We start from the raw sequence: 56,099 nt of genomic DNA, 5'->3' as shown, positions 1-56,099 counted from the left end.
GGCGGAGCTCGGCGCCCGGGTCGACCCCGGCACCGCGGTCGTCCGGGTCAACGGCAAGCGGGTGAACCTGCGCACCGACCTGGTGTACCTGGCGCTGAACAAGCCGCGCGGCATGGTCACCGCCATGTCCGATCCGCACGGGCGTCCCAACGTCGGCGACGTCGTCGCGCACCTGCCGCAGCGGCTGTTCCACGTCGGCCGACTGGACGCCGACACCGAGGGCCTGCTGATCCTCACCAACGACGGCGAGTTCGCGCAGCGGCTGGCCCATCCGTCCTACGAGGTTGTGAAGACCTACATCGCCGAGGTGCCCGGGGTGGTCGACCGCGGACTGGGCGCGCGGCTGCGAGCCGGCATCGAGCTGGACGACGGCCCGGTGCAGGTGGACGACTTCCGGGTGCTGGACTCTTCCGCCGACCGGTCGCTGGTTCAGGTCTCACTGCACGAGGGCCGCAATCACATCGTCCGGCGGATGCTCGACGCGGTCCGGTACCCGGTTGGCAAGCTCGTCCGGGTGGCAGTGGGGCCGGTCCGGCTGCATGACCAGCGGCCCGGCACCCTGCGGGAACTCACCTCCGCCGAACTCGGCGAGCTGTTCCGGCAGCTCCAGCTCTAGAGTCGCCCCTGCTGGGCGGTAAGCCAGTCCGAGTGAGAGTCCGAGTGAGAGAGGGTCGGCGATGACAGTGCGTGCCGTGCGCGGCGCCATCCAGGTCGAGTCCAATGAGCGCGCCGCGGTCCTCGACGGCGCGTCCGAGCTGGTGCAGGAAGTCATGCGCCGCAATGAGATCCAGCCGGACGACCTGATCTCCATCCTGTTCACCGCCACCCCGGACCTGACCGCCGAGTTCCCGGCCTACGCGGCACGCCAGCTCGGGCTGACCGATGTCCCGCTGATGTGCGCGTCCGAGATCGCGGTGCCGGGCGCGCTGCCGCGGACCCTGCGATTGCTCGCCCACGTCGACACCGAGCTGCGCCGCAGCGAGATCCGGCACGTGTACCTGCGCGGTGCCGCGAGCCTGCGCACCGACCTGCCGCGTTGAGGTCGGTGCCGGCGAGGATTGTTCCGACGGACCGGCGCACCCGTATCGTGGGTAGCTGCCCGACGATGTAGCTAGCAGAACTGGACAGCAGGCGTGAGCATGGATCAGAGTGACGCTTTCCGCTTTCGGGGCGTGGTCGCTCTCGACGGACCCTCCGGCACGGGCAAGTCCACCGTCGCGCGCCGGCTCGCTCAGCGGCTGCATGCCCAGTATCTCGACACCGGTGCCATGTACCGCGCCGCAGCCGTCGCCGTGCTCGATGCCGGGGTGGACCCCGGCGACCCGGTCGCCGTGGCCCGCCAGGTGGAGGCCAGCCGCATCGAGGTCAGCACCGATCCGCGGAACCTGCACACCATCCTCGACGGCCGCAATGTCGATCGCCAGATCCGCGACGCCGCCACCACCACCGCGGTGAGCCCGGTGTCCGCGGTTCCCGCCGTCCGGGAGCGACTCGTCGCCCAGCAGCGCTCGATCATCAGCGGCGGTCCCACCGTGGCCGAGGGCCGCGACATCGGATCGGTGGTGTGGCCGCACGCCGAGCTCAAGGTGTACCTGACCGCCCGTGAGGACGTCCGCGCCCGCCGGCGCGCCGGTGAGCTGAAGCTGGCCGACGTCGATCAGGTGGCCGCTTCCCTGCGCCGGCGGGACCAGCTCGACTCGTCCCGCGCTGCCAGCCCGCTGCACCGTCCGGACGGCGCGGCCGAGGTGGACACCTCGGACCTGAGCATCGACGAGGTCGTCGAGCTGCTCGTCGGACTGGCGCTGCGGGCGGCGAGTGCGGCAGACCGTGCCTGACCGGCGACCCGCCGCGCGCTACCGGCACGCCGAGTTCGGACGGGTACGCCGGCTGGGGCCGACCGAGACGATCCGGCAACACCTGGCCGAACTGGTCGACGCGACCGTGCCAGCCACCCTGCCCGGCCCTCACCCGGCCCCGGCGACAACGAAAGCGCAGTGATGACAGACATCGATCAGCCCGCCGACCAGTCACCCGGCGACCTTCCCGACGACAGTGGGCGCGCCGCCATCGAGGACGCTGCGGACGACGCGGCGCCATTGGTGACGCCGGTGGTGGCCGTGGTCGGGCGGCCGAACGTCGGCAAGTCCACGCTGGTCAACCGGATCCTGGGGCGGCGCGAGGCCGTCGTCCAGGATGTGCCGGGCGTGACCCGCGACCGCATCGCCTACGACGCCTACTGGGGCGGCAGGCAGTTCACCCTGGTGGACACCGGTGGCTGGGAGCCCGACGCCACCGGCCTGCAGGCCATGGTCTCCCGGCAGGCCGAGCAGGCTGTCGTCACCGCCGACCTGGTGCTGTTCGTCATCGACTCACGCACCGGGGCCACCGATACTGATCTCACGGTCGCCCGGACGCTGCGGCGCGCCGGACGTCCGGTCGTGCTCGCGGTGACCAAGGTGGACGACGAGCGTGGTGAGTCCGACGCCGCCGAGGCGTGGTCGCTGGGCCTCGGCGAGCCGTACGCGGTCAGCGGCCTGCACGGCCGCGGTTCCGGTGACCTGCTGGACGCGATTCTGGCGAAGCTGCCGGACGCCCCGCCCGAGCGCGAGCCGGCTGGTGGTCCCCGGCGGGTGGCTCTGGTCGGACGTCCGAACGTCGGCAAGTCGAGCCTGCTGAATCGGCTGACCGGCGAGGAGCGCTCGGTGGTCGACTCGGTAGCCGGGACGACCGTGGACCCGGTGGACTCCATGCTGCAGCTCGGTGGCGAGATCTGGCGGTTCGTCGACACCGCCGGTCTGCGCCGGCGGGTGAACAACGCCTCGGGCATGGAGTACTACGCCAGCCTGCGGACGGCCAGCGCGATCGAGGCCGCCGAGGTCGCCGTGGTGCTGCTGGATGCCTCCGAGGTGCTGTCCGAGCAGGACCAGCGGGTGATCTCGATGGTCATCGACTCCGGCCGGGCGCTCGTCATCGCCCTGAACAAGTGGGACCTGGTGGATGAGGACCGGCGGCTGCAGCTGGAGCGGGAGGTCGACTGGGAGCTGCAGCGGGTGCAGTGGGCACCGCGGGTGAACGTCTCGGCCAAGACCGGACGCGCCGTGGACAAGCTCGCCGGTGCGCTGCGGAAGTCGCTGTCCTCATGGGACCGGCGGATTCCGACCGGCCGGTTGAACAGCTGGCTCACCGAGGTGGTCAACGCCACGCCACCGCCCGGCCGCGGTGGCAGGCACCCGCGGGTGCTGTTCGGCACCCAGGCCGACACCCGGCCGCCGCGGTTCGTGCTCTTCACCACGGGCTTCCTCGAGAGCGGCTACCGGCGCTTTCTGGAGCGCAAGTTGCGGGAGGACTTCGACTTCGAGGGCAGTCCCATCGAGATCTCGGTCCGGGTGCGGGAGCGCGAGAAGCGGCCTTGACGGATGCGGCGAACCGCCGGGACGGCCGGGCACTGGCACGGGCGGCGTTGGCCGTGCGCTAAAGTTGCGGCGGTCCACTCGCGAGTGCGCGAGCGGATTTCGGGCTGTAGCGCAGCTTGGTAGCGCACCTGACTGGGGGTCAGGGGGTCGCAGGTTCAAATCCTGTCAGCCCGACCGAATATGCAAGCTTGGACGGGGTCGTCTTCTGGGCGCAAGCTTGAGGAGGAGGACGAGCACGTGAGTCCGCAGCCTTCGGCGGTCGCGCCGGTGGCAGAGCCCAGCGACGCGATCTGGACCCTGCCGAATCTGCTCAGCATTGCCCGGCTGTTCGGGGTGCCGCTGTTCCTGTGGCTGCTGCTCGGCCCGCACGCCGACGGCTGGGCGCTCGTCGTGCTCATGGTCAGCGGCTTCACCGACTGGGCCGATGGCGTCCTCGCCCGCAAGTTGAACCAGATGTCGCGGCTGGGGGCACTGCTCGACCCAGCGGTGGACCGGCTCTACATCCTGGCCACCCTCTTCGGCCTGGTGCTGCGACACGTCATCCCGTGGTGGCTGGTGGCCGTGCTGATCGGGCGTGACCTGGTGCTGGCGACCACGCTGCCCGCCCTGCGCAAGCGCGGAATGACCGGACTGCCAGTCCACTATCTGGGCAAGGCGGCCACCTTCAACCTGCTGTATGCCTTTCCGCTGCTGCTGCTCGGCTCGCATGCCGGCACGTTGAGCGCCATCGCGAAGCCGATCGCCTGGGCGTTCACGCTCTGGGGCACGGGGCTCTATCTCTGGGCCGGCGGCCTGTATCTGATCCAGTTCCGGCGGATCATCGCCGTACCGGCGGGGTCCAGATGACGTCGGGCCAGCCGCCGCTCGCCGAGCGGGACCCGGCGCCGCGCCGGCCGTCGAACCTGTCCAGCCTGATGCTGGACGAATTGCTCAACGACACCCTGGATCCGGGGTACCGGGCGGCGGCCGCACATCGCGAGGCAGGCACCGAGCGGCGCTGGTGGGACGGCCCGGTGGTGTGGCTGGCATGTGTCGCCGTCGGGCTGCTGCTCGTCGTCGCCTATCAGCAGAGCCACCAATCGGCCCCGTCACGGGAGGCCGCCCGGCAGGAGCTGATCAAGCGGATCCAGCGGCTGCAAGACAGCGGTGCCAGCATGGACGCCGAGGCCAAGAAGCTCGCCGCCCAGGTCGCGGCACTACGCGATGCGCAGCTGGCGACCGGGGACCCGGGCGTGCGGCAGCTGGAAGTGAATTCCGGTTCGGTCGCGGTCAGCGGGCCCGGAATGGAGGTTCAGCTCGGCGAGCCGCCGGCGCCGACCGCCGCGGCCAACGGCAGGCCGGGTACGACGCCGCAGACCCAGGTGGCGGTGATCCACGACAAGGACATCCGCGCGGTGGTGAATCAGCTGTGGGCGGCGGGTGCGGAGGCGGTGGCGGTCAACGGCCTGCGGCTGAGTTCGACCTCGTTCATCAGGTTCGCCGGCGAGTCGGTGCTGGTGGACTTCCAGCCGATCAGCCCGCCGTACTCCGTCCAGGCGATCGGGAACCGCAACGGCCTGCAGGTGGCGTTCGCCGACTCGGCGATCGCCCGGCAGCTCACGACCATGGCGGCGGTGGACGGCATCAGCTTTCGCTTCAGTGGCAGGGACAAGCTCCAGCTGCCGTCGGTTACCGTGACTCAACCCCACTACGCGGAGCGCGGAGCCGCCGGCTCCCAGCCCAGCAGCTCCACCTCCCGGCCCAGCCATAGCCCCTCCCCGACGAGTACGGAGTCTCCCCGATGATTGCCGCGATCGCCCTGGTCATCGGAGTGATCCTGGGGATCGTGTTCAGACCGACGGTCCCGCTCTGGATGGAGCCCTACCTGCCGATCGCGGTGGTGGCGGCCCTCGATGCCGTGTTCGGTGGCATCCGGGCTCGTCTCGACGGGATCTTCGACGCCAAGGTGTTCGTCGTGTCGTTCATCTCCAACGTCCTGGTCGCGGCCCTGATCGTGTTCATGGGGGACAAGCTCGGCGTCGGCGGACAGCTCTCCACGGCCGTGGTCGTCGTCCTCGGCATCCGGATCTTCGGCAATGCCGCCGCCATCCGCCGGCACGTGTTCCGGGCCTGACATGCAGGTTCCCAGGGACCCGGCTCCCGAACTGCCGAAGCTCACCGAAGCCGCCGCTCCAGAAGCGGACACCACAGCCGCTCCAGAACCGGAAATCGACACGGCCCCTGACGAGGACGCAGCCCCTGACGAGCCAGCGCCCGTGGAAGCGGCCGCCCTGCCCGGGCCGCGTCAGCCTCGTCGCAAGGGTGCCTCGAGCAAGGCGACGGTCCTGATCGGGGCGCTGCTGGCGATACTGGGCTTCGCCCTCGCCGTGCAGGTCCGGTCCAACTCCCAGACCGACGCGCTCGCCGGTGCCCGGGAGGATGACCTGGTGCGCATCCTGGACGACCAGAACAGCCTGGTGGACCGGCTGCAGGGGCAGATCAGTGATCTGCAGGCGGCGAGGCAGCGGCTGTCCGACAGCGGCAGCAACAACGCCGCCGCGCGCCAGGAGGCCCAGCGCCAGGCCGACGCGCTGGCCGTGCTGACCGGGACCGCGCCCGCCCACGGCCCGGGCGTCGAGGTGGTGATCACCGATCCGGCGCACCAGCTGCGGGCCGAGGACCTGCTCGACGTGGTCGAGGAACTGCGCGGCGCCGGAGCCGAGGTGATCCAGTTCGGACCGGTACGGGTCGGCGTCTCCAGCTCGTTCACCGATTCTCCGACTGGCGTGGCGCTGGACAGGACGCAGCTGCAGGCCCCGTACCAGGTGCTGGCGATCGGTGATCCGAAGACGCTGGACACCGCGCTGAACATCCAGGGCGGTGTGGTTAACACGGTGCACGCCGCCGGCGGCGAGGTCAGCATCACCGAGCGCGACGTCGTGAGCGTGAGCGCGACTCGTACGGTGACGCAACCGAAGTACGCCTCGCCCGATCGGTGATCACCACCCGGTAAGGTCGCGCCCGCGGGTATACGCGCACAAGCCCGTGCTCGTCCCGACCGACTTCATCGATTCAAGAGGTGACCTGAATGGCCGAGATTCCAGCCGACCTCCGCTACACGACCGAGCACGAATGGGCCAAGATCACCGGGGGAAACACCGTGCGGATCGGAATCACCGACTACGCGCAGAACTCCCTCGGCGACATCGTCTTCGTGTCGGTGCACGGCCTGGACACCGAGGTGGCCAGCGGCGACACCCTGGGCGAGGTGGAATCCACCAAGAGCGTCTCGGACCTCTACGCCCCGCTCGCGGGCTCGGTGGTGGCGCGCAACGAGGCGCTGGACGACACCCCGGAGCTGGTCAACTCCGACCCGTACGGCAGTGGCTGGATCGCCGAGATCGAGGTCGAGGACCTGTCCGTGCTGGATTCGCTGCTGGACGCCGAGGCATACCGCACGGCCACGGCGGAGTGAACCTACACCTCGCGTTGACCCTTCACAGCTGATCGAACTAGGCTCGCGGCACTGGCATTCCTCGACCAGCGTCGGCCGATCAGCACCGGCCGCCGCTCGACGTCCGGCATCCATCGGCACATTGAAGAAAGGGCGTTCACGGCGTGTTCTGCACTGCGTGTGGCACCGAGAACTCAGCTGAGAACCGATACTGCGCGCAGTGCGGGGCCCCGCTGGCGACCGGCAACCAGCCTTCGGGCGCTCGGCCCACCGGCCCCGACGTGACGTCGATCATCTCCGCGGGATTCGTCCCGGTGAGCACCGAGACCGAGGGCGACTTCTCACCAGAGGCACACCAGCGGGCCATCGACGCGCTGGCGCCCGGCTCGGCACTGCTGGTCGTCAAGCGCGGGCCGAATGCCGGCAGCCGGTTCCTGCTCGACCAGGACGTCACGACCGCGGGACGCCATCCCGACAGCGACATCTTCCTCGACGACGTCACGGTGTCCCGCCGTCATGTCGAGTTCCGCCGGGACGGTGCGGGCTTCGCCGTGTACGACGTCGGCAGCCTCAACGGCACGTACGTCAACCGCGAGCGGATCGACTCCGCCGCCCTCGCCGGTGGCGACGAGGTGCAGATCGGCAAGTTCCGGCTGGTGTACCTGACGGCGCTGCCCAGGCACGAGGCCGCCTCGTGAGCGCGGCCAGCCTGTCGTCCCGGGGAACGCTGTCGATCGGGGAGGTGCTCGCCCAACTGCGGGCCGACTTTCCCGACATCACCATTTCCAAGATCCGGTTCCTCGAGGATCAGGGCCTGGTGCAGCCGAACCGGACCCCGTCGGGCTACCGCAAGTTCTCCGGCGGGGACGTCGCCCGGTTGAAGTACGTGCTCAGCCAGCAGCGTGACCACTACCTTCCGCTGCGGGTCATCAAGGACCAGCTCGAGGCCATCGACCGGGGGCTGTCCCCGGTGGCGTCGGTACCGCGGCCGGCTCACCCCGTCATCACCGACAACGCCCCCACGCCCGAGCACTTCCGGTCGTCCTCGGCGGCCATGCGGCTGAGCCGCGAGGAGCTGCTGAACACCGCCGGGCTGCGCTCGGACCAGCTCAACGAGGTCGAGCAGTACGGCCTGATCTCGGCACGGTCCGGCGGCTTCTACGACGACGACGCCCTGGCCATCGCCAGGGTGGTGGCCGAGATGGCCCGCTACGGCATCGAGGGCCGCCATCTGCGCGGGTTCAAGTCCGCCGCGGACCGCGAGGTCAGCCTGTTCGGCCAGGTCGCGGGGCCGATGGCCAAGCAGCGCAGCGGCGACGGTCGGGCCCGAGCCGAAGAGACCGTGCGGGAACTGGCCGCGCTGTCGGTGCGGCTGCACGCCGCGCTGGTGCAGATCGGGTTGCGCGACATCGTCGGCTGAGCGTTCAGCGGCTAGTCTCGGTACTAGCACTTCTGGTACGCAAGGCCGTGTGTGCGCACCGGCCTTGCGTACCTCGTCCAGGCATGATCATGCACGCAACAGCAGTCCGCACACGAGAGCAGGGGAAGGGCTGGAGATGACTCTGCATCCGCTGCAGGTCGTCGGCGTCCGGGTCGAACTGCCGGCGAACCAGCCGGTGGTCCTACTCAAGGAATCCGACGGCGCCCGCTACCTGCCCATCTGGATCGGTGCGGTCGAGGCCTCGGCCATCGCGTTCGAGCAGCAGGGCGTGCAGACGCCTCGTCCCATGACCCATGACCTGCTGCGCGACGTCATCGGCGCCCTCGGCGGCGAGCTCAAGCAGGTATCGATCACCGAGCTGCGCGACGACGTCTTCTACGCCGAGTTGCAGTTCGGTGACGGCACCACGGTCAGCGCGCGGCCCTCCGACGCGATCGCCCTTGCCCTGCGGACCGAAACGCCGATCGTCGGTGACGAGACGGTCCTGGCCGCTGCCGGGATCTCTATTCCGGAAGAGGACGAGGACGAGGTCGAGCGGTTCCGCGAGTTCCTGGACACCATCTCGGCCGACGACTTCGCCGGCTCCGAAGGGGACGAGCCGCAGGCGGGCACCAGCTGAATCCGACAGCGGCGCACACCGCCTGATCGTCTCATCGGCCACCGCGGCCAACTCTGTAGTTCAACTTGACGGTTACTTTTTCGGCCGGAGTCGGCGAGGCGGATTGACCGCCCCTACCGGTCGGCCTACCTTCGTGGAATACCCACCGTGCAATTCGCGGCGGGGGCGGCGCTTCGATCGACGGTCGGGCGCGTTCGGGGACTCGCGGCGACGTGCGCGGCAGGTAGGAGATCGACGTGCTTGACCAGACGCCGGAGCAAGGCGCCCTCTTCAGCCAGCCAAGTATCGGTTCGGACGAGTCCGTGGGGTACCGGGGACCGACGGCCTGCTCGGCGGCCGGGATCACCTACCGCCAGCTCGACTACTGGGCGCGCACCGGGCTGGTTGTTCCCTCCGTACGCTCGGCCGCCGGTTCCGGTAGCCAGCGGCTCTACTCGTTCAAGGACATCCTGGTTCTCAAGGTCGTCAAGCGACTGCTCGACACCGGGGTGTCACTGCAGAACATCCGGCTCGCCGTCGAGGCGCTGCGCGAGCGTGGCGTGGCCGATCTCGCCCAGATGACGCTCCTCTCCGACGGCACCACGGTGTATGAGTGCACGTCCTCGGAAGAGGTCGTCGACCTACTGCGCGGCGGCCAGGGCGTGTTCGGCATCGCCGTCAGCGGAGCGCTGCGCGAGCTGGCGGGATCACTGGCCACGCTGCCGTCCGAGCGCACCGACGGCGCGGTTCAGACAAGCCCGGCATCGGACGAGCTTTCCCAGCGCCGGCAGCGCCGCAGCGAATCCGCCTGAGGCGAACGGCCCCCTGGGCTGGTAATCTCGGGGACACCGCTACACCCGTACGGGAGAGTTCGCCGCGCATCGCGACGGCGGCGCCGAAGGGGCAACCTCCCCGTCAACCTCTCAGGCCGCAGGACCGTGCGGGTAGGTAGCTCTGAAGGGCATCCGTCCGACAGAGGGGGAAGTTGTGCGGCCAGCACTGGCGTACGACTTCGGCCCCACGTCGCCCTGGAGCTGCTCATGACCGCATCCGTTCCGCTGCTCACCCCGTTCTCAGCACGTCACATCGGGGTCTCGGATCAGGCCGACCAGGACGTCATGCTCAAGACCCTCGGCTTCAGCAGCCTCGAGGACATGATCGCCGCGGCCGTCCCCGAGTCGATCCGCTCGCGGCTGGCCCTCGCGCTGCCGGCGGCCAGCACCGAGGCCGAGGTCGCCGCCGAACTGCGCGCACTGGCCGACCGCAACACCGTCCGCGCGTCCATGATCGGCCTGGGCTACTACGACACCATCACGCCGCCGGTGATCCGCCGCAACGTGCTGGAGAACCCGGCCTGGTACACCGCCTACACGCCGTACCAGCCCGAGATCAGCCAGGGACGCCTCGAGGCCCTGCTGAACTTTCAGACCGTCGTCGGAGACCTGACCGGACTGCCCACCGCGGGCGCGTCGCTGCTCGACGAGTCCACCGCGGCGGCCGAGGCCATGGCCCTCGCGCACCGCACCGCCCCGGCCACCAAGAAGGGCGCCACCGTCTTCCTGATCGACGCCGACGCGTTGCCACAGACGATCGATGTGGTGCGCACCCGGGCCGTCGCGCTCGGGCTGCAGGTCCGGGTCGCGGACCTGTCCCGGCAACTGCCCGCCGACCTCGGCGACAACGCGGTGTTCGGCGTCCTGCTGCAGTACCCGGGCGCCTCGGGTGAGGTGCGCAACCCGCGCGGCGTCATTGCCGCGGCACACGAGCTGGGCGCTGTGGTGGCCGTCGCGGCCGACCTGCTGGCGCTGACCCTGCTCACCCCACCCGGCGAGCTCGGCGCGGACATCGCCGTCGGAACCTCGCAGCGCTTCGGCGTGCCCCTCGGCTTCGGCGGCCCGCACGCGGGTTACCTGTCGATCCGGGCCGGCCTGGAGCGTCAGCTGCCCGGTCGGCTGGTGGGCGTCTCGGTGGACGCCGACGGCCGCCCGGCGTACCGCCTCGCCCTGCAGACCCGCGAGCAGCACATCCGCCGCGAGAAGGCGACGTCCAACATCTGCACCGCCCAGGTGTTGCTGGCCGTGCTGGCCTCCATGTACGCCGTTTACCACGGCCCCAGCGGACTTCGTGCGATCGCGGCCAACGTGCACTCCCGAGCCACCCGGCTGGCCGCCGGCCTGCGCGCGGCCGGCGTCGAGGTGCTGACCGGATCGTTCTTCGACACGATCACCGTCCGGGTGCCGGGCCGGGCGAACGAGATCCTGGCCGCGGCGGAACAGCGCGGGGTCAACCTGCGCCCCGTCGACGCCGATCACTTCGGCATCTCGTGCGACGAGGCGACCACTGAGGCCCAGCTCGGCGCGGTGCTGCAGGCCTTCGGCGTCATTCAGCCGCTGCCGGACGGCGCGGAGCTGGCGCTGCCGGTCGACCTGCGCCGCACCTCGGACTACCTGACGCATCCGGTGTTCAACACCCACCACTCCGAGACGTCGATGCTGCGTTACCTGCGCCGGCTCGCCGATCGCGATTACGCGCTGGACCGCGGCATGATCCCGCTGGGCTCCTGCACCATGAAGCTGAACGCGACGACCGAAATGGAACCGGTCACCAACCCGGGTTTCGCCAACATCCATCCCTTCGCCCCCGAGGGGCAGTTCGACGGTTACGCCCAGCTGATCGGCGACCTACAGCGGTGGCTCAGCGAGATCACCGGCTACGACGCCGTCTCCCTGCAGCCGAACGCGGGCGCGCAGGGCGAGTTCGCCGGCCTGCTGGCGATCCACGCCTATCACCAGAGCCGCGGCGACCTGCAGCGCACGGTATGCCTGATCCCGGCCAGCGCGCACGGCACCAACGCGGCGTCGGCGGTGCTTGCGGGCATGAAGGTGGTCGTGGTCGCCACCAGCGGCGACGAGGGCGAGGTCGACCTCGATGACCTCAAGGCCAAGATCGCGCAGCACGCCGGCAACCTCGCGGCGATCATGGTGACCTATCCGTCCACGCACGGCGTGTTCGAGGATCACATCGGCGCGGTGTGCGAGCTGGTGCACGAGGCGGGCGGCCAGGTCTATGTCGACGGGGCGAACCTGAACGCGATGGTGGGCCTGGCACGTCCCGGCAAGTTCGGCGCGGACGTCTCGCACCTGAACCTGCACAAGACGTTCTGCATCCCGCACGGTGGCGGTGGTCCGGGGGTCGGTCCGATCGGCGTCCGGTCCCACCTCGCGCCGTTCCTGCCCAACCACCCGCTGCAGTCGAGTGCCGGTCCCGCGACCGGCCCCGGTGCCATCGCGGCAGCGCCGTGGGGGTCGGCCTCGATCCTGCCGATCACCTGGGCGTACCTGCGCCTGATGGGTCCGGACGGCCTGGTCGCGGCCACCAGCACCGCGATCCTGTCGGCCAACTACATCGCGGCCCGACTCAACGATCACTACCCGGTGCTCTACACCGGTGCTCGTGGCCTGGTCGCGCACGAGTGCATCCTGGACCTGCGCCCGCTCACCAAGCAGACCGGTGTCACCGTCGACGACGTGGCCAAGCGGCTGGTCGACTACGGCTTCCACGCTCCGACGATGTCGTTCCCGGTGTCGGGCACGCTGATGGTGGAGCCGACGGAGAGCGAGGACCTGGCCGAGATCGACCGGTTCATCGACGCCATGATCTCGATCAAGGGTGAGGTCGACCGGCTGTCGGCGGGGGAGTGGAGCTCAGGCGACAACCCGCTGCGCAATGCTCCGCACACCGCCCGCAGCCTGGTAGCGGAGTGGAACCACCCGTACTCCCGGGAAGAGGCCGTCTACCCCGCCGGAGTCGACCCGATGTCGAAGTACTGGTCGCCGGTGCGGCGCATCGACGGCGCCTTCGGCGATCGCAACCTGGTGTGCTCCTGCCCTCCGGTGGAGGACTATGCCTAGCTGTGGCTGGCGGCCACCCGCAGTCGAAAAGCGTACTCAGGCCACCCGGTGCAGGGCAGCTGCGGTCAGGTCCGCACGGCGGGCATGCACGCAGCGCCCGTCAGGCAGGATCTCGCCGGTGTCGTCGAACAGGACGACGCCGTTGCAGAGCAGGCTCCAGCCCTGCTCCGGATGGCAGGCCACCACGTGCGCGGCGTCCCGGTCGGGACCGTCGGCGTTGGGACACAGCGGTTGATGTGCGCACGGAGCGCGGGTGATCGGGTGTACCGAGGTGGTCACGGCGGGCTTGCTGGTCGATTCGGGGACGGACTGACTACTCATTGCCGGCTTCCTGGGCTCATATCGCGGTCGGGTCAACACCCGGTCACACGACCTTAACACTTACTAAACTTCGCTGTCTGGTTGAGTAAACAACTCTACGCCGAATTCGGGGACCTGCCGCGCGTGCAGTCAGGTCCGACCGGCCCGATCCTGGGCGCCGGCGAGTGCGTCGCTCCGCGGGACCCAGGTCACCAGTGTCGCCGGAAACCCCGCGGCGGCCGCCGCCGCGATGACGGCCGGATCGTCGTCGACGAAACACGCGATGTCCCGATCGCGCAACCGCCGCAGCTCCGCCACCTTGAGCACCGGCGCCGGACGGTAGTCCCGGTCGGCCCGCATGACCAGCTGTCCGGCTGGCAGCCCCTGGTCGGCGAGCCAGCGGGTGGTCACGGGCCGCAGCCAGTTCGGCCGTCCGGTCAACCAGACGATGTCGTGGTGCGCGGCCGCGGCGTGCGCGGCCGCGATCCCCTCGGCAATGCCGGTGTCGGCCGCCGCCGCGTCGAAGAACTGAGCCCAGTCCTTGGGCCGGTGCGCGACGTGGTGCACCCGGTGGCGGACGTCGGCCACCACTCCGTCGATGTCGAAGACAGCAATGCTCACCCGATCGAGAGTAGTGGCGCGCGCCCGGCGACTAGACTGTTGCAAACGTGAAGTTCCTCAATGACGGTGTGCCGTCCCATGACCTGACCTACGACGACGTTTTCATGGTCCCGCGCTCCTCCGACGTGGCCTCGCGCTTCGACGTCGACCTGTCCACCACCGACGGCAGCGGTGCCATGATCCCGCTGGTGGTGGCGAACATGACGGCCGTAGCCGGGCGGCGGATGGCCGAGACGGTGGCTCGCCGTGGCGGCCTGACCATCATTCCGCAGGACATCCCGGTCGAGGTGGTGTCCGAGGTCGTCGCGTGGGTGAAGCAGCGCGACCTGGTACACGACACCGCGCTCACGCTCGGCCCATCCGACACGGTGTCCGACGCCCTGGCCCTGCTGCCCAAGCGGGCGCACGGGGCGGTGATCGTGGTCGAGAACGGGCGTCCGGTCGGCGTGGTCACCGAACGGGACTGCACCGGAGTGGACCGCTTCGCGCAGCTGTCGGCGGTCATGTCGACACGCCTGGTCACCCTGCCCGCGAAGGTCGGCGCCAGAGAGGCCTTCGAGCTGCTGGCGGAGGGTCATCACCGGCTGGCTCCGGTCGTGGACGAGGACGGCGCTCTGGTCGGGGTGCTGACCCGGACGGCCGCACTCCGCGCGACGCTGTACGACCCGGCGGTGGACTCCTTCGGCCGGCTGCGGGTCGGCGCGGCCCTCGGGGTCAACGGCGACGTCCGGGGCAAGGCCGAGCGGTTGCTCGACACCGGCGTGGACCTGCTGGTGATGGATACCGCCCACGGGCACCAGCGCCGGATGCTCGAGGCCCTCGCGACGGTGCGCGGACTGGCGCCGGGCGTGCCGATCGTCGCGGGCAACGTGGTCTCCGCCGAGGGCACCGTGGACCTGATCGAGGCCGGTGCCGACATCGTCAAGGTCGGGGTCGGCCCCGGTGCCATGTGCACCACCCGCATGATGACCGGCGTCGGCCGGCCGCAGTTCTCGGCCGTCCTGGAATGCGCGGCGGCGGCCAAGGAGCTCGGCAAGCACGTGTGGGCGGACGGCGGCGTCCGGCACCCGCGCGATGTCGCGCTCGCGCTGGCCGCGGGAGCGTCCTCGGTGATGATCGGGTCCTGGTTCGCGGGGACGTACGAGTCGCCGGGGGACCTGCAGGTCGCCTCGGACGGGCGGCCGTACAAGGACAGCTTCGGCATGGCCTCGGCCCGCGCGGTCGCACACCGGACGTCCACCGAGTCCGCCTTCGACCGTGCCCGCAAGGCCCTGTTCGAGGAGGGCATCTCCAGCGGCCGGAAGTTCCTGGATCCGGAGCGACCCGGTGTCGAGGACCTGATCGACGCGATCGTCGCGGGCGTCCGCTCGTCGTTCACGTACTCGGGCGCGCGCACCATCGCCGAATTCTCCGACCGCGCCATCATCGGGGTGCAGAGCGCCGCCGGTTACGCCGAGGGCCGCCCGCTTCAGCTCGGTTGGTAGGGATGTGACCGCATTGCTTGACGCCGGACGCGCGGCGACGGCATCCTTGATATGTGAACGTTCGTTCAGGCGTTGTCGCCGCGCGTGAGGCTGCCGTCTCGATGCCCGCGGAGCGCGACATCCTCGACACCGCCGAGGTGTTCGGGTTGCTCTCCGACCCCGGCCGACTGCGTCTGCTGGTCGTGCTGAGCGCGGGTGAGGCGAATGTGGGAACGCTGTCGGCGCTGTCCGGGCTCAGCGAGTCCGCCACCTCGCACGCGTTGCGGCTGCTGCGGGCGCACGAGGTGGTGCACGTCCGCCGGACCGGCCGGCTGGCGTTCTACCGGTTGGCGGACTCCCACGTCGGCGACCTGCTGAGCATCGCGCTGGCGCACGCCCAGCACAGCGACGTCCGCCACGACGAGCCCGGCGACCTGCGGCACGGCGAACCCGATCTTGCGAGCCGGCCATGACTCAGCGCCATCCCGACAGCGAGCACAGCAACCACAACCCCAGCGAGCACAGCCGCGGCAACCGCGCTCACGGCGGGGACGGCCACGCGCATGGGCCTGCCGCGGTCACGGCCCAGACCGACCGGCGCTGGCTGTTCGCCTCGCTGGCGGTGATCCTCGCCTTCATGTCGGGCGAGGTGACGGTGGGCCTGGCGTCCGGTTCGCTGGCGCTGCTGACCGACGCCGGCCACATGCTCACCGACGCCGCCGCGCTGGCGGTAGCGATCGCTGCCTCGAAGCTCGCCCAACGCCCGGCCCGAGGCGCGTACACCTATGGCTTCACCAGGATCGACGCCCTGTCGGCCCAGGCCAACGGCATCACCCTGCTGCTGCTCGCATGCTGGTTCACCATCGCGGCCGTCCGCCGGCTCGTGCACCCGCCCGACGTGGACGGAACCGCCGTGCTGGTGGTGGCCCTGATCGGCGTCGCGGTGAACGGGCTCGCGGTGCTGCTGGCCAGCAAGGCCAACCCGAACAGCCTCAATGTCCGGGGCGCCGTGGCGCACCTGGTCAACGACCTGTGGGCGTTCCTGGCCACCGCGGTGGCGGGCCTCGTCGTCGTCCTCACCGGCTGGGCCGGCGCGGACGCGGTCGCCGCGCTGGTCGTCGCCGCGCTGATGGCGCATGCCGGTGTCGACTTGGTGCGGGCGGCCGGCCGGGTGTTCCTGGAGGCTGCCCCCACCGGCAGCGATCCAGCCCTGATCGGCAAGGCGATGGCCCAGGTCGACGGAGTGACCGAGGTGCACGACCTGCACGTGTGGGACCTGGGCGCCGGTGAGGCCGCACTGTCAGCGCACGTGGTGGTGGCGGAATCCTTCGACTGTCACCAGGTCGCGCTGGGGGTGCGGCTGGTGCTTGCCGACAGCTACCGGATCGGGCACGCCACCCTGCAAGCGGACCACCGGCACCCCGACCGGGCACTAGTCGCTGACGACTGTGCGGGCGTGGGTCACGGCCCCGGCTACGTCGGCGAGCTCGGCACCGTCTGACGACTCGTCAGTAGCGTCTGAGCCGCTGATGTAGGCACGCCACAGCGCCGCGTAGGTGCCGTCGCGGGACAGCAGCTCCTCGTGCGGCCCGTCCTCGACGATCCGACCCTCGGACATCACCAGAATCCGGTCTGCCCGCGCCGCCGTGGTGAGCCGGTGCGCCACCGTCACGGTGGTGCGATGCCGGCTGAGCCGCTGGGTGGCCTCGGTGACGACCGCCTCGCTGGCCAGGTCGAGGGCCGCGGTTGCCTCGTCCAGGAGCAGGATGTCGGGGTCCACCAGCTCGGCACGGGCCAGCGCGATGAGCTGGCGCTGCCCGGCGGACAGGTTCCGACCCCGCTCACCGACCTCGTGCAGGTAACCCTCGCTCAGCGTGGCGATCATGTCGTGTGCGCCTACCGCCCGTGCGGCCCGCTCCACCTCGCGGTCGGTAGCCTCCGGCCGGCCGTAGGCGATGGCGTCCCGAATGCTGCCCGGCGACAGGTAGGCCTCCTGCGGAACGAATCCGAGGTGCCGGCGGTAGTCGGCGAGATCCATGGCGCGCAGGTCCACGCCGTCGGCCCGTACCGATCCCTCGATCGGGTCGTAGAACCGGGCGATGAGCTTGACAACGGTCGACTTGCCGGCGCCGGTCCGGCCGACCAGGGCGACCGATTGGCCGGCCGGTACCCGCAGGTCGATGTCACGTACGGCGGGAGCGTCGGAGTGGTTGTACGCGAACCGGACGCCGGCCATGGTGATCTCGCCCCGAAGGTGGTCCACCGGCCTCGGGTGCTCGGCGTTCGGGGTTCCGGTGGGGGCGCGCAGCAGGTCCTCGAGCCGGGACAGGCCGACCGACGCCTGCTGGTAGCCGTCGAAGACCTGGGACAGCTGCTGGACCGGTGAGAAGAAGGCGTCCAGGTACAGGAAGAACGCGATCAGCGCACCGGCGGTGAGCGTGCCGTGCGACAGTCGGTGCGCACCGAAGCCCAGCACTGCCGCACCGGAGACGTCGGCGAGGAACTGGACAAAGGGGAAATACGCTGCGATGTAACCCTGCGCCCGCAGCCGGGAGTTGCGGTAGTCGCTCGCGGCGCCCAGGAACCGGCGGGTGTTGTGCTGTTCCCGGCTGAAGACCTGAGCCACCCGGACGCCGGCGACGTTCTCCTGGAACTGGGCATTGACGGTGCTCACCCGCTCGCGTGCCTCGACGTAGGCGGGCACCGCGGCCCGCCGAAAGGCCCAGGTGGCGGCCAGCAGGATGGGCAGCGCGACGACAAGGACGAGGGCCAGCTCGGCGTCGAGCACCAGCAGCGCGATCAGCACGCCGACGAGGGTCAGCACGCTGATGAGCGCGGTGGCCAGGCCCGTCTGCAGGAAGTTGGACAGCGCGTCGACGTCGGTGGTCATCCGGGTCATGATGCGGCCCGCCAATTCGCGCTCGTAGAAGTCGAGGCTGAGCCGCTGCAGGTGCGCGAAGGCCTTCACCCGCAGCGTGTAGAGCAGCCGCTCGCCGGTGCGTCCGGTCATCCACTGACCGGCCGCGCTCACCCCCCAGTCGAAGACGAGCACCCCGAGTGCGATGGCCGACACGATGAACAGCACCTGTACGTGGTGCTCTCCGACACCGCGGTCGATGCCGGTCCGGATCAGCGAGGGCAGCACCAGCTGGAGCAGCGCATCCAGGCCGATCAGCACGATTCCCAGCGCGAAGGGCAGCTTCAGCGGTGCCAGCAGCCGGCGCAGGCCGAACTTCTCGTCCGATGCCTGGGCCTGGGCCTCGTCGACCGCGGGGTGATCGGTCGCCGGCGGCAGCGCGGCGACCTTCGCGAGCAGCTCCGGGGTGGCGGGTACGCCGTCGAGCATGCCACCGCCGCCCGGACCGCCGCCGGCTCCGGCGACACCGGCTCGGCCCGCGGCCAGGCTTCCGGTCGATGTGCCGGCCACCGCAACGCCGTTGAGTGAGCCGTCCGGGGAGTCGGGTAGCCGGCGTTGCCACAGGGCGATGGTGACGCCGCCAACCACGGTGGTCGACGGCTCGGCATCCTGGCACAGTTCGCCGGCGTCGATCCCCTCGGCATCGTCTCCGGGACCGCCCAGCAGCAGCCGGAACAGCGGCGAGCGCACCATCAGCTCCTCGAAGGTCCCGATATCGGCCACCCGGCCGTGCTCCAGCACCGCGATCCGGTCCGCGAGTGCCAGGGTCGACCGCCGGTGCGCGACGAGGACCGTGGTGCGACCGGCGATCAGGTGCCGCAGGGTCGCCAGGATCTCGGACTCGACGCGTGGGTCGATGGCGCTGGTGGCGTCGTCGAGCAGCATGATCCGGGGCCGGGTGAGCAGCGCGCGGGCCAGCGCGATCCGCTGGCGCTGGCCACCGGACAGGGTCAGGCCCCGCTCCCCGACGAGGGTGTCATAGCCCTCGGGCAGCTCGGTGATGAAGCCGGCGGCCTCGGCGGCTTCCGCGGCGGCGACGATCTCGTCCTGGGAGGCCCCCGGACGCCCGTAGGCGATATTGGCGGCGATGGTGTCGGAGAAGAGGAAGCTGTCCTCGAACACCATGCCGATGGCGGCGCGGACGTCAGCCAGCCGCAACTGGCGAACGTCGACCCCGCCGATCGACAGGGCGCCGGAGTGCACGTCGTAGAAGCGCGGCACCAGCATGGCCAGCGTCGATTTTCCCGAACCGGAACCGCCGACGATGGCGACGGTCTCGCCCGCGCGCACGGTCAGGTCCAGGCCACGCAGCACCGGTTCGGAGCGGGTGTAGCCGAAGCTGACATCGTCGAACCGGAGCTCCAGCGGACCGGGCGGTATGTCCCGCGCGTCGGGAGAATCCACGACAGCGGGGGAGGAGTCGATCACCTCGAGCACCCGTTCCACGCCGGCTCGGGCCTGCTGGCCGATCGTGAGCAGCGCCGTGACCTGACGCACCGGGCCGACGAGCTGGCCGAGGTAGGTGGAGAACGCCAGGAACGTTCCGATGGTGATCTGGCCGTGCAACGCCAGCCAACCGCCGAGCAGCAGCACGCCGACCTGGCCGAGCCCCGGGATCGCGGTCAGCGCCGAGGAATACTTGGCCTGGAAGCGGACGACCCGCATCCGCATGGCGAACAGGGCGCGGGCCTGCGCGCTGAGCTCGCGGACCTCTCGCTGCTCCTGGCCGAATCCCTTGACGACCCGGACGCCGGTGACCGCAGCCTCGACGTGGCCGACCAGATTGCCGGCCTGCTGCTGCGCGACCCAGTTCGCCGGGAACAGGTCACGTCGTGAGGCGAGCGCGACGAACCACAGGGCCGGCGCGATGGCGAAGGCAACCAGCGTCAGCAGCGGCGACAGCCACAGCATGGCGATGAGGGAGATCACGAACAGCAGAACGTTGCCGGTGAGGGCCGGCAGGAAGGCGAGCAGCCCCTGGACCAGGCCGACGTCGCTGATCGAGCGGCTCACCACCTGGCCGGTCTGCAGGGCGTCCTGCGCGGCCCCGTCCAGTCGCTGCAGGGAGGTGAAGACGTCGCCGCGCAGGTCGTACTGGACGTCGAGGGAGAGCCGGCCGGCAAGGTAGCGGCGGATGAACGTGAGCGCGTACTGCACGAGCGCGGCACCGATGAGCACGAGGACCCAGGGCGTGATCGAGTTTCGGTGGCCGACGGAGTTCGCGGCGGGAGCGCTGACCAGATCGATCACGTGCTTGATGACCAGCGGGACGGCGACCGAGACCACGGCGTCGGCGAGGGCGGCGGCGAAGGCTCCGAAGAGGTCGAGACGGTGGCGTAAGCAGTACCCGAGAAGCCGGCGGATCCAGGACGCGGTCGTGGGTTCGGCTGTTGGCACGACAGCCAGTCTATGCCGTTTGTTAGAAAGCCAAACTTAGGTTCCCGCGACGCCGTCGGTGGCGCTCGGTACGGTCGGCGTCAGGACTCGTCCCGAACCTCTGCCGCGTCGAGATCGGTTCGGACCCCGCGGAACACCGGCTCGCGCATCCGGCGCGCCGGCGACCACCCGAGATGACGAACCTCGATCACCAGCCGGGGGCGGCACCAGCAGGCGCTTTCGGTGCCGCCATCGAGCAAACCGTCGGACGGCGCGTCAGTCGGGCCGTCAGGTGGGCCATCGAATGGGGCGGCGAACGGGGCCGTCTCAGCGGGAATTGCGGACAGCAGCCTGCGCAGGTCCTGGCCGGACCTCGCGCCAATGCCCCGCTCCACCCGCCCGGTGTAGCGCAACAGCCCGGCGCCGTCGGGAAGACCGACGAGCAGCGCCGCCACCCCGTCCTCGGTAGCGGGCAGCCAGCCGCCGACCACGCAGGCCTGATCGCGCCGGTGCGCGGTCTTCACCCAGTCCGGGCTGCGCCGTCCGGGCTGGTAGGTCGAGCCGGATCGCTTCGCCACCACGCCCTCGAGGCCCTGCTCCCGGGTGGCGGACAGCAGCGCCGGGCCGTCGTCATAGCGAGGCGAGGTCCGCCAGGACTCGGCCGGAAGCCGCAGCCTTTCCAGGCTGGCGCGGCGCTCGGTGAGCGGGCGGCCGGTGAGGTCCACGCCGTACAACCGGAGCAGGTCGAAGGCCATCACGGTGGCCGGCTCGTCCTCGGCGAGTCGCCGCGTCCGCCGGGCGTCGGTTCCCCGCAGCCGATCGGTCAGCGCCTCGTGGGACGGCACGCCGTTGCGCAGCACGATCACCTCACCGTCGATCAGCGCGTCCCGGACGGTGCCGGTGACGGGTTCGAGCTCGGGAAAGCTGCCTGTCACATCCCGTCCGACGCGCGAGAGCAGTTGCAGGCCTGATTGCGACACATCGGCCAGTATGCGGAGCCCATCCCACTTGACTTCGTGAAGCCACTCCGCGCCAATGGGTTGTGGGCCAGCAATTGCCAGCATCGGTCGCATACGCTCATGCTGCCCGTCGAACATTTGGCGCGCTAGGCGTGAGGAGCACGGTATGAGGGCGATCTGGAAGGGCGCGGTGTCCTTCGGTCTGGTCAACGTGCCGGTGCGGCTGTTCGCCGCGACCGAAGAGAACGACATCCGCTTTCACCAGGTGCACCGGGCCGACGGCGGCCGCATCCGCTACAAGCGGACCTGCAGCGTGTGCGGTGAGGAGGTCGGGTTCGACTCGATCGCGAAGGGCTATGAGACCAGCGACGGTCAGCTGGTCATCCTCACCGACGAGGACCTGGACAAGCTGCCGGTCGCCACCAGCCACGAGATCGATGTGGTGGAGTTCGTCCCCAGCAGCCAGGTCGATCCGATCCTGTTCGCCAAGAGCTACTTCCTCGAGCCGGACGCCAAGGCCGCCAAGCCGTACGCGCTGCTCCGAGAGGCGCTGGTCGAGACGGAGCGGATGGCGATCGTCAGGGTGGCCCTGCGCCAGAAAGAGACCCTGGCGGTGCTGCGGGTGCGGGACAAGACGATCGTGCTGCAGACCATGCTGTGGCCCGACGAGGTGCGCAAGGCGGAGTTTCCGGTGCTGGACACCGAGGTCGAGCTTCGACCGCAGGAACTGAAGATGGCGGCGTCGCTGGTCGAGAGCATGGCCGCCGATTTCGAGCCGGAGCAGTTCACCGACAGCTACCGGGCGGCCGTCGTCGAGCTCATCGAGGCCAAGGTGGAGCGCGGCGAGTCCGCCCAGCTCGTCGAGGACGAGAAGAAGCCCGCCGCCGGAAAGACCGGTGAGGTCATCGATCTGCTTACCGCGTTGCAGCGCAGCGTGGACCGCGCCCGGGGCGGCACGGTGGCCCAGGCCGGAGCCGGCCAGGACGGCGCCGGCCAGGACGGCGCCGGCGGCAGCGGCTCGGCTGCCAGCGCGTCCGGTAATAACGCAGCGTCTGGTAGTAACGAGGCCGGAGCCGCTCCGAAGAAGGCTGCCCGCAAGGCTCCGGCAAAAAAGGCCGCCGCCAAGAAGGCGCCCGCCAAACGCGCCGCCGCCAAGACCACCGCGGCCGCCCAGGCACCGGCGAAGAAGGCCGCGTCCAAGAGCGCCTGACGTCGAGGCGTCCCGGTTGAGCTGGGTGTACTTTGTGCTGGTGAGTTTTGCTTGCGCGGTAACGACACTGCGCCTGTGGTGGCCGTCCTGCTAGGACGGCTCACTCGACCTGGACCCGTGAACGCACCGGTCCACCACTCAAGGGCCGTCCCCGCCGGGACGGCTTTGTTGTTTCTTCCGGCGTGGACAGCCCGACCTCGGAGGACGACATGACCACGCTCGAGATCCACAATCGGCACCATGGCCAGGATTTGCCGGCACATTCCGATCGTCCGACCGGCCTGGAAGGCGTCCGGGTGCTCACCGGCGACCGGCCCACCGGAGCGCTGCACCTCGGCCACTACTTCGGCACCCTCGCCAATCGGGTTCGGCTGCAGCGCGAGGGTGCGGACCTTCTGGTGGTGGTCGCGGACTTCCAGGTCATCACCGATCGCGACCTTCCCGGCGACCTCCACGAGCTGACGACCGGGCTGGTGCTGGACTACCTGTCGTGCGGGCTCGATCCGGACAGCACGACCATCTTCGCGCACAGCTCCGTCCCGGCGCTGAACCAGCTCGTCCTGCCGTTCCTGTCGCTGGTCAGCACCTCCGAGCTGGACCGCAATCCCACCGTCAAGGAGGAGATCCGGCTGGCCGGCCGGTCGTCGGTCAACGGCCTGATGCTCGCCTATCCGGTGCACCAGGCGGCGGACATCCTGTTCTGCAAGGCGGAACTCGTACCGGTCGGCAAGGATCAGCTGCCGCACCTGGAGCTGACCCGGGCCATCGCCCGCCGTTTCAACGAACGGTACGGACCGGTCTTCGGACTGCCGGATGCGCTGCTGGGCGAAGCTCCGGTCCTGGCCGGCCTGGATGGCCGCAAGATGTCGAAGAGCCTGGGCAACGCGATCGCGCTGACCGACGACCCGGACGTGGTCGCGGCCAAGGTCCGAGGAGCCAGAACCGACTCGGATCGTCGGATCACCTTCGACCCGGCCGGGCGTCCGGAGATCGCCACTCTGCTGACGCTGGCGGGGTTATGCCGGGGTCAGGACCCGGCCGCCATCGCGGCGGAGGTCGGGGACGGCGGTGCCGCACAGCTCAAGCGCGTGGTGACCGCGGCCGTCAACGACTTCCTGGCGCCCATCCGGGAGCGTCGGTCCGAGCTGAGCCGCGTGGACGCCCGCGACATCCTGGCCCGGGGATCGGAGCGAGCCGACGCCATCGCGGCCACGACCCTGGCCGAGGTCACCGAGGCAATGGGCATGAATTACGGCGGTTCACACCGGCCCTGAAGGCGGCCGCCGGAGCCCGGCTCGGCGCGCGGCCAGGAGCAACAGGAGTTGGTGGACGAGCAGGACGTCGGCGACCGCCGCGGCGGCGAAGAGCAGCACGTTGACCGGCGCGGTGAGGGCGAGCGTCTGGCGGGCCAGCTGGTCACCATCCGCTCGTGGAAGGAGCATCGCGTTCACCTGCTCGACCAAACCGTAGGCCAGATAAACGCCGACGATGGCGGGGAGGCCGGCGGGCAGCGTCAACAGCAGCGCGGCGAGGTAGTAGCGGCCGTTGCCGGTGACCTGGGCGGCGGAGGCGAGGCCGGTCACCACCAGAACGTACCCGGCGGCAGCGATCTGGGTGGCGGGCCGCGTCCCCGACAGCACGCTCACCGCGGTGGTTTCAGGACGGCGAAGGGATCGGTGATGGTGAGCTCCCGGCGCGCGAAGCGATACACGGCCGCGGGCCGGCCGCCCGCGCGTCCCGGGGCGGACGTCGCGCCGGTGGGCTCGATCATCTGCCGGCGGGTCATCACCCGGGTGAGGTTGGTGGGGGAGACCTGGTACCCGAGCGCGGCGCTCACCAGATCCCGCAGCTCGGCAATGGTGAATTCCTGTGGCGCGAGCGCGAATCCCACGTTCGTATAAGACAATTTCGCGCGCAGCCGCTCGACGGCGGCATCGATGAAGAACCGGTGGTCGAAGGCCGTTTGCGGAAGGTCGTCGACCGGCTGCCAGGTGGTGTCCGGCGGCGGCTCGGAGTCGGCGTCGGAAGGAACCAGGCCCAGGTAGGCAGTCGCGAGCACCCGGCCGCGCGGGTCACGATCCACGGCGCTGTGCGTTGCGAGCTGCTCGAGATGGGCGATCTCGTGCACGTCGACCTTCACCGCCAGATGCCTGGTGATGGCACCGCGCAGCCGCTCGTCGGCCGACAGGCCACCGCCGGGCAACGCCCAGCGGCCGCGTTGCGGGGACAGCCGGCGACGCCAGAGCAGGACGCACAGCTGCGACTGGCGAACCGACAGCACGACACCCAGTACCTCGTGCGGATAGCTCGGCCACGCCACGCCCAGCCGGTCGGTGCCGGAGTCCTGCACGCCGACTCCGTCCCCCTCCAGCTGTGTGGTCACACGATGGATGCTACCGTGGGCGACAGTAAACGCCTCAGAGGCGAAAACCGGGTGACCACGTGCCCTTCGACGAGAGAAGTACGCGATGAGCAGTGTGACCGTGGGGCGCGACAGCATCGGCATGGACGTGGCGGGTGCCACCGGCACGCTGGAGGCCTCGTGGCAGGACGAGGTGCGCCGGCTCGCCGCGAGCCAGGACGCGGTGATCCTGGCGCACAATTATCAGACCCCCGATATCCAGGACGTGGCTCACCACGTGGGTGACTCGCTGGCGCTGTCGCGGATCGCCGCCAACACCGACGCCAGCACGATCGTGTTCTGCGGCGTGCACTTCATGGCCGAGACCGCCAAGCTGCTCAGCCCCGACAAGCGCGTCCTGGTTCCGACGGCGGAGGCCGGTTGCTCGCTCGCCGACACCATCGACGCCGACGCGCTGCGTGCCTGGAAGTCCGAGAACCCCGGCGCGGCCGTCGTCGCGTATGTGAACACCAGTGCGGCGGTGAAGGCCGAGGCCGACATCTGCTGCACGTCGTCCAACGCGGTCGAGGTCGTGGAATCCATTCCGGCTGACACCCCGGTGCTGTTCCTGCCCGACCAGTTCCTCGGCGCCCACGTGCAGCGTGCCACCGGTCGCACGAACATCAAGGTGTGGATGGGCGAATGCCACGTGCACGCCGGTATCAGCCCGACCGACATCCGCACCCAGGTGGCCGCCCATCCCACCGCCGAGGTGCTGGTGCACCCGGAGTGCGGCTGCGCGTCGTCGGCGATCTGGCTTGCCGGTGAAGGCGATCTGCCCATCGGACGAACCCGGATCATGTCGACCGGCGCGATGGTCGACGCGGCGCGGGAGATGACTGCCAGCACCGCGTTGGTGGCCACCGAGATCGGGATGCTGCATCAGCTTCGCAAGGTCAACGACCGGACGACGTTCCTGCCGATGAACGCCAAGGCCTCCTGCCGCTACATGAAGATGACCAACGCCCAGCTGCTGCTGCGCTGCCTGCGCGAGGGCCGCGACGAGATCACCATCCCCGCCGACATTGCCGCGCCGGCCCGGCGGGCCGTCGAGCGGATGATCGCCATCGGCAAGCCCGGTGGCGGCGAGTAACAGTTACCGTCGGGGGATGGAGACTTCCGCCGCCCTGGAGCGGACCATCCTGGCGTTGCTCGCCAAGCGCCGGCCCGGCGCCACGATCTGCCCGTCCGACGCCGCGCGTGCGGTCTCGGCCGACGGCTGGCGAGAGCTGATGGACGACGCCCGCGCGGCCGCCGGCCGGCTGGTGACCAGTGGCGATGTCGAGATCACCCAGCACGGCGACGTGGTCGACCTGGCCGCGGCGCGCGGGCCGATCCGGATCCGCCGGACCGGAGCCGGCGGGCAGGCGTGACGCAGCGTTCCCTGGCGGCGGATCAGGAGCGGGTGCTGGACTCCTCGGACGGCACAGGCAAGGATGGCGTGGAGAGCTGAGCTGATGTGGAGGATCTGCCGTGGCCGATGGCGTGGGATTGTCACTGTCCGGGATCGTGCTGGACGCGCCTGATCCACAGGCGCTGGCGCGGTTCTACCAGCGGCTGCTCGGGTGGGAGGTGTCCCAGGACGAGCCTGGTTGGGTGAAGCTCCGCTCACCCGAGGGTGGCGCCGGATTGTCCTTTCAGGAAGAGAGCAACTACGTCCGGCCGGTGTGGCCGGCCCGCCCCGGCGACCAGCAGATGTCGGTACACCTCGATGTCCGGGTGGATGACCTGGCCGCGGCTGGTGAGCACGCCCTCGAAGCGGGAGCCGTGCTGGCGGACTTCCAGCCCCAGCAGGACGTCCGGGTCTACCTCGACCCAGCCGGTCACCCGTTCTGCCTGTTCGAGCAGTAGCAGGGCTCGTCCCCAACTCGTTCCGCTTGCCCGACGCGGGCCAGCTCCAGGTCGAGCGGCGTGCGTGCTGCCGGCGAGCCTGCGACGATGCACGCATGACCCAGCACCGGCTCGATCCCACCCCGACAACCGTGACCGACTACTTCAACCCCGAGACGCCGTCGGTGCTGTCGGTCGAGTCCGGCGACAGCGTGGTGGTGCGGTCGCTGGACGCCTCCGGCTACCTGAGCCGTCAGCAGTCGCCGGGGGACCGCCCGCCACAACTGCTTCCGCAGGGACGCGGGCACTGCCTCACCGGTCCGATCGAGGTGCTCGGCGCGCGACCGGGCATGGTGCTGTCGGTTGAGTTCCGCTCGCTGCAGACGGCGGACTGGGGCTGGACGGTCGCTGCGGCCCTGGACAACCGGCTGACCCGCCGGCTCGGCCTGGCGGGCGGCCCGCCGGTCAGCTTCCTGTGGGACATCGACTGGGATATCGACGCCGCCGCGGGCACCGCGACCAACGACCGCGGCCACACCGTAGGACTGGCCCCGTTCCTCGGCGTGGTCGGCATGCCGCCCGCAGACCCGGGGCGGCACTCCACGATCCCGCCGCGCACGGAAGGCGGCGGCAACATCGACTGCCGCGAGCTCGTCGCCGGCTCGACGCTCTTCCTGCCCGTCACGGTGCCGGGAGCGCTGCTGTCCCTCGGGGACGGCCACGCCGCGCAGGGCGACGGCGAGGTGGGCGGAACCGCCATCGAGTGCGGAATGACCACGACCGCGGTGCTGACGTTGGTTGCCGATGCGCCGGTGCCCGGCATCCACGCGGAGACGCCGTCCGGGCGGATCACCTTCGGTTTCGATAAGGACCTGAACGTCGCGATGGGGGACGCCCTGGACAACATGCTGACCTGGATGCAGGGCCTGTACGGCCTCGAGAAGGCAGCCGCCCTGGCACTCGCGAGCGTCAGTGTCGACCTGCGGGTTACCCAGGTGGCCAACGATGTCTGGGGAGTACACGCCGTGCTGCCGACCGGCGCGGTGACGTGGAACGCGTAGAGGCGCCGATCAGTTCGGCATGGCGGCATCGGCATAGGACGGCAGGTCGCGCATGCGTCGTAGCGGGGACAGCAGCACCGGCAAGAACGTCAACGATCCGCCGACGGCCGCGACGAAGAGCGTCGGCCGCACGCCGATCGTCGATCCGAGCAGGCCGCCGAGCACCGCGCCCAGCGGCATGGTGCCCCACACCAGAAAGCGCATTGTCGCGTTCATCCGACCCTGCAACGACGGCGGGCACAGGCCCTGACGGAAGCTGACCTGGGTGATGTTGTAAACCACGATGCCCGTCCACATCACGAGTCCGGCGATGGCCAGCAGCGCCAGTGACCAATCGCGCCGTACGAAGGGTGCGACGAACCCGCACGGGCCGCTGACCAGCGCGGACAGCCAGATGGCCGGTCCCTGGCCCACGCGGGCCGCGAACCGGCGCGCGAGCAGGGAGCCCAGCAGGCCGCCGATGGCCGATGTGGACGAGATCGCGCCGATCCAGCCAGCAGGCAGGCCGAGGTTGCGGGCGAGCAGCACGGTGAACACCGCGGCGCCCATTGCGTTGAAGAGATTGGCTGATCCAGTACACAGGGCGATAGAGCGCAGCAGCCGGTTGCCGAGGACGAACCGCACTCCCTGCCCGATCTCGCGGCGCAGGTTCCGGTCCGGCAGGCGTGCCGGCTTCACGGGCCGCGCCCGGACCGCGGCCACCCAGGCGGCCGACCACAGGAAGCTGACCGCGTCGAGAAGCATGGCGTACGGCGCGGTGAGCACTTGGACGAGCACGCCTCCGACGCTCGGCCCGGCGATCTGAGACACCGATTCGCTGGCCTGCAACTTGGCGTTGCCCTCGACGAGCAGGTCGCGGTCGACCAGTTGTGGCAGGAACGACTGATAGGCGATGTCGAAGAATACCGTGCAGGTACCGACAAGAACGGCAACGGCGTACAGCTGCCCGATCGTCAGCACGCCGAGCCGGTGCGCGAGCGGTATCGATCCCAGTGCGGCCGCGCGAATCAGGTCCTGGGCGATCAGGACGCCGCGCAACCGCATCCGGTCCACCCACGCGCCGGCGGGTAGGCCGATCACCAGAAAGGCAGCGGTCTCGCAGGCGGTGAGCAACCCGACCGCGAACGTGCTCGCGTGCAGGCTGAGGATCGCAACCAGCGGCAGCGCCAATTGGCTGATCATCGTGCCGAACTGGCTGACCGTCTCGCCGATCCACAACCGTCGGAAGTCCAGGTGATGCCAGAGGCCGCCGCGGCGGGGCCGCGTCGGGTCGGCCGTCCGAGAAGTCACGGAAGCCACTGTCGGCCAGTGATTGGTCTTTGTCAATCACTGGCCTAGGATGACGCCATGACGCCACGCAGGCAGGCCACCGACGAGGAGGCGAGGGCGCTGGCGTCGTCGCTGCGGTTGCGCATCCTGCGGATCTGCCTTGACGCCGAGCACACCAACAAAGAGATCGCGCAAATCCTCGGACGTGATCCCGCGAGCACCCTGCACCACACCAGGACGCTCGTTCGGACCGGCTTTCTCCAGGCGCGGCCGGAGCGGCGCGGTGCTCGGGGAGCGCGCGAGATCCCGTACCTGGCCACCCGGAAGTCCTGGCGGCTGAGCACTCCGGCGATGGACAGCTCGATGCTCGACACGTTTCTGGAGGAGTTGGCGCTCGTCCCGGCAGCCGATGTGGACGCCGCCCGGCTGGGGCTCCGGCTGTCGGCCGCCGACATGGCGGAGTTCCGGGCACAGCTCCGGGCACTGCTGGACGACTTCGCCGACCGTCCGGACGACCCGGCCGCACCGGCCTGGTCGGTGTTCCTGACGGTGCACCCGGACCCGAACCGTCCCTGACGCGCCGACGCCGACGCCGTGAGATCGATGAGACGATGGCTGGATGCGCACGATCAACGGTTACGAGATCGACGACGACCCGGGGCGACTGGACGTCGAGGCCGTCTGGGCCTTTCTCAGCTCGGAGGCCTACTGGAGCAGATGGCGCTCCCGCGCGGATTTCGACCGACAGCTGGCGTCCGCCTGGCGGATCGTCGGCTGCTACGACGCGCACGGCGTCCAGGTCGGTTTCGCCCGGGCAGTGTCCGACGGTGTCTGTTTCGGCTACCTGGCCGACGTCTACATCGACGCCGGACACCGCGGCGCCGGCCTCGGTGCCGCGCTGGTGCGAGAGATGATCGAGGACGGCCCGGGCGCGCGGTTCCGGTGGATGCTGCACACCCAGGATGCGCACGGCCTGTATGCCCGCTTCGGCTTCGAAGCGGTCGATGCGAAGGTGATGGAGCGCAAGACCGATCGAGGCTGACCAGTCAGTTCCGGCGTGTCAGCTGTTCCCCGGCCGCCAGGCCGCCGCGGCTGCCTCGGCGACGGCTAGGTCCTGCCAGCCCATTCCCACGCTCTTGAAAACGCTGATTCCTTTGTCGGGAACAAGGGAAACCAGTTCGGAAAGGCCGATCAGCCTCTCGGCTGTCAGCGATCCCGCTTTGACGGCAAGGATGATGTCACCCGCTTCGCGTAGGGCCGTGCCGGCGTCCTCGACCGCGATCCGGCCAGCCCGCTGGAACACCCGCTCATCCAGTTCGCGAGCGTCGGGTTCATGCGAGCCGACGGCAATCACGCAGGCATGGCCGGCCAGCCGGTCGCCGTCGAAGAGCGGGCGCCGGGCGGTGGTCGCGCACACGACGAGGTCCGTGCTGGCCACGGCACCGTCCGGGGTGCCGGTGCGTGCCTGGACTCCGTGCTCCTGGAGCTCCCTGACCAGCCGCTCAGCCGGCTCGGAACGGCGCGACACCACGGTGACGGCTTCGATGGGACGGACGGCCCGGATGGCATGTACGTGGGCCTGCGCCTGCGGGCCCGCGCCGAACACGGTGAGCTTTGTCGCCTCCGGCACCGCCAGCCGATCGACGGCCAGCGCGGACAGCGCGGGGGTGCGCAGGGTCGTCAGTGCAGCTCCGTCTATCAGTAACCGCGGGGTGAGCGTGACGGCGTCGAAGAGCACGTAGAGCGCCTGAATACGGGGTAGCCCCGCGGCGGGATTGTCCGGAGCCACGCTCAACAGCTTCACGCCGACCGCGTTGCCGGACTCCGCCGGCATCAGGAGCAACTCGCCGTGCTCGGTCGGCACGGCGGTGCGTGGCACGCCGCTGGACAGGTCGGAGCTGAGCGAGATCGCTCGCGTCAGTGCCTGGATCGCCTGCTGCCACGACACCGCCTCGGCAAGATCCTCGGCGTTCAGAAAAGGGAGCGAAGCCGCCGTCATAACCGCCTCCGGCCGAGTTGATCGCAGTAGTGTATGACATCCGCCCGCTCGAAACTCCGCTGGAGGACTGTTCATGGCCCGTGAGCTGACAGGTGTGCAGGTCACCGATTACCACACCGCAGGCGAGCCTTTCAGGATCGTGACCTCGGGCGTTCCCGACATACCCGGAGAGACAATCCTGCAACGACGCGCCTTCGCGCAGTCCTCGGTCGCGGTGGATGCGGTGCGCCGGCTGCTGGTGAACGAGCCGCGCGGACACGCCGACATGTACGGCGGATTCCTCGTCGAGCCGGACGATTCCGGCGCCGACTTCGGCGTGCTGTTCTGGCACAAGGACGGGTACTCCACGGCCTGTGGGCACGGTACGATCGCACTGGGCGCCTGGGCCGTGCAGAGCGGACGGGTGGCTGCCGAGCTCGACGGTGACACCGATGTGGTGATCGACGTTCCGTCGGGCCGGGTCACGGCTCGGGTGTCCTGTAGAGGCGGCCAGGTGGAGCGGGTGTCCTTCCGCAACATCGCCTCCTACGTCCTCGGGCGCCGCGTGGACGTTCCGACGAGTCGCGGAGCCGTCGTGGCCGACATCAGCTACGGTGGCGCGCTGTACGCGTCCGTGGCCGCCGCCGACGTCGGACTGTCCGTGACACCGGCGCACTATCCAGAGCTCATCGCGATCGGCCGTGAGGTCAAATGGGCTTTGAATGAAACACAATGGGCCAAGCATCCCAGTGACTCCAGGCTGGACGGCATCTACGGCACGATCCTTTTCGATGACCTCGGCGACACCGCTGACGGGCCGCATCAGCGCAATGTCACCGTCTTTGCCGACGGTGAGGTGGATCGCTCGCCGTGCGGCTCCGGAACCTCCGCCAGGCTTGCGTTGCTTGCCGAGGACGGTCGAATCGCCCCGGGTGGCACCCTGCGGCACGACTCCATCGTGGGTACCACCTTCGCCGGTCGCGTCCTGAAGCAGGTCGAGGCCGAGGGGCGCCCGGCCGTCATCACCGAGGTGGCGGGCAACGCCTACCGCACCGGTGCCGCGGTGTTCGACCTCGATCCACGCGACCCCTTGGGAACCGGTTTCGTCCTTCGCTGAGCGAGCGCCGCCCAAGGTCCAGGCAGCGGACGCGCTCCATTGGGTCCCAGAGGTGGCACTAAATCACAGACGGACCACTAGGCCACGTAAGACTTGTCGCCCTCTCGCAGATGAACCTCGGTGACATGCAGTCCGTGCTTGGTCTCGCGTGAGGGGAACACGTCCGGAAGGCGGTTCTCGTGCACGGGGATGATCTGCTTCACCCGACCCCCGACGAGATCCATCATCTGAGCCAGCGTGAAGACGCCGTTCGCCGTGTTGATGCTTAGTCCGACCGGCCTGTAAACGCCGTCCTTCTCCACGCCCTCAAGGTTCTCGTAGGCATAGACGTTGTCCCCGGCGAGCACGAAGCGGGTGTCCTCGTCGTCGCCGGCCTGCACGTCGACAAACATGCACCCGAACGTGTGCGTGTCGTGAGCGGCCCAGACATTGATCCCGGGCAGGAGGTCGTGCACATCTCCGGACACGGTCTTCAGGCGACCGTTCTTGGCCAGTTCCACGCCTCGAAGGACATCGTCGGGGTCGATACCGATTGAGAAGTACTGTTGCTCGCGTGGCAGCGTCAGCGCCCAGACCCACTTGGTGAGTTCTCGTTCCTGCAGATAGAAAGTCGCGTTCGGGAAAGCGCTGACGTTTCCGAAGTGATCGAAGTGGGCGTGAGTCACGATGACGGTGTCGATGTCCTCGGGGGCAACGCCGATCTCCTCCAGAACGACAGACGGCGACTGCCACGCGATGACGCCGAACTGGCGAGCCAGTTCGCCACCGTACGCGGCGTTGTCGAACCCGACGTCGACCATGATGTTACGGTCGTTCCCTTTCAAGAACACGTAGCCGTAGGGCATTTTGCGGGTGCCCTTGTTGTGCTGGCCGTACACAATGCCGCTCTCCGGGTATTCCAGCACGTGGCTGTACTCAAGCACCCAGATCGAGTAACCGTCGCTCATGAAGACCTCGCTAGTGGTGGTGGGTGATGGTGGTCAACTCGTGCTGCTCACCGGGCTGGCTGTGCCTGCCAGTGCGCCGTCACGAGCATCGCGTCATGCGAATGTGCAGGCCTGTCACCGTGTGCCAGCGCCCCACCCGGGTGGAGAGGAAGTCCGCCGTCGTCTGCGCGGTGAGGGTGGTGCGCGTGCTCGCGGGGATGGTGCGAGTTGGCGTTCCCGGTCCCGTCATGGTGGGCGTGAGTGTGCCAATGCCCGTCGCCGTGGTGGGCGATACCGTCCATGTAGCTCGAGTACCCGGAGCAGCTGACCGACGAGAAATGTCGCATGCCAGCGGCAGGAAGGGCCGAACGAGCAAGGCGGCGTCGAACCGAGTCGAGCACTGCGTAGCACAGGTCACCGTGCCCGTCCTTCGCGATTCGCTCAACTTCATCGGCGAGAGCCGTGAGTCCAAGCTGCAACTGCTCAGCGCGAGCGGCGGTGAAGTCCGCCCGTGAGAGGGCGTTGGATCCCAGCAGACGACGGCATTCGGCAAGCTCAACCCCAGCCATTGCCACGACGCCGGACATCTCACCGACTTCGACGATCCGAAGGCTGCGCAGCAGCGAGACACCCGACAGCGCAAGCAGTACCGTCCGCAGACGTTCATAGGCCTGAGACAATAGGACTGCGGCTTCAACGCCACTGTCGGTCAGTGAAGGAACGCCCGCGGCCATTGCGTCTGCGGTGAGCGGATCCGAACCGTGATGGATGAAGCCCATGCTCGCCTCCTATAGAATATTGAGGATGCACGAAGGTGTGGTGTCTGTCTATAGGTGACGAGGGAATTTCCTCGCTGTTTCAGAGACCGCCGCGATCGACGAGCTGGCGGATGATGACGTTGCGCTGAATCTCGTTCGTCCCCTCACCGACGATCATGAGCGGAGCATCCCGGAAGTAGCGCTCGACGTCGAACTCGGTCGAGTACCCGTACCCGCCGTGGACCCGGATGGCGTCGAGGGCGATCTGCATGGCGGTCTCGGAGCAGAACAGCTTCGCCATGCCTGCCTCGAGGTCCGCTCGCTTTCCGCTGTCGTAGCGATCCGCTGCGTACCAGAGCAGCTGGCGAGCCGCAGTCAGCTTCGTCGCCATCTCGGCGAGGTAGTTGCCGACCGATTGGTGCTTCCAGATCGGGACCCCTGACGCCTCGCGTACCTGGGCGTAGGCCAACGCGTCGTCGAATGCAGCTCGGGCGACGCCCGTCGCGCGGGCCGCGACCTGGATCCGCCCGACCTCCAGGCCGCGCATCATCTGCGCGAACCCTTTACCCTCTTCGCCGCCGAGGACGGCCGACGCCGGCACCCGGCAGTCCTGAAGCGAGATTTCGCAGCTCTCGATGCCCTTGTAACCGAGCTTCGGAAGGTCCTTGGAGACTTCGAGGCCGGGAACCTTCTCGACCAGCAGAATGCTGATCCCCTTGTGCTTGGGTGAGGCCCCCGGGTCTGTCTTGCACATCAGCGCGATCAACCCCGCACGCCTGGCGTTGGTGATCCACGTCTTGGTCCCGTTGATGACGTATTCGTCGCTGTCGCGGCGGGCTGTGGTGGTCATCGCAACGAGATCGGATCCGCCACCCGGTTCGGTCAACGCCATCGTGGCGCGGAGTTCACCGGTTGCCAAGCGGGGGAGGTAGGAGGCCTTCTGCTCCTCGGTGCCGAAGGCGAGCAGCATTTTCGCGACGACCGTATGTCCACCCATCGCGCCGGCCAGGCTCATCCATCCGCGGGCAAGTTCCTCGGTCACCATCGCGTAGCAACGGGTCGACACCTGCACGTCACCGTATGGTTCGGGAATCGCCAGCCCGAAGATCCCCATCTTCTTCATCGTGTCGATCAGAGCCTCGGGATACTGGTTCGCGTGCTCGAGCTCTTGAACCTGCGGTCTGACCTCCGAGTCGACGAAGTCCCTCACGATCTCGACGATCGCCTGTTCTTCCGGGCTGATCTCGTTCATTCATAGCTCCTTGCTCACGGGTTCGTGGGCTCGAGGGCCTGCGTGAGCAGACCTCGAGCCCGTGCGAGGACGGGGGCGTCGACCATGTGGCCGTCGACGAGGCCCACGCCGTCGCCGACGGCGGCGACGACGCTGCGTGCCCACTCGACCTGAGCGGGCGACGGCTTGAACAACTCGCGGGTCAGCGGCACTTGCGCCGGATGGATGCACAGCTTTGCCGTCATCCCGAGCGAGGCCGCGTGCTCCACGTCCCCGCGTAGGACGGCAGCGTCACGCACCGCCGTCGTCACTCCGTCGATCGGTGCGGAGCGTCGAGCTGCGGCAGCGGCCAAGCACAGGCGGCTGCGTGCGAAGAGCAGAGCCTGTCGATCGTTCGGGTCGATCCCCAGCTGGGCGGCAAAGTCGATACTGCCGAATGCCGGGCGAACGACTGTGCGTGCGCTCAGGATCTTCAGCGCACGCTCGATGCCGCCGGCCGTCTCGATAAGAGGGATCACCGGCACGTCGCCCGCGCGCTTCCAGTCCTCCGCGCACTCGGCCTTCGGGATCATGAGGCCATCAGCGACCGGCGCGATCGTCGCCACGTCCTCTTCGAACCACTCCGTGCCGGGCGCGTTCACCCGGACAACCGCGGCGCCCCCGGAGTCGAGCCAGCTGACCGCCTCGTGCCGGGCTTGCGGTTTGTGCGCGGCTGGGACCGCGTCCTCGAGATCGATGATGATGACATCTGCGCCGCTCAGGGTTGCCTTGGCGAACCGCTCTGGACGATCACCCGGAACGAAGAGGAATACTCTCGCAGAGGCCAGCCGTTCTGCGGGGCTGGTCATCCGCCGCACCCCAGCTCCGAGGAAGCACCGTTGACATTCATCCTCTATACAATATTGTATAGGAAGCACAGAGGGAAGGTGTCATGGAGAATCGCGATTTTGTTTACATTAATGGTACGTGGCGTCCGGCCACGACCGGTCGGAGTATCCCTGTCGAGAACCCGGCGACTGAGGCCGTGATCGCAACGGTTCCGGAAGCATCCACGGAGGATGTCGACGCCGCAGTGATGGCCGCTCGTACGGCCTTCGAGCAGTGGTCCGGCACGGCTGTGGCCGAGCGGGTCCGCTTGTTGCGGGCACTACGCGAGCAGATCGTCCTCCGGCACGCCGAGATAGCGGAGACGATCACGGCGGAAATGGGCGCGCCGCGCTGGATCTCGACCAGGATCCAGGCAGCACTGCCTGCGACCGTCGTCGGCGCCTACGCCGACCTGCTCGAGGGGTACGAGTTCGAGGAGCGCAGCGGCGACACGTTGATCGTTCGCGAGCCTGCCGGGGTGGTCGGGGCGATCACTCCCTGGAACTACCCGCTCCACCAGATCACGAACAAGCTGGCCCCCGCACTCGCTGCCGGCTGCACGATCGTGATCAAGCCGAGTGAGCTGACGCCGCTCAGTGCATTCCTCCTCATCGACGCCTGCGAGGCGGCCGGTATCCCGCCGGGCGTGGTGAACCTGGTGACCGGTTACGGCAAGGGCGTGGGCGAAGCCCTGGCGAGTCACCCCGGGTTGGACGTGTTTTCGTTCACCGGGTCAGTCGCCACGGGAGCTCGGGTAGCCGAGCTTGCGGCGCAGAACATCACGCGGGTCACGCTGGAGCTGGGCGGGAAGTCGGCCAACATCATCCTCGACGACGCCGACCTATCGGTTGCCGTGAAGGTCGGTATGGCGAACGCCTTCCTCAACTCGGGGCAGACGTGTACCGCATGGACGCGCATGCTGATACCAGCCAGCCAATACGAGGAAGCGGTGGACCTTGCCGTCAACTATGCCAAGGGCTACGTGGTCGGAGATCCGCTCGACGAGAAGACGAAACTCGGTCCGGTCTCGAGCGGGGCGCAACGGGACAAGATCCGCGGCCTGATCAATACGGCGGTGACCGAGGGCGCGCGTGTCGTCGCCGGCGGCCCGGACGCCCCCGCCGGAATGGGCGTCGGATACTTCGTTCGGCCGACCGTGTTGGCGGACGTGGCGCCCGACTCGACCATTGCGCAGCAGGAGGTGTTCGGGCCCGTGCTGTCGCTGTTGTCCTACAAGGACGACGACGACGCAGTCGCGATCGCGAACAACTCGATGTACGGCCTGCACGGCGGCGTCTGGTCGAAAGACGAGAACCGGGCGATCGCCGTGGCTCGGCGCCTGCGCACAGGTACGGTCGACATCAACGGCGCCAAATACAATCCCATGGCGCCGTTCGGCGGCTACAAGAAGTCCGGCATCGGACGCGAGATGGGCGCGGCAGGTCTGGAGGAGTTTCTCGAGATCAAGTCTGTCGGGTTGCGGTGACGGCACACCGCGCCCGGCTGGGAGCGGCCCCTCGGCCCGCGGCTGGCCGCGCGCCGCGCGTCGTCAGCTCGACGGAAGCGCTGCGGTCGGTCGTCGCGGGAACCCGGGTCGTCTCGTCGCCATACTGCGCGACACCGACGACTTTGCTGTCCGCGCTCGCGGCACGCAGTCACGCCACCCCTGGGGTCGTACTCTCCGCGGGCATGCTGCTCGGAGACATGGCATATCTCGATGAGGTCGTCGAGGGCCGAATGATCTTCAGAACCTGGCACATCGCCGGCCGCGGACGTCGTCTCGCAGGGTCTGACTACCTCGAGTACGTTCCCGTTCGCGCTCGCGATGTGGCGGCGCATCTGCGGTCGCGGGTCGACGTCGCGATCGTTCGGGTCACGCCGCCCGATGCCCACGGTATGTGCAGCCTCGGTCCATCTGCCTCGTACACCAAGGCAATGCTGATGTCCGCGCGGCTGACCATCGCGGAGGTCGATCCGCAACTGCCCCGCACACGTGGCAGCGACGTCAGCTTTCCCTACGCCAGTTTCGATCTCGTCGTCGATGCCGAGACACCGACGAGTACCTACGTCAGCGGGCACAGGTCTGAGCAAGCAGCACAGATCGCCAAGCACCTGGTACCTCTGATCAAACAGGGCGCCACCCTCCAGCTCGGCATCGGCAGCGTGACGGAAGAGGTCGCCTCCTCGCTTGTGAGCTCCGACGTGTCGGACCTGCGAATCGTCGGGATGATGACGGACTCGATGGTCGACCTGGCCGAGTCGGGCCGGCTGGTCCACGGACCAAACTCGATCGAGGCAGTGGAACTCCTCGGCACGCGCAAGGTGTTCGACTTCGCATACGAGAACGATGCACTCCAGATGTATTCCTCGGCCACGATTCACGACAGCGCGTGGCTCGCGTCGAAGCCCAACCTGATCTCGATCTGTTCCGCCCTCTCGGTCGATCTGAGTGGGCAGGTCGCGTCGGAGCAGATCGGTCCGCGACTCATCAGCGGCGTCGGCGGCAGCGCGGACTTCTTCGAGGGAGCTCACCAGTCTCCGGGTGGCGCACGCGTGGTCGCGCTGACAGCAAAGACTCCATCGGGCGCCAGTAGGATCTGCGCCGAGCTCGCGCCCGGCACAGCCGTGACGCTGCCTCGCCACTCGATCGACTATGTCGTCACCGAGCACGGCGCCGCTCATCTGGCCGGGCTGTCGTTGGGTGAGCGCGCCGAAGCGTTGACGGCGATCGCAGCTCCCGAGCATCGAGACGCTCTCGAAGCGAGCCTGCCGCGCCGAAAAGCCGAGAAGGGATCACACCATGTTGGACCGTGACGACTCCGCCGTTCGAGTAACCGTCAACGACGGCGTCGCTGAGGTCGTCCTCGCCAGCGCCGCGACGCGCAACGCGCTCAGCCTCGGTTTGGCGACCGAAATGCGCGACGGCATGGAGTCGGTGTGCAACGCACCAGGCGTTCGGGTGATCGTGCTCCGATCCGAAGGGAGCATCTTCTCCGTCGGCGGCGACCTGAAGGCATTCCGATCCGCCCCGATGGGTGCCAACCTCAACGACGTCGTCGCGCGCCCGATCCACGAGACCATCGAACTCATGAACAATGCTCGGCAGCCGGTGGTGTGCGCTGTGCAGGGATCCGTCGGTGGTGGAGCCGTCGGCCTCGTCCTGGCAGCCGACATCTCGGTCATGGCGGAGACGGCCGTGTTCAGGATGGGCTACACCGGCAGCGGCCTGTCACCTGACTGTGCCGTTAGTTGGTATCTTCCGCGTCTCGCTGGCCTGCCGATCGCGCTCGATTTGCTGCTCACGAATCGTCGAGTCAGCGCCGAGGAAGCTTTGCGCCTCGGCATGATCTCGCGGGTGACTGCGGAGGAATCGTTGGAGTCAACGATTGCCGACATCGTGGCCGGGATGGCCCGCATCCCATTCGAGACGCTCTCAGAAACGAAGCGGCTGACGCGTCGGTCGATGATCACCGACTTGCACTCGCAGTTGGATGACGAAGCCCGGACAATCGGCCGGCTGGGGGACACAAGCGACACCCGTGAGGCCATCGCCGCCTTCCTCGACAAGCGGCCGCCCGTCTTGTCATCGTAGGCGCTCGGTTTCATCCGTGTCTCGAACTCAGGGAGAGGTATGGCTGTGCCTGCTACACCACTTGTTTCCGTCGACCGGTACGGCCCGGTGGCCGTGATCACTCGACGGAATCCGCCCGTCAACGCCCTGACCCTCGCGATGACCCGCGAGCTGCATTCCATCCTGATCGACATCGGCGCCGCAAAGGATGTGCGAGCGATCGTCATGACGGCCGACGGTGGCAAGGCCTTTGGCGCGGGGTCAGATATCTCCGAGTTCGCCGAGCTCATCAGGGCTGGCGACGTCGTCGAACGCAAGATGGCTTTCGAGAATGAGACGTTCTCACTTCTGGCGAATCTGGACAAGCCGACGATCGCCGCCCTGAATGGGTCCGCGTTCGGCGGCGGATTCGAGATCGCCCTGGCCTGCGACCTAATCGTCGCCGAGGGCGGCCAGCGGGTGGGCCTGCCCGAGATAAAGCTCGGTCTGTTTCCGGGCAGCGGCGGACCTGTTCGGCTGGCCCGCCGCGTCGGTAGTGGACGGGCGGCCGAGATGATCTTGACCGGTGAACCGATTTCCGTCGAGACAGGACTGCGTTGGGGCGTAGTCAACAAAGTTGTCGAGCCAGGAGAAGCGATCCCTTACGCAATCGATTGGGCCCAGCGCCTGGCCCACCAGTCAGTGAGCGGCTTACAGGCGTGCAAACGCGCTCTGCGCGACGCAGTGTTCGCCGTCGACGGAGAACGGGCTATCCGTGATTCGCTTGAGCTCACGCGTGCAGCGTTTGCTCATCCCGACGCCGTTGAAGGCGCGCACGCATTCCTCGAGAAGCGTGAGCCTGCCTTTCCTTCCTTGGTCATCGCGCCGTGAAGGACGCTCTCGATAACCTGGCGGCGCGCTGGAGGCCGGTGGCGCGGACCGAACAGAAGACGCTGCACGCCGAGTCATTCCGGGCGTTTTCCGACCTGCTGGACGCCGACTTGAATCTTGAGGACGGGGACCCAGTGCCGTTGCTGTGGCATTGGGTCGCTGTCGGCAGCAGCTGTCGGCAATCCGAACTCGGTGAGGACGGCCACCCGACGACGGGGCATTTCCTACCACCCTTCGAGAACCGGCGACGCATGATGGCCGGTGGCAGCATCCGGCAGCTGCAGCCCTTCACCATCGGCAGTCGCTACGAGCGATTGAGCGAACTGGTCTCAGTCGAGATAAAGGCCGGGCGTACTGGGCGGATGCTGTTCACGACGCTCCGTCATACCTTTACCGATGATCGCAATCAGGTAATCGCGGTCGAGGAAGAGCATGTTGTCTATCGACAGCAGGAGCAAGGCCAGCCGCGAGGCTACGGGGCCCGTCCGAACGATGATGCAGCGTGGGACTCCCAGCTGGATACCTCGCACGTACTGGCATTCCAGCCGGATGAGAAGGCACTCTTCCGTTTCAGTGCGCTGACCTATAACGCACACCGGATCCACTATGACGCTCCCTACACGACCGAAGTCGAGGGGTATCCAAACCTCGTCGTTCACGGACCATTGCTCGCGCTCTACCTGCTTGAGCTGCCGCGTCGCGCTCAGCTGCGCGTCGCTGAGTTCCGTTATCGCCTCACATCGCCGGCCTTTCTTGGCTCGACTCTCCGCGTGGCGCGGAACGCGCAAGGCACCCTCTCCGTCGGCATGGCGGGTGCTTCAGCGCCGAGCGCGCAGGGTTTTCCGGTTGCCACAATGGGCACTCGCTAGGGGCGCACGATCAGCTTTCCGCGCAGATCGGCGGCCTCCAGTCGCTTGAATGCGACCGCGGCTTCGTTGAGTTCCACCACCGAGTCGATCGCAGGTATGAGACCGGCCCGCTCTACAAACTGCAACATCTTGCGCATCTCGGTCACCGTTCCCAGGCGTGCCCCGACCACCGTGATCTGGTGGAAGAACACCCGGCGCAAATCCGCGTCGGCCGACGGCCCCGATGTGGCGCCGGCGACGACGATACGGCCACCGACACGAACGCAGCGCATCGAGTGCACCCACGTCGCTTCACCCACTGTCTCCAAGACGGCGTCTACGCGCTCGGGCAACCGTGCGCCGGGCTCGAACGCGGCATCGGCGCCTGCCTGCAGCGCCCACGTTCGCGCATGTTCTGTCCTGCCGGTGACCCAGACCCGTATTCCAGCAGCCGCCGCCATCATGGTGAGCGCGGTCGACACACCGCCGGTCGCGCCTTGGACGAGCACCGTGTCTCCGGGACGGGTGTTCGACAGCACGAACAGCATGCGATATGCGGTAAGCCAGGCCGTGGGCAGCGCTGCGGCTTGCTCAAATGTCAGGCTCGCCGGCTTCGCCAGAACACAGAACCGGGGGACAACAACCTTCTGTGCCAGTGTGCCATCGTGGTGCTCCGACAGGAGCGGCGCGATACGCGGGTCAAGCGCCTCCGTCGTCTCGGGAGGGTGCTCGCCGAGCACGGGATAGATGATGACCTCCTCAGCTGTCCCGCTGACGACGCCGGCCGCGTCTGACCCCAAGGTTCGCGGTAGGTCGGCCTCCGTCAGCCCGACACCGCGCAGCGACCACAGGTCATGCCCGTTTAGCGCGGAGGCGCGCACATCAACAGAGACCCAACCATCCGGCGGAACCGGCGCAGCCACGTCCGTTATCTGAAGGCCTGCTACCGGGTCCTGCTCTGAGAACGAGCGAACGCGGGCGGCCCTCACAGCTCCGCCGGCGTCCTGGCGGTAGCCGACATCAGCTGACGACTCGCTCAGCAGGCCGCCACTCGCGGAGCACCTTCTTGTCCGGCTTGCCAAGGCTCGTGACCGGGATCCGGTCGATGACGTACACGGCTTTCGGGGCCATGACCGGCCCCTTCCTTTCACGAACCAGCGCGATGATCTCGTCAACGTTCGGGACGCGTCCCGGCTTGGCCACGACGAAAGCGGTCACCGCTTCTCCCCACTTATCGTCCGGGAGACCGACAACGGCAACTGCCTCGACGTCCGGGTGCATCAGAATGGGTGCCTCGACCTCCGCCGGGTAGACGTTGAAGCCGCCGCTGATGATCATGTCTTTCGCGCGACCGACGAGGCGGATAAAGCCTGCCTCGTCGACGACGGCGAGGTCGCCCGTGCGCAGCCAGCCGTCACGGATCGTTTCCGCGGTCTGTTCGGGATTCTTGTGATAGCCCTGCATGACCAGCGGCCCACGCATGCACAGCTCCCCGACCTCGTTAGGCGGCAGGATCTCGTCGTTGGTGCCGAGAACCTTCACCGTCATGCCAGGAGCCGGACGGCCGCACGAGCTCAAGCGCAGCTCGTCGTCCAGATCGTGGTCCTCAGGCATGAGCGTGGTGACGACGTTCGGCGCCTCGGACTGCCCATACAGCTGGAGGAAGATCGGCCCGAACATGGCGATTCCCTGCCGCAGCCGGGGGACAGACATCGGCGCGGCGCCGTAGATGAGCAGTTCCAGCGAACTCAGGTCGTGCTCGGTGAGCCTGGGCTCATCGAGCAACGCATACACCATCGTCGGAACGGCAAACGTCATGTTCGCCTTGAGCCGCTCCACGGCGTCGATGAAGCCGTCGACCGAGAAGCCGTTGCGCATGATGACCGTTCCGCCACGCCACAGCACGCCGAGCGGGAACCAGCCAGTCGCGTGACTGTACGGGGCGAGCGCCAGGAAACGAGGCTTTGCCGGTATGGGCCATTCAGCGAGCTGAAGTGTGTGATTGGCGATGATCGCGCGGTGGGTCTGCATGACGCCCTTGGACCGCCCAGTCGTACCGCCGGTGTAGATGACCATCGCCAGGTCTTCGGGGTCGAGCTCGGGATCGAAGTCCTTCAGGGGCTCAGCGTCCTGCGCCAGCGCGAGCAGGTCTCGGCCGTAGTCAGCAGGCCCCAGGGTCAGGACCGTGACATCGGGGAGGTCCTTCGATAGCTGGCGGCCGCGATCCAGGTGGTGTAGCGGGTCGACGATCAGCACGCTCAGCTCGGCATCCGCTGCGATGTAGAGATGATCGTCGTAGGACGCGTACGGATGCATCGGTGTGTACCGCGCGCCGTTCGCTGGGCCGGCCCACTGGGCCAACCAAGCGTCCGTGCGGTTCGTGGACAGCATCCCGATCGCGCTCCCACGGCGAATGCCGACGTCGCGCAGAACCGCGCGGAACCTGCAGAACAGGTCGAGAGCCTCGCGGTACGTCATTTCTGTGTCGTCCTGGTCGATGAACGCGACCTCGTCGCCTCGCCGGGACAGTGCATCGAACAGGATCTGGCCGTAGGTCGTGCCGCGGTGGTGCAGCTCCGTGTGACTCATGAAGGAACACCCTCTAACGGTCGAGAATATAGAATGTTCAGAGCATGCACTGGAAATCTCCCCGACACAAGCCCTATCCGGCGCCGGCCTGAGACGTACCAGGAGTAAGAACGTGCAGGATGTGCGTCCCGATGCCGACGAGCTCGCCGCGGTCATTCCAAGCGTCTGCTGTTGCGAGACGGCGCTTGCCTTGATCCGTCGGATCCTGGAGGGCATAGGCGACGCTGATGGTGTCGCCTATCACCGCAGGGCGGATGAAACGGACACGGTCCCAACCGCCCGAGAGGATCGTCAGCCCTTCTCGCTGAGCCCATCTCGTGCACGCGGTGGACATCAGGCCTTGGATCAAGATGCCGTGAGCGATGCGCTCATCCAGGCCAGCAGCGTGGGCGTAACTGGTGTCGAGGTGGATGCGGTTGTCGTCTCCCGTCGCCGCGCAGAACGCATGGATATCGGCGATGCTGATCGTGCGGTGGTATTCCATCGCGCCGGGGAGGTCGCTGACCCGGTCGGTCCGACGTGGCGGTGCGGGACTGGCTGATGACATATCTGCTCCGCTCACTCTAAGCTCCTTCTGCACAATATATACTACCTGTTGCGGCAGTTGGGGCTGTTGCCGAGAAAACCGCCCTCACGGGAGAGAATGGTGTAAGTCCCTTACCCTCGTCGAAATGTGGCCTTCGGATGGATCAGATAACGACCGCTTCACCAAAGAAGCTAGCCGGCCGGCACAGACAGTTGAGCGAATCTGTCGCTGAGCAGATCCGCGAGTCGATCATGGTCGGCGAATACAAGGCGGGCTATCTCCGGACTGAGTGGCTTGCCGACACCCTCGGCGTGAGTCAAACGCCTGTCCGCGAGGCGCTGATGATTCTTCATGCCGAAGGCACGGTGCAGTGGGAGCCTCGGCGGGGCTTCCGCCTCGTGCCGTTCACACGACAGGACGTCAAGGATCTCTACGGTGTTCAGGCACACATTGCAGGCGAGTTGGCCGCTCGAGCGGCCGAAGCCATCGATACCCCGGCTGTCGATCGCCTGGAGGCACTCCAGGGCGATTTGCAGGTCGCCGCGGATGCCGGCGATGCCGAGCGGGTCGATCGGCTGAATCACGAAATTCATCGCAGTATCAATACGGCTTCAGGTTCGGCGAAGCTGACGACCTTGTTGCAGCAGACGGTGCGCTACGTGCCGCTGGGATTCTTCGCACAGATCGAGGGGTGGGCCGATGCGTCGGCTCACGACCACGCGCCGATATTGGAGGCGTTGCGATCTGGAGACTCGCAGGCATGCCGTCATGCCATGGAGGAGCACATTCATCACATCGGTCGATTGTTGCTGGAGCACTTGAGTGCACGGGGTGTCTTCGACGTGTGACGGCTGCAGGGGCGGCGGACTGCCGCAATGGTGTCGGGAAGGAGCCTCGTCCCCGACACCGTTGCGACGTGTGTGGCTACTGGCGGAGTCTCGGGGTGCGTGCGTTGAACCCGAGCAGCACCAGCAGCAGAAGCCCCACGACCGCTTGGCGCAGGGCGTCGGACACTCCCAGGGTCAGCATGAGCGTGTTGATCACGATGAAGGCGATCGCTCCGGTGGCGGCACCGCTGATCGATCCTTCCCCGCCGGCCAACGACGTTCCGCCGATCACGGTCGCGGCGATGCTGAGAACGAGGTAGCCCGAGCCGAGATCGAGGTTTGCTTGGCCGGCATAGCTGAGCAGCAGCAGGCCCGCGAAGCCGCTGCAGACACCGGCGATGACAAAGGTCAGCAGCACGATGGATCGCACCGGAAGGCCGCTCAGGCGGGCCGCCTCACGGTTGCTCCCGACGAAGTACAGCATGCGGCCGAAGCGCGTTCGGCGAGTCAGCAGCGTCATCGCGACGACGAATACCACCGCGAGCAGCGTGACCCACTTGATGCCCAGCACGCTGGACGTTGTCAGCTTGTTGAGCAGTGGGGGCACTGATCCTGCGGGAGTTCCGTTTGACGCGAGAACCATCTGGATGCCTTGCGCGACGACCATCGTGCCGAGCGTGACTACCAACGCAGGCAACCGAATCCAGGAGACCAGCACTCCACTCAGCGCACCAAGCAAACCACCGACGAGGACCGCGACCAGGAGGCCCACGGCAAGGTAGTCAGAGCCGCCCCTCATCGACATGTAGCCCGCGATCGCCGTGAGTGACATGACTTGCCCGACCGAGAGGTCGATGCCGTAGTCGCCGGAGATCATGACCAGGGTCTGGCCACAGCTGGCGATGGCGAGGATCGCTGCGGCGGCGAGCACCTGGTTCAGGCCGTTCCAGGAGGCAAAGCCGGGGGAGAGGACCTGACCCACGACGAGCAGGATGACCGCCGTCACCAGAGCGGGAAGCCATGGCCGTGACTGGGTCACCGCGCGGAGGTCGAGGCCTCGGTGCCTCGGTGCCTCGATGACCGAAGCCGGTTGCGTTTCATCGAGCTGCGTCATGATGTCGTCCTGTTCGATCGCCGCAGCAGTACCTGGGTTACGGTAAGGCCGCCAAGAATGATGATCCCGGTTGTGAGCTGGGCGTAATAGGTCGGCACTTTCGCCACGGTCACGAGCTCGGAGAGCAAACCGAGGGTGAGCACGCCGATCGCCGGACCGAATGGATCGGCCCAGCCGCCGCGTAGGGCCGTTCCGCCGAGGACAGCGCCCGCGACTGCGGTAAGGGTGTACTCCACCCCGATGCTCGGATCGGCTGATCCCGAGTTGAGGGTGAGCAGCACGCCAGCGACGGCCGCCGAGGTCCCTGATGCCACGTAGGCTGCCATGCTGATGCGGTTGACGGCGATACCGGAGGTGAATGCCTTCCAGCGGTGGCTTCCGACGGCGCGCATGCGGACGCCGAGTGGCGTTCGCATGAGTATCGCGGCGAGGACGACATAGAGCACGAGAAGCTCGAGCGGCACCGAGATGATCGCTGCTCCGCTGTACCAGGTCAGCGGACCCTGCGGCATCTGACCGCCAGGCTGCGGCATCAGGTACAGGCTGAGGCCGGCGGCGCCGAAGCCCATCGCGAGGGTGGCGACCAGCGGCTGCAACCGGAACACGGAAATCGCAATGCCGTTGAGCAGGCCGAAGACCGCCCCGACCATAATCACGATCACGACGACCAGGGCGAAGGGTAGCCCTCGTTCGCACACACCAGGGTCAGCGCACAACGCGGCCGCCCCGGACGGCCCAGCGGACAGGAAGTGCGTGCCGACGCTGGACAAGAGCACGGTCATGATGGCGCAGACACCCATCACCGGCCCGACCGACAGATCGATGCCGCCGACCAGCAGGGTGAACGCGACGCCCACCGCGATGATCGCGACAGGGCCGTACGCCGCGAAGAATGGGGTGAGCTGACTCGCGGTCAGGAATCCCGGCTGGATGACGGCGACGAGAATGAGGCTGACCAGGCCCAGTCCGCTGGCCGGCACGCCGCGCCAGCGCAGAACGCGCCTCAGCGCGCCCCTGGGCCGTGGGCCTGAATCAGCTGCAGTCGCGGGGGAGTTCGTCGGGCCCGGCGAACTGGGCGACAAGCTGCGAAGCGTCTCCCTGCTCGGCGTCGCCTCGCGACTTGACGTCTCCCTCATCGCGATACCTTTCCCTGATACGACGGATGGACGGATACCCGTCCGATCTCTTCTTCATTGACCGCATCGCCTTCCAGCTCCGCGATCACCTGGCCCCGGTACATCACGTAGATGCGGTCGCAGATCTCGGCCAGTTCCCGATCGTCACTCGATGTGAGGACGACCGCTGATCCCTTGTCGGTGAGTTCTCGCAGGAGATGGTGGATCTCCTCCCGGGTGGCGACGTCGACGCCTCGCGTCGGATCGTCGGCAAGAAGGGCCTTCGGTTCAAGACCGAGCCAGCGGCCGATGATGACCTTTTGCTGATTGCCTCCGCTCAGGCTCTTCATCTGCTGTCGGGGCGAGCCCTTCGTCCTCATGCGACGCAGCAGATCCTCAGCCGACAGTGCCCGCTTGAGTCCGTGGGCCACGACTCGCAGGTTCTCGTCCACCGATCGCTGACCGAAGGCCATCTCGCGTTCGCGCTCACCCGACATGAAGCCCATGCCGTTGGCGATCGACGCCTGCACCGACGGTCGACGTATCTCCTTGTCGGCAACCGCCACGTGATACTCAGCGTCGGAAAGCAGCGCACCGAAGATCGCTCTTAGGGTCTCGGTTTGCCCGTTACCGGCAAGGCCTCCGAGGCCGACGATCTCACCGGCGTTGGCTCGTATGGCGATGGGTTCCGTGAACCCGGGCACCGTGAGGCGTTTGACTTCGAGGACCGCCCCGCCCGCGGTTGCCGATCCCGCCCGGCGGACTCGTGCCGATCCGGCGGCCTCGCCGGTGGCGGTCATCGCGGCGACGTAGTCGGCCATCGAGTGGGAGCGGATGTCGTCGGTGTCGAGGACGGTCACACCATTGCGGAGGACAGTGCAGGAGTTGCAGAACTCCTCGACCTCTTCCAGACGGTGCGAGATGAACAGTGTCGCCACGCCGCGGGAGGACAGGTCTGTGAGCAGGCCGCCGACTTGCTCGACCTGCTCCGCGCGTAGCGACGCGGTCAGCTCATCCATGATGAGGATCTGCGGGTCTTCGAGCAGAACCTTGGCGAGTTCAGCCAGGGCTCGCTGATCGAGCGGCAGATCGCGAACCTTGTGGTCGAGGATCGACTTTGGCAGCAGTACCCGGTCGAGCAGCTCGCCGGAGATCTTCGCTCGCCGTCCGGGGCGGCGAGGATGCCAAATTTGCGGGGAAGGTGGGTCAGATGTAGGTTTTCCGCGACGGTGAGGTCATCCAGCAGTGACACCTCCTGGAAGGTGCCGGCGACCCGAAGGGCCTCGCTCGCGCGGGCCCTTCGCCGTGCTTGTTGGGTGGACTCCCGTCGACAGACAGCGTCGCCTCGTCGGGTTCGAGGATCCCCAAGAGCACCTTGGACAGGGTGCTCTTGCCGGATCCGTTTCCGCCGACCAACGCGCGAACTTCGCCTGCGGCGAGCCGAACCGACGCGCCGTCTAGCGCGACGACGGGCCCGAACCGCTTCCGTACGTCGGAGAGTTCGAGGAGTGTCTTACTGGAAGAGGCCATTGATGGCGTCCTCGGTTATCGGCGCTTCGAGTGCGTAGGTATCGGGCTTGCCCTCGACCTGCTTGACGGCGTCATCGAGGCTGATGACGTTCATGGTCGAGGGCTTCCAGGTACCGGGCTTGCCGTCACGAGTGACGGCAAGCGCTGGCGGCATGAGCAGTGAGTTGTGGGTGATCGACGGGTTGATTTCGTTGTTCTCGAGCAGCCCGTCCTTGAACTTCTTGCCCTGCAGCGTCTGGATCACGATCTTGAGCGCGTCGGAGCCAACCGTGGGGGTGTAGGGCACGCCGATCGACTGCAGGTCCGGTAGTTCGGTCTTCCACATACGCAGGAATGCCGCGGTGTAGTCGCCGGTCATGATCTTCGGAAGCGGCCGGCTCGCGGCGCGGAACGCCTGGATGATTCCGGTCGCCATGATGTCCTGGGTGAGGATCGCGTCAATCTGCGGGTGCGAGGACAGCACCGGCGCGACAGCCGTTCGCGCGACGCCGGGGTCCCAGTTCCCGGGAACCGACGCGACAACCTCGATGCCCGGGTACTTCGCCAGCACCTTCTTGACGCTCGCCTGGCGAACAGTGTCCGAGCCGTTACCGGGAAGACCGGTGACCATGAGGATCTTGCCCTTGCCGTTGAGCTGTTGAGCGAGCCATTCGGCCTGGATCGACCACCACGTGTCGTCACCGCCGACGACGTTGATCGCGTCCCTGGTGGGCGCCGGGTCGACGATCACGTACGCCGGAATGCCGGCAGCCTTCATACGTTGGACGGCCGTTTGAGCGGAGGCATTCGTGACCGGGGCGAAGAGGATCGCATCCGGCTTGTCGGCGATCATCGCCTGGATGTGCGTCAGCTGCGTGTTCGCATCGTTGGGCGAAGTCAGCAGCGTGAACTTCGAGATGACTCCCGACTTCTGCAGTTCGTCGGCGACCTGCTGCATGTTGATGTTCGTCTGCGTGCGCCAGGTGTTACCGGTGTAGCCGTCCTCGACGGCGATCTTGAAGCCCTTCGTCTTGCTGCCGCTGCGAGCACCGGAGGCATTTGAGGCGGAGGAGTTGCCTCCGCCGACACCGCACGCGCTCAGCACGCCTGCCGCACCGAGCGCCGCGGCACCGCCTAGGAAGCCTCTGCGGCTCAGCGGTGACGAACACGCGTTGGACACAGCCATGTTGGAGCTCCTTTTGAGTTGGAGGACGACCCGAGAGTGGGAGACGACGTGAGTCAGGCCACACGGTCCCTGGACGTGTCCGTGAGGTTACAAGCGGGAACCCAGGCGCTGTCAATACTCTATAGAAAAATTGCCTCGAAGCCGTGATCACCTCGCCGCTGGCCAAAAAATGACTTCTATAGAATATTGACACGTTCGTCCTGGCGTCGTATCGTCCCCCCAGCCGACTTATTTGGAGGTCCCGTGGAAGGCTTGATGCTCGACGTTCCGCTGCTGCTGAGCAGCTTCCTCTGGCGGACGGAGCGTCTGTTTCACGACAAGCGCATCATCACGCGACTCTCCACTGGCGGTTACCACAGCTATGACTACCGAGAGTTCGGACAACGCGTCCGAAGGCTCGCCAACTCGCTCGGCGCGCTTGGGATTACGCACGGTGATGTCGTCGCTACCCTCGCCTGGAATCACTACCGACATCTGGAGTGCTACTACGGAGTGCCCGTAATGGGCGCCACGCTTCACACCGTGAACATGCGGCTCTTCGAGGACCAGCAGGCGTACACGCTCAACCACGCCGGCGCGCGCGTGCTGCTCCTGGACGCCGATCAGGTGCCGGCGGTCGAGCGCCTGGTCGAGATCGGCATTCCCAAGGTCGAAGCCTTCGTGATCATGCACGATGGCACGATGCCGGTGACCAACCTGTCGCCGGTCTACTCCTACGAACAACTGATGGCACGCGCATCGTCGGAGTTTGAATTCCCGACGTTCGACGAGAACACGGCCGCCGCGATCTGTTACACCTCGGCGGCGACTGGAGACCCGAAAGGCGTTGTCTATTCCCACCGTGCATTGGTCCTGCAGTCACTCATTCTCGGCATGAACGGGATGTTGGGCGTCGACGAATCTGCGGTCTGGATGCCGATTTCTCCGATGTTCCACGCCAATGCCTGGTGCGTGCCACACACCTGTCTGGCGCAAGGCGCGGACATCGTGCTCACCGGTGAGCACCCGCTTGATCGCGACTACCTGCAGATCATCGCCGACAAGCGGGTCACTGGCGTCAACGCCGCGGTCACGGTCGGCCAGATGATGCGGGACTACATCGAGCGCTCAGGAGAACACCTCGACCTGTCTTCCCTCAAACTCATGTGGCTCGGAGCTCAGGCGCCCCCGCGTGGGCTGCTCGACTGGTGGATGACCACGAACGGCACGCGGGCCTTCACCGGTTACGGGATGACTGAGTCGTCCCCGCAGGTCTGCTTCAACTTCACCAAGTCGACCCTGGCCGACGCCCCGATCGAGGAGGACTGGGCGCGCCGCACCTCCGGCGGCCTGCCGATTCCCTTGATGCAGATCAAGATCGTGGACGAGGACGACGACGAACTCCCGTGGGACGGGACGTCCATCGGCACAGTGTGCCTGCGTGCGCCGTACACCGCTCGCGGGTACCTCAACGTCGAGGCTGAGAGCACGTCCACCAAACTGGCGGGCTGGTTCAAGTCCGGTGACGTGGCAGTGATCGATCCTGACGGCTACGTCACAGTCAAGGACCGGATTCGGGATCACATCAAGTCCGGTGGGGAGTGGATTTCGTCCATCGACCTCGAGAACGCCCTCATGACCCACCCTGGCGTTCGCGAAGCCATGGTTGTGGGCGTCCCGCACGAGAAGTGGCAGGAACGCCCGGTCGCCCTTGTCGTGAAACGGGATCCCGAGGTGAGTACTGCCGACCTCACCCGCTATCTCACCGATCGGTTCGCGAAGTGGTGGCTGCCCGACGAGTACATCTTCCTCGATGAATTGCCCAAGACGAGCATGGGCAAGCTCGACAAGAAGAGAGCGAGGGCGACGCTGGGTCAACTCCGCGCTGGATCGACCTGAGCCGGTCAACCGTATCTGGCCTGACCTGCAGGTGGGTCACGGTCAGGTTCGGCCGCTGAGTGGCGCCACTCCCGGTGCCGAGCGTCGCCGAAGTTGATCATGATCCGTCGGGAGTATGCGGCGGCGCTGGCCGGTACGCCCCGCGCCTGCGGGTCGAGAAACCAGGCCCGTTCCCCCGCGGGCGACAGATAGGGCTGCAGCAACGGCGTCTGCGGGCTGGTGGAGGTCGGGCGAGTTCGACGACTTCGGCCGCGCCCGGTAGGCCCAGCGTGCGGGCCGTCCAGTCGAGCAAAAGCGGGGACTCTGGAGCCCTCGATCCGGCGTTTACCGGCCTGCCCGGAGGCGAGGGTCATCGTGCCATCGGCTGCGATAATGACCGTGCTACCGGTAACCGTCAATATTCGGATCGGAACTATTCGGGACGATCCCCGGGTACCTTCGTCTCACCGGTGATACGGTTGGTCCATGGAGTCGGTTTCAGTCCGCGATCTGCGTAATCACGGGGGAGAGGTGCTGGACCGTGTTGCGCGCGGCGAGGTTCTTGTCGTCACTCGGGACGGCACCGAGGTTGCCGAACTGCGACCACGAACCCGACGGAGCCCGTCGCCAGCCGACCTCATCGCCCGGCGTCGCCACTTGCCCGGCGTCGATCCTGATGCGCTGCGTAGAGATCTGGACTCTGTACTGGACGCGACGCTGTGACCGTGCCGAACGGCCGCGGCATGCTGGACACTTCGACGGTCATCCTGTTGGGCCGACTGAAGGACCCGTCCGATCTGCCGCAGGACTCAGTCGTCAGCGCGGTCACGCTGGCGGAGCTTTCGGTCGGACCGCATCTGGCCCGCACTGCCACGGAGAGGGTCGCTCGGCAGTCACACCTCCAACAAGCCGAATCCGACTTCGAGACGGTTCCATTCGGCGGCGAAGCCGCGCGTGCATTCGGCCGCGTGGCAGCATCCCTGAGAGCTGCGGGACGCAAGCCGTCTGCACGCGCTTATGACGCATTGATTGCCGCTGCTGCGATCGCCGAAGACATTCCGCTGTTCACATGCAATCCCGCCGACTTCGAGGGCATCGAAGGACTCGATCTGCGCGCGGTTCCGCACCCGGATCGATAGATCCAAGTCATCCTGGTTTACCGGCCGTAGGCAGCGTCCAACTGCTCTCTGCATGCCCGGCGAACCCTCGCTGGGTTGGTGGGGCAAGGACCTTCGGGCCGGCGCGTCCGAGCACAGTGCGGCTCGCCGGTGGTCGTAATGACATAATGCTGATTATCGGCGAAGACTGGAAGGACCTGGGTGGTCACCTAATAGTCCAGCGCGGCGGTGAGCCCGTCCCGTTCGGCACGACGGCTGGAGATCTTGTCCTCGAACCCGCGGTGGCAACCTGCAGCTCCGGTCCCGCGGCGGTCGCCTTACGTCCCGGTTGACGCGCCCCCTTTGCGGGATTCCATTTCGGACGGTCTATCGGGACAGGCACGGGTCGGGTCGGCCCGGCAACACTGTCTACCGGACGCAGTCCCGGTAGACAGTGTTCTACCGGGACGACAAAGTGAGACGGCAGGCGTGCGATCACTCTGCAGCTCGTGGTCTGATCCTCATGCCAGTAGCCGCCTTCAGGAGCGGATGGGAGAGACTACGTCGTGCGCAAGCAGTACCACTTCTGGCCAGCCAAGCGGGGATTCGATGCGTGGGATGTCGACCGCCTGATCGCGCTGAGTCGAGATCTCTCCGTCGAGCAGGTGACCGTTGACTCGATCGGCGAGATTGACACGCAGTACTGGTTCGACGGAAGCGCCGAGGTCCCCACGGTCCGCAAGGTCGTCGAGCATGTGAGGCTGATCAGTGAGGTGGACACGTCCTATCCGATCATCCTGGGCCACGACGGTCGTGTCATGGACGGCATGCATCGGATCGCCCGTGCCCTGCTGGAAGGCCGAACTGAAATCGACGCGGTCCGCTTCCCATCGCCGCCCGAGCCGGACTATCGAAGCTGCTCGCCGCACGAGCTGCCGTACTGACCCCAGTGCAACCGGCACGGTCCCGCTGATCGATCGCTTGCGGACACTTCGGTGCCTAGGAGGTCGCCGCGCCCAGTTCTCGGTAGTAGTACAGCAGCGGCTGGTCCTGGTCCGGCTCCGTGTTGGCGTAGCCGTGCCGCTCATAGAAGCGGCGGGCGTCGGTGTCGTCCCCGTCGACGTTGATCTCAAGCAGCTGTCCACCACGTTGTCGGGTCACGACCTCGGCGGCGGCGAGCAGCGCGGAGCCCAGTCCGCGTCCGCGCAGCTCCGGTGCGACGTAGAGCTCGTCGAGCAGAGCGACCGGGCCGTCGTACCAGACGTTGGGCCGTAAGGTCAGCAACGCAACGGCGACAGTCGGTTCCCCGGTCAGCAGGGCGATCACGTCGCCGCTGGCCAGGAGCCGCGCGAGCCGCGCCTCGAGGACGGCTATCCCAGGCGTCGGCGTGTCGTATTCCCTGTTGAAGGCGTCGAGCAGTCCGGCCACGGTGGGGGCCTGCGCCGGCGTGGCCACTCGGGGGATGTCAACGGGGATCGGCTCCATCCCGGCGAGTGTGTCACAAGCGGCCTGAAACTGGCTGGTCTCGGACGTCCCGTCAGCTGTGACCTTCAGCGGTAAGTGGCGTGGTTCTCGCAGCGCTATTTGGCACGGTGAGGGCGACGCTGGTCAGGTTGCGGATGGTGGTCTGGGCTTCGAGACCGACGAGGACGAATAGCGCGCCGTTGAGCAGGTAGGTGACGAGGGTCCAGAACGCGGTGGTCTGCTGTCGGGTGTCGGCGCGACCGATTCGGGGACCGGTCTGGCTCATGATCAGCCCGCAGGTGACTACGCAGGTGACCACCGCGAGCACGCCGGATGCGTGGATGGTCTCGGCGAGCAGGAACGCGGTGAACGGCGTGAGCAGGGTGGCGATGTTCTGGGACCTACTGCGGGCTACCTGCGGCTCACCGGTCAATGAGCCGTTCCATCGCGTCCGGATAGCGTGCGCCCTGCACCGTGATGGCCGACGATGCCGCCTCGATCTCGTCGAGGTCTGTCCTGGACAGCTGGAGGTCGGCTGCGCCGAGGTTCTCCTCGAGCCGTGACACCTTGCGGGTGCCGGGGATCGGCACGATCCACGGGTGCTGGACGAGAAGCCAGGCGAGCGCGACCTGGGCCTTCGTTGCGCCCAGCCGTGCGGCGATGCGGTCCAGCAGCTCGACCACGGCCTGGTTGGCGGTGCGGGCATCGGCCTCGAATCGAGGGATGGAGCCGCGGAAGTCACCGGCCTCGAAGGCTGTGGTCGTGTCAATCGTGCCGGTGAGGAAGCCCTTGCCGAGCGGGCTGAACGGCACGAACCCGATGCCGAGCTCGGCGAGCGTCGGGATGATCTCAGCCTCGGGTTCACGCCACCACAGCGAGTACTCCGACTGCAAAGCGGTGACGGGCTGGACGGCATGGGCCCGGCGGATGGTGGCCGGCGCTGCCTCCGACATCCCGAAGTGACCGACCTTGCCGGCCTCGATGAGCTCCTTGACCGCGCCGGCGGTGTCCTCGATGGGCACGGCAGGGTCGACGCGGTGTTGGTAGAGCAGGTCGATGCGCTCGACCCCGAGCCGGCGAAGCGAGCCCTCGACGGCGGCTTTGACGTGTTCGGGTCGGCTGTTCACGCCGCCGGTCTGGTTGCCGTCGGCGTCGAACTCGAAACCGAACTTTGTGGCGACGACGACCTGGCCGCGGATCGGCGCGATGGCCTCGCCGACGATCTTCTCGTTGCCGAACGGCCCGTAGACCTCGGCGGTGTCGAAGAACGTCACCCCGCGCTCGATGGCGGCGCGGATGAGCCCGATCCCTTCCTCACGGAGGCTGTCGCGGAATCGGTGCAGTCCGGTGACGCCGGATGGCGCCGGTCGACCAAACGTGTGGGATGGCTAGCTGAAAGTGTCAGACTCGGCCGTGCAGCTTGCTCAGATCGCTGCGGCGCGGTGG

The 56,099-nt window shown here is 67.7% G+C and carries 60 protein-coding genes, 1 tRNA gene and 1 riboswitch (1 of these 62 running past the window's edge); of the genes, 38 read left to right on the top strand and 23 right to left on the bottom strand.

The features are described 5' to 3' along the window. The 16 genes from RM423_RS15490 to gcvP form a co-directional block, all read left to right on the top strand. Positions 1–616 carry the 3' portion of a pseudouridine synthase gene (locus RM423_RS15490; protein ID WP_311423944.1) on the top strand. Its footprint begins 101 nt before the window's first position, so only the last 616 of its 717 coding nucleotides appear in the window; the start codon falls outside the window, past its left edge; it ends in the stop codon at positions 614–616. 61 nt (positions 617–677) lie between these two features. Then, a complete protein-coding gene (gene aroH, locus RM423_RS15485) occupies positions 678–1,040 on the top strand; it encodes a chorismate mutase (RefSeq protein WP_311423943.1) in 363 nt (120 codons plus the stop codon). A gap of 99 nt (positions 1,041–1,139) precedes the next feature. Then, entirely contained in the window at positions 1,140–1,835 is a 696-nt protein-coding gene (gene cmk / locus RM423_RS15480) for a (d)CMP kinase (protein ID WP_311423942.1), read from the top strand. Beyond that, positions 1,828–1,998: a hypothetical protein gene (locus tag RM423_RS15475; RefSeq protein ID WP_311423941.1), complete on the top strand. Its 171-nt coding sequence runs from the start codon at positions 1,828–1,830 to the stop codon at positions 1,996–1,998. The genes cmk and RM423_RS15475 overlap by 8 nt, the downstream gene beginning before the upstream one ends. Continuing rightward, on the top strand, positions 1,998–3,413 hold the full coding sequence (gene der / locus RM423_RS15470; protein ID WP_311423940.1) for a ribosome biogenesis GTPase Der: 1,416 nt from the start codon (positions 1,998–2,000) through the stop codon (positions 3,411–3,413). The genes RM423_RS15475 and der overlap by 1 nt, the downstream gene beginning before the upstream one ends. A gap of 100 nt (positions 3,414–3,513) precedes the next feature. Further along, a tRNA-Pro gene (locus RM423_RS15465) sits at positions 3,514–3,587 on the top strand. Positions 3,588–3,650: 63 nt separating this feature from the next. Continuing rightward, on the top strand, positions 3,651–4,259 hold the full coding sequence (locus RM423_RS15460) for a CDP-alcohol phosphatidyltransferase family protein (protein WP_311423939.1): 609 nt from the start codon (positions 3,651–3,653) through the stop codon (positions 4,257–4,259). Further along, positions 4,256–5,197, top strand: a complete 942-nt coding sequence (locus RM423_RS15455; RefSeq protein ID WP_311423938.1) for a DUF881 domain-containing protein — start codon at positions 4,256–4,258, stop codon at positions 5,195–5,197. The genes RM423_RS15460 and RM423_RS15455 overlap by 4 nt, the downstream gene beginning before the upstream one ends. Further along, on the top strand, positions 5,194–5,526 hold the full coding sequence (locus tag RM423_RS15450) for a small basic family protein (protein ID WP_311423937.1): 333 nt from the start codon (positions 5,194–5,196) through the stop codon (positions 5,524–5,526). The genes RM423_RS15455 and RM423_RS15450 overlap by 4 nt, the downstream gene beginning before the upstream one ends. 1 nt (position 5,527) lies before the next feature. Then, the gene (locus RM423_RS15445) at positions 5,528–6,391 is read left to right on the top strand and encodes a DUF881 domain-containing protein (RefSeq protein WP_311423936.1); all 864 of its coding nucleotides are present in this window, start codon (positions 5,528–5,530) and stop codon (positions 6,389–6,391) included. A gap of 89 nt (positions 6,392–6,480) precedes the next feature. Next, positions 6,481–6,867, top strand: a complete 387-nt coding sequence (gene gcvH / locus RM423_RS15440; protein WP_311423935.1) for a glycine cleavage system protein GcvH — start codon at positions 6,481–6,483, stop codon at positions 6,865–6,867. Positions 6,868–7,010: 143 nt separating this feature from the next. Continuing rightward, positions 7,011–7,544 (top strand): oxoglutarate dehydrogenase inhibitor Odhl, encoded by a 534-nt coding sequence (odhI, locus tag RM423_RS15435; RefSeq protein ID WP_396327733.1) that lies wholly within the window; start codon positions 7,011–7,013, stop codon positions 7,542–7,544. After that, complete coding sequence (gene ftsR / locus RM423_RS15430) at positions 7,541–8,266, top strand: transcriptional regulator FtsR (protein ID WP_311423933.1); 726 nt, start codon at positions 7,541–7,543, stop codon at positions 8,264–8,266. Before odhI ends, ftsR begins: the two co-directional genes overlap by 4 nt. Positions 8,267–8,402: 136 nt before the next feature. Then, positions 8,403–8,906: a bifunctional nuclease family protein gene (locus RM423_RS15425; RefSeq protein WP_396327732.1), complete on the top strand. Its 504-nt coding sequence runs from the start codon at positions 8,403–8,405 to the stop codon at positions 8,904–8,906. Positions 8,907–9,136: 230 nt separating this feature from the next. Then, positions 9,137–9,697 carry a MerR family transcriptional regulator gene (locus RM423_RS15420; RefSeq protein WP_396327738.1) on the top strand — a complete coding sequence of 187 codons (561 nt, stop codon included), beginning with the start codon at positions 9,137–9,139 and terminating at the stop codon, positions 9,695–9,697. A 40-nt stretch (positions 9,698–9,737) separates the two neighbouring features. Continuing rightward, positions 9,738–9,834, top strand: a riboswitch (glycine riboswitch). 91 nt (positions 9,835–9,925) lie between these two features. Then, a complete protein-coding gene (gene gcvP, locus RM423_RS15415) occupies positions 9,926–12,796 on the top strand; it encodes an aminomethyl-transferring glycine dehydrogenase (RefSeq protein ID WP_311423931.1) in 2,871 nt (956 codons plus the stop codon). Positions 12,797–12,832: 36 nt separating this feature from the next. Here gcvP and RM423_RS15410 read toward each other — a convergent pair whose 3' ends face one another. Continuing rightward, the gene (locus RM423_RS15410) at positions 12,833–13,117 is read right to left on the bottom strand and encodes a DUF5999 family protein (protein WP_311423930.1); all 285 of its coding nucleotides are present in this window, start codon (positions 13,115–13,117) and stop codon (positions 12,833–12,835) included. A gap of 129 nt (positions 13,118–13,246) precedes the next feature. Further along, positions 13,247–13,717: a phosphatase domain-containing protein gene (locus RM423_RS15405; protein WP_311423929.1), complete on the bottom strand. Its 471-nt coding sequence runs from the start codon at positions 13,715–13,717 to the stop codon at positions 13,247–13,249. 47 nt (positions 13,718–13,764) lie between these two features. Here RM423_RS15405 and RM423_RS15400 point away from each other — a divergent pair, with 47 nt between their 5' ends. Genes RM423_RS15400 through RM423_RS15390 form a run of 3 tightly spaced genes read left to right on the top strand, consistent with a single transcriptional unit; the run spans position 13,765 to position 16,681 of the window. Then, on the top strand, positions 13,765–15,201 hold the full coding sequence (locus RM423_RS15400; RefSeq protein WP_311423928.1) for a GuaB1 family IMP dehydrogenase-related protein: 1,437 nt from the start codon (positions 13,765–13,767) through the stop codon (positions 15,199–15,201). A 53-nt stretch (positions 15,202–15,254) separates the two neighbouring features. Then, a complete protein-coding gene (locus RM423_RS15395) occupies positions 15,255–15,653 on the top strand; it encodes an ArsR/SmtB family transcription factor (protein ID WP_311423927.1) in 399 nt (132 codons plus the stop codon). Beyond that, the gene (locus tag RM423_RS15390; protein WP_311423926.1) at positions 15,650–16,681 is read left to right on the top strand and encodes a cation diffusion facilitator family transporter; all 1,032 of its coding nucleotides are present in this window, start codon (positions 15,650–15,652) and stop codon (positions 16,679–16,681) included. Before RM423_RS15395 ends, RM423_RS15390 begins: the two co-directional genes overlap by 4 nt. Here the strand turns inward: RM423_RS15390 and RM423_RS15385 are convergent. Together RM423_RS15385 and RM423_RS15380 are read right to left on the bottom strand one after the other, a co-directional pair. Continuing rightward, positions 16,613–20,494, bottom strand: coding sequence for an ABC transporter ATP-binding protein (locus tag RM423_RS15385; protein ID WP_311423925.1), 3,882 nt, complete (start codon positions 20,492–20,494; stop codon positions 16,613–16,615). The genes RM423_RS15390 and RM423_RS15385 overlap by 69 nt on opposite strands. A gap of 80 nt (positions 20,495–20,574) precedes the next feature. After that, positions 20,575–21,537, bottom strand: coding sequence for an ATP-dependent DNA ligase (locus tag RM423_RS15380; RefSeq protein ID WP_311423961.1), 963 nt, complete (start codon positions 21,535–21,537; stop codon positions 20,575–20,577). 61 nt (positions 21,538–21,598) lie between these two features. Between RM423_RS15380 and ku the strand changes: the two genes are divergently transcribed. Further along, complete coding sequence (gene ku / locus RM423_RS15375; RefSeq protein WP_311423924.1) at positions 21,599–22,642, top strand: non-homologous end joining protein Ku; 1,044 nt, start codon at positions 21,599–21,601, stop codon at positions 22,640–22,642. A 209-nt stretch (positions 22,643–22,851) separates the two neighbouring features. After that, positions 22,852–23,916 (top strand): tryptophan--tRNA ligase, encoded by a 1,065-nt coding sequence (trpS, locus tag RM423_RS15370; protein WP_311423923.1) that lies wholly within the window; start codon positions 22,852–22,854, stop codon positions 23,914–23,916. Here trpS and RM423_RS15365 read toward each other — a convergent pair. Then, positions 23,902–24,288, bottom strand: coding sequence for a hypothetical protein (locus RM423_RS15365; RefSeq protein ID WP_311423922.1), 387 nt, complete (start codon positions 24,286–24,288; stop codon positions 23,902–23,904). The two genes, trpS and RM423_RS15365, sit on opposite strands and share 15 nt — an antisense overlap. Then, the gene (locus RM423_RS15360) at positions 24,285–24,962 is read right to left on the bottom strand and encodes an NUDIX hydrolase (protein ID WP_396327737.1); all 678 of its coding nucleotides are present in this window, start codon (positions 24,960–24,962) and stop codon (positions 24,285–24,287) included. Before RM423_RS15360 ends, RM423_RS15365 begins: the two co-directional genes overlap by 4 nt. 184 nt (positions 24,963–25,146) lie before the next feature. Here RM423_RS15360 and nadA point away from each other — a divergent pair, with 184 nt between their 5' ends. The 4 genes from nadA to RM423_RS15340 all read left to right on the top strand — a co-directional run bounded on the left by nadA (position 25,147) and on the right by RM423_RS15340 (position 27,934). Further along, positions 25,147–26,136: a quinolinate synthase NadA gene (nadA, locus tag RM423_RS15355; protein ID WP_396327736.1), complete on the top strand. Its 990-nt coding sequence runs from the start codon at positions 25,147–25,149 to the stop codon at positions 26,134–26,136. 16 nt (positions 26,137–26,152) lie between these two features. Continuing rightward, positions 26,153–26,416 carry a DUF3253 domain-containing protein gene (locus tag RM423_RS15350; RefSeq protein WP_311423919.1) on the top strand — a complete coding sequence of 88 codons (264 nt, stop codon included), beginning with the start codon at positions 26,153–26,155 and terminating at the stop codon, positions 26,414–26,416. Between the two features lie 100 nt (positions 26,417–26,516). After that, positions 26,517–26,894, top strand: a complete 378-nt coding sequence (locus RM423_RS15345; protein ID WP_311423918.1) for a VOC family protein — start codon at positions 26,517–26,519, stop codon at positions 26,892–26,894. Positions 26,895–26,989: 95 nt separating this feature from the next. Next, on the top strand, positions 26,990–27,934 hold the full coding sequence (locus RM423_RS15340; RefSeq protein WP_311423917.1) for an acetamidase/formamidase family protein: 945 nt from the start codon (positions 26,990–26,992) through the stop codon (positions 27,932–27,934). 9 nt (positions 27,935–27,943) lie between these two features. Here RM423_RS15340 and RM423_RS15335 read toward each other — a convergent pair whose 3' ends face one another. Next, entirely contained in the window at positions 27,944–29,224 is a 1,281-nt protein-coding gene (locus RM423_RS15335; protein ID WP_311423916.1) for an MFS transporter, read from the bottom strand. A gap of 57 nt (positions 29,225–29,281) precedes the next feature. Between RM423_RS15335 and RM423_RS15330 the strand changes: the two genes are divergently transcribed. Together RM423_RS15330 and RM423_RS15325 are read left to right on the top strand one after the other, a co-directional pair. Continuing rightward, positions 29,282–29,779 carry an ArsR/SmtB family transcription factor gene (locus RM423_RS15330; RefSeq protein WP_311423915.1) on the top strand — a complete coding sequence of 166 codons (498 nt, stop codon included), beginning with the start codon at positions 29,282–29,284 and terminating at the stop codon, positions 29,777–29,779. A 43-nt stretch (positions 29,780–29,822) separates the two neighbouring features. After that, positions 29,823–30,245 (top strand): GNAT family N-acetyltransferase, encoded by a 423-nt coding sequence (locus RM423_RS15325; protein ID WP_311423914.1) that lies wholly within the window; start codon positions 29,823–29,825, stop codon positions 30,243–30,245. Positions 30,246–30,263: 18 nt separating this feature from the next. Here RM423_RS15325 and RM423_RS15320 read toward each other — a convergent pair whose 3' ends face one another. After that, positions 30,264–31,202, bottom strand: coding sequence for an ornithine cyclodeaminase family protein (locus RM423_RS15320; protein WP_311423913.1), 939 nt, complete (start codon positions 31,200–31,202; stop codon positions 30,264–30,266). 73 nt (positions 31,203–31,275) lie between these two features. Between RM423_RS15320 and RM423_RS15315 the strand changes: the two genes are divergently transcribed. Beyond that, complete coding sequence (locus RM423_RS15315) at positions 31,276–32,298, top strand: proline racemase family protein (protein WP_311423912.1); 1,023 nt, start codon at positions 31,276–31,278, stop codon at positions 32,296–32,298. 77 nt (positions 32,299–32,375) lie between these two features. On the opposite strand, the gene RM423_RS15310 is transcribed toward RM423_RS15315, so the two are convergent. The 4 genes from RM423_RS15310 to RM423_RS15295 form a co-directional block, all read right to left on the bottom strand. Further along, the gene (locus tag RM423_RS15310) at positions 32,376–33,245 is read right to left on the bottom strand and encodes an N-acyl homoserine lactonase family protein (protein WP_311423911.1); all 870 of its coding nucleotides are present in this window, start codon (positions 33,243–33,245) and stop codon (positions 32,376–32,378) included. A 47-nt stretch (positions 33,246–33,292) separates the two neighbouring features. Next, entirely contained in the window at positions 33,293–33,958 is a 666-nt protein-coding gene (locus RM423_RS15305; RefSeq protein WP_311423910.1) for a hypothetical protein, read from the bottom strand. Positions 33,959–34,082: 124 nt separating this feature from the next. After that, complete coding sequence (locus RM423_RS15300) at positions 34,083–35,234, bottom strand: acyl-CoA dehydrogenase family protein (protein ID WP_311423909.1); 1,152 nt, start codon at positions 35,232–35,234, stop codon at positions 34,083–34,085. A 14-nt stretch (positions 35,235–35,248) separates the two neighbouring features. Then, positions 35,249–36,061, bottom strand: a complete 813-nt coding sequence (locus RM423_RS15295; protein ID WP_311423908.1) for an HpcH/HpaI aldolase/citrate lyase family protein — start codon at positions 36,059–36,061, stop codon at positions 35,249–35,251. An 83-nt stretch (positions 36,062–36,144) separates the two neighbouring features. On the opposite strand from RM423_RS15295, the gene RM423_RS15290 reads away from it, so the two are divergent. From RM423_RS15290 to RM423_RS15270, 5 genes are all read left to right on the top strand, one after another. Then, a complete protein-coding gene (locus tag RM423_RS15290; RefSeq protein WP_311423907.1) occupies positions 36,145–37,566 on the top strand; it encodes an aldehyde dehydrogenase family protein in 1,422 nt (473 codons plus the stop codon). A 203-nt stretch (positions 37,567–37,769) separates the two neighbouring features. Further along, on the top strand, positions 37,770–38,894 hold the full coding sequence (locus RM423_RS15285) for an acetyl-CoA hydrolase/transferase family protein (protein WP_311423906.1): 1,125 nt from the start codon (positions 37,770–37,772) through the stop codon (positions 38,892–38,894). Then, positions 38,881–39,672: an enoyl-CoA hydratase/isomerase family protein gene (locus tag RM423_RS15280; RefSeq protein ID WP_311423905.1), complete on the top strand. Its 792-nt coding sequence runs from the start codon at positions 38,881–38,883 to the stop codon at positions 39,670–39,672. The genes RM423_RS15285 and RM423_RS15280 overlap by 14 nt, the downstream gene beginning before the upstream one ends. A 39-nt stretch (positions 39,673–39,711) precedes the next feature. Beyond that, entirely contained in the window at positions 39,712–40,521 is an 810-nt protein-coding gene (locus tag RM423_RS15275; RefSeq protein ID WP_311423904.1) for an enoyl-CoA hydratase/isomerase family protein, read from the top strand. Further along, positions 40,518–41,390, top strand: a complete 873-nt coding sequence (locus tag RM423_RS15270) for a hypothetical protein (RefSeq protein WP_311423903.1) — start codon at positions 40,518–40,520, stop codon at positions 41,388–41,390. Before RM423_RS15275 ends, RM423_RS15270 begins: the two co-directional genes overlap by 4 nt. Here the strand turns inward: RM423_RS15270 and RM423_RS15265 are convergent. From RM423_RS15265 to RM423_RS15255, 3 genes are all read right to left on the bottom strand, one after another. Then, positions 41,387–42,292, bottom strand: a complete 906-nt coding sequence (locus tag RM423_RS15265) for a zinc-binding dehydrogenase (RefSeq protein WP_311423902.1) — start codon at positions 42,290–42,292, stop codon at positions 41,387–41,389. The two genes, RM423_RS15270 and RM423_RS15265, sit on opposite strands and share 4 nt — an antisense overlap. Before the next feature lie 97 nt (positions 42,293–42,389). After that, positions 42,390–43,958 carry an AMP-binding protein gene (locus tag RM423_RS15260; RefSeq protein WP_311423901.1) on the bottom strand — a complete coding sequence of 523 codons (1,569 nt, stop codon included), beginning with the start codon at positions 43,956–43,958 and terminating at the stop codon, positions 42,390–42,392. A gap of 73 nt (positions 43,959–44,031) precedes the next feature. Further along, on the bottom strand, positions 44,032–44,520 hold the full coding sequence (locus RM423_RS15255) for a MaoC family dehydratase (RefSeq protein WP_311423900.1): 489 nt from the start codon (positions 44,518–44,520) through the stop codon (positions 44,032–44,034). Positions 44,521–44,642: 122 nt separating this feature from the next. Here RM423_RS15255 and RM423_RS15250 point away from each other — a divergent pair, with 122 nt between their 5' ends. After that, complete coding sequence (locus tag RM423_RS15250) at positions 44,643–45,332, top strand: GntR family transcriptional regulator (protein WP_311423899.1); 690 nt, start codon at positions 44,643–44,645, stop codon at positions 45,330–45,332. Between the two features lie 76 nt (positions 45,333–45,408). On the opposite strand, the gene RM423_RS15245 is transcribed toward RM423_RS15250, so the two are convergent. From RM423_RS15245 to RM423_RS15230, 5 genes are all read right to left on the bottom strand, one after another. After that, a complete protein-coding gene (locus RM423_RS15245) occupies positions 45,409–46,425 on the bottom strand; it encodes an ABC transporter permease (RefSeq protein ID WP_311423898.1) in 1,017 nt (338 codons plus the stop codon). Beyond that, positions 46,422–47,405, bottom strand: a complete 984-nt coding sequence (locus RM423_RS15240) for an ABC transporter permease (RefSeq protein ID WP_311423897.1) — start codon at positions 47,403–47,405, stop codon at positions 46,422–46,424. The genes RM423_RS15245 and RM423_RS15240 overlap by 4 nt, the downstream gene beginning before the upstream one ends. A gap of 152 nt (positions 47,406–47,557) precedes the next feature. Continuing rightward, complete coding sequence (locus tag RM423_RS15235; protein WP_311423896.1) at positions 47,558–48,559, bottom strand: ATP-binding cassette domain-containing protein; 1,002 nt, start codon at positions 48,557–48,559, stop codon at positions 47,558–47,560. Between the two features lie 187 nt (positions 48,560–48,746). Continuing rightward, positions 48,747–49,070 carry an ATP-binding cassette domain-containing protein gene (locus RM423_RS25690; protein ID WP_396327731.1) on the bottom strand — a complete coding sequence of 108 codons (324 nt, stop codon included), beginning with the start codon at positions 49,068–49,070 and terminating at the stop codon, positions 48,747–48,749. Next, the gene (locus tag RM423_RS15230) at positions 49,054–50,235 is read right to left on the bottom strand and encodes a substrate-binding domain-containing protein (protein WP_311423895.1); all 1,182 of its coding nucleotides are present in this window, start codon (positions 50,233–50,235) and stop codon (positions 49,054–49,056) included. Before RM423_RS15230 ends, RM423_RS25690 begins: the two co-directional genes overlap by 17 nt. Positions 50,236–50,478: 243 nt before the next feature. Here RM423_RS15230 and RM423_RS15225 point away from each other — a divergent pair, with 243 nt between their 5' ends. The 4 genes from RM423_RS15225 to RM423_RS15210 all read left to right on the top strand — a co-directional run bounded on the left by RM423_RS15225 (position 50,479) and on the right by RM423_RS15210 (position 54,133). Beyond that, positions 50,479–52,113, top strand: a complete 1,635-nt coding sequence (locus tag RM423_RS15225; RefSeq protein WP_311423894.1) for a long-chain-fatty-acid--CoA ligase — start codon at positions 50,479–50,481, stop codon at positions 52,111–52,113. A 465-nt stretch (positions 52,114–52,578) separates the two neighbouring features. Then, complete coding sequence (locus RM423_RS15220; protein ID WP_311423893.1) at positions 52,579–52,815, top strand: type II toxin-antitoxin system Phd/YefM family antitoxin; 237 nt, start codon at positions 52,579–52,581, stop codon at positions 52,813–52,815. Between the two features lie 20 nt (positions 52,816–52,835). Continuing rightward, positions 52,836–53,231, top strand: a complete 396-nt coding sequence (locus tag RM423_RS15215) for a type II toxin-antitoxin system VapC family toxin (RefSeq protein WP_396327735.1) — start codon at positions 52,836–52,838, stop codon at positions 53,229–53,231. 524 nt (positions 53,232–53,755) lie between these two features. Then, on the top strand, positions 53,756–54,133 hold the full coding sequence (locus RM423_RS15210; RefSeq protein ID WP_311423891.1) for a hypothetical protein: 378 nt from the start codon (positions 53,756–53,758) through the stop codon (positions 54,131–54,133). Positions 54,134–54,188: 55 nt separating this feature from the next. Here RM423_RS15210 and RM423_RS15205 read toward each other — a convergent pair whose 3' ends face one another. Genes RM423_RS15205 through RM423_RS15195 form a run of 3 tightly spaced genes read right to left on the bottom strand, consistent with a single transcriptional unit; the run spans position 54,189 to position 55,996 of the window. Continuing rightward, positions 54,189–54,674, bottom strand: coding sequence for a GNAT family N-acetyltransferase (locus RM423_RS15205; RefSeq protein WP_311423890.1), 486 nt, complete (start codon positions 54,672–54,674; stop codon positions 54,189–54,191). Between the two features lie 52 nt (positions 54,675–54,726). Continuing rightward, on the bottom strand, positions 54,727–55,086 hold the full coding sequence (locus tag RM423_RS15200) for a cation:proton antiporter domain-containing protein (RefSeq protein ID WP_311423889.1): 360 nt from the start codon (positions 55,084–55,086) through the stop codon (positions 54,727–54,729). Then, the gene (locus RM423_RS15195) at positions 55,076–55,996 is read right to left on the bottom strand and encodes an aldo/keto reductase (protein ID WP_396327734.1); all 921 of its coding nucleotides are present in this window, start codon (positions 55,994–55,996) and stop codon (positions 55,076–55,078) included. The genes RM423_RS15200 and RM423_RS15195 overlap by 11 nt, the downstream gene beginning before the upstream one ends. Between the last annotated feature and the right edge of the window lie 103 nt (positions 55,997–56,099).

This window comes from Jatrophihabitans lederbergiae (genome assembly GCF_031845305.1).
In the GTDB taxonomy this organism is placed as follows: domain Bacteria; phylum Actinomycetota; class Actinomycetes; order Mycobacteriales; family Jatrophihabitantaceae; genus Jatrophihabitans_A; species Jatrophihabitans_A lederbergiae.
Note: the sequence above shows the minus strand (reverse complement) of the source record. Positions and strands in the feature narration are given on the sequence as shown.

Coding starts and splice junctions, on each gene's coding strand:
- aroH (WP_311423943.1), top strand. CDS start 678: ATGACAGTGCGTGCCGTGCGCGGCGCCATCCAGGTCGAGTCCAATGAG.
- cmk (WP_311423942.1), top strand. CDS start 1,140: ATGGATCAGAGTGACGCTTTCCGCTTTCGGGGCGTGGTCGCTCTCGAC.
- der (WP_311423940.1), top strand. CDS start 1,998: ATGACAGACATCGATCAGCCCGCCGACCAGTCACCCGGCGACCTTCCC.
- RM423_RS15455 (WP_311423938.1), top strand. CDS start 4,256: ATGACGTCGGGCCAGCCGCCGCTCGCCGAGCGGGACCCGGCGCCGCGC.
- RM423_RS15450 (WP_311423937.1), top strand. CDS start 5,194: ATGATTGCCGCGATCGCCCTGGTCATCGGAGTGATCCTGGGGATCGTG.
- RM423_RS15445 (WP_311423936.1), top strand. CDS start 5,528: ATGCAGGTTCCCAGGGACCCGGCTCCCGAACTGCCGAAGCTCACCGAA.
- gcvH (WP_311423935.1), top strand. CDS start 6,481: ATGGCCGAGATTCCAGCCGACCTCCGCTACACGACCGAGCACGAATGG.
- RM423_RS15425 (WP_396327732.1), top strand. CDS start 8,403: ATGACTCTGCATCCGCTGCAGGTCGTCGGCGTCCGGGTCGAACTGCCG.
- gcvP (WP_311423931.1), top strand. CDS start 9,926: ATGACCGCATCCGTTCCGCTGCTCACCCCGTTCTCAGCACGTCACATC.
- RM423_RS15410 (WP_311423930.1), bottom strand. CDS start 13,117: ATGAGTAGTCAGTCCGTCCCCGAATCGACCAGCAAGCCCGCCGTGACC.
- RM423_RS15390 (WP_311423926.1), top strand. CDS start 15,650: ATGACTCAGCGCCATCCCGACAGCGAGCACAGCAACCACAACCCCAGC.
- RM423_RS15380 (WP_311423961.1), bottom strand. CDS start 21,537: ATGCTGGCAATTGCTGGCCCACAACCCATTGGCGCGGAGTGGCTTCAC.
- ku (WP_311423924.1), top strand. CDS start 21,599: ATGAGGGCGATCTGGAAGGGCGCGGTGTCCTTCGGTCTGGTCAACGTG.
- trpS (WP_311423923.1), top strand. CDS start 22,852: ATGACCACGCTCGAGATCCACAATCGGCACCATGGCCAGGATTTGCCG.
- nadA (WP_396327736.1), top strand. CDS start 25,147: ATGGACGTGGCGGGTGCCACCGGCACGCTGGAGGCCTCGTGGCAGGAC.
- RM423_RS15350 (WP_311423919.1), top strand. CDS start 26,153: ATGGAGACTTCCGCCGCCCTGGAGCGGACCATCCTGGCGTTGCTCGCC.
- RM423_RS15340 (WP_311423917.1), top strand. CDS start 26,990: ATGACCCAGCACCGGCTCGATCCCACCCCGACAACCGTGACCGACTAC.
- RM423_RS15330 (WP_311423915.1), top strand. CDS start 29,282: ATGACGCCACGCAGGCAGGCCACCGACGAGGAGGCGAGGGCGCTGGCG.
- RM423_RS15325 (WP_311423914.1), top strand. CDS start 29,823: ATGCGCACGATCAACGGTTACGAGATCGACGACGACCCGGGGCGACTG.
- RM423_RS15320 (WP_311423913.1), bottom strand. CDS start 31,202: ATGACGGCGGCTTCGCTCCCTTTTCTGAACGCCGAGGATCTTGCCGAG.
- RM423_RS15315 (WP_311423912.1), top strand. CDS start 31,276: ATGGCCCGTGAGCTGACAGGTGTGCAGGTCACCGATTACCACACCGCA.
- RM423_RS15310 (WP_311423911.1), bottom strand. CDS start 33,245: ATGAGCGACGGTTACTCGATCTGGGTGCTTGAGTACAGCCACGTGCTG.
- RM423_RS15305 (WP_311423910.1), bottom strand. CDS start 33,958: ATGGCCGCGGGCGTTCCTTCACTGACCGACAGTGGCGTTGAAGCCGCA.
- RM423_RS15300 (WP_311423909.1), bottom strand. CDS start 35,234: ATGAACGAGATCAGCCCGGAAGAACAGGCGATCGTCGAGATCGTGAGG.
- RM423_RS15295 (WP_311423908.1), bottom strand. CDS start 36,061: ATGACCAGCCCCGCAGAACGGCTGGCCTCTGCGAGAGTATTCCTCTTC.
- RM423_RS15290 (WP_311423907.1), top strand. CDS start 36,145: ATGGAGAATCGCGATTTTGTTTACATTAATGGTACGTGGCGTCCGGCC.
- RM423_RS15285 (WP_311423906.1), top strand. CDS start 37,770: ATGCTGCTCGGAGACATGGCATATCTCGATGAGGTCGTCGAGGGCCGA.
- RM423_RS15280 (WP_311423905.1), top strand. CDS start 38,881: ATGTTGGACCGTGACGACTCCGCCGTTCGAGTAACCGTCAACGACGGC.
- RM423_RS15275 (WP_311423904.1), top strand. CDS start 39,712: ATGGCTGTGCCTGCTACACCACTTGTTTCCGTCGACCGGTACGGCCCG.
- RM423_RS15260 (WP_311423901.1), bottom strand. CDS start 43,958: ATGAGTCACACGGAGCTGCACCACCGCGGCACGACCTACGGCCAGATC.
- RM423_RS15250 (WP_311423899.1), top strand. CDS start 44,643: ATGGATCAGATAACGACCGCTTCACCAAAGAAGCTAGCCGGCCGGCAC.
- RM423_RS15245 (WP_311423898.1), bottom strand. CDS start 46,425: ATGACGCAGCTCGATGAAACGCAACCGGCTTCGGTCATCGAGGCACCG.
- RM423_RS15235 (WP_311423896.1), bottom strand. CDS start 48,559: ATGGATGAGCTGACCGCGTCGCTACGCGCGGAGCAGGTCGAGCAAGTC.
- RM423_RS25690 (WP_396327731.1), bottom strand. CDS start 49,070: ATGGCCTCTTCCAGTAAGACACTCCTCGAACTCTCCGACGTACGGAAG.
- RM423_RS15230 (WP_311423895.1), bottom strand. CDS start 50,235: ATGGCTGTGTCCAACGCGTGTTCGTCACCGCTGAGCCGCAGAGGCTTC.
- RM423_RS15220 (WP_311423893.1), top strand. CDS start 52,579: ATGGAGTCGGTTTCAGTCCGCGATCTGCGTAATCACGGGGGAGAGGTG.
- RM423_RS15215 (WP_396327735.1), top strand. CDS start 52,836: ATGCTGGACACTTCGACGGTCATCCTGTTGGGCCGACTGAAGGACCCG.
- RM423_RS15205 (WP_311423890.1), bottom strand. CDS start 54,674: ATGGAGCCGATCCCCGTTGACATCCCCCGAGTGGCCACGCCGGCGCAG.